Raw genomic sequence first — 57,671 nt, forward strand, 5'->3', positions numbered from 1 at the left:
TGGAGTGTTGATACGAAGTATCAAGTCGAACGAATTAACCAGCTCATAAGAGGGTGGGTTAATTATTTTAAGATAGGTTACATGAAGAATGTTCTTAAACGAATCGACTCCCACACAAGAATGCGTCTAAGAATGTGTATTTGGACGAAATGGAAAACACCAAAGAACCGAAGAAAGAATCTGATTAAACTGGGTATGAGCAAATATAATGCCTACATGAATAGCTATACGAGTAAGGGTGCAGTCCGCATCGCTTATTCGTGGATTCTTACTTCTACTATGACAGATAAAAGATTAGCCGGGTTTGGGCTATTCTCCGGTGTACAACACTATATGAAATTACATGCCTAATATAAAATTGAACCGCCGTATACGGAACCGTACGTACGGTGGTGTGAGAGGTCGGAGGTTAACTACCTCCTCCTACTCGATTTGTGATTGCAGAAAGTGCGTCTCGACGCACTTTTCATGTATCCGGCAGCGGATTTGGTCGTTGAGAACTCGTCTCGATGCACTTTTCACGTATCCGGTAGTCCATTCGGTCGTCGAGAAGCCGTCTCATTGCACTTTTCACGTATCCGGTAGTCCATTCGGTCGTCGAGAAGCCGTCTCGATGCACTTTTCATGTATCCGGTAGTCCATTCGGTCGTCGAGAATCCGTCTCGATGCACTTTTCACGTATCCGGTAGTCCATTCGGTCGTTGAGAGCTCGTCTCGAAACACTTTTCAACTATCCAACAGTCCATTCGATCGTCGAGATCGTGTATCAACGACTTAGCGCATGTTCCGCAGCATTCATCCCAGCAACATGGCCGGTTGAAAAGGCTGCGGTTATATTAAATCCACCTGTGTAGCCGTGAATATCTAAAATCTCTCCACAAAAATAGAGCCCGTCCATAAATTTCGAAGCCATTTGATTCGGAACAATTTCTTTTAACGAAACGCCGCCACCGGTAATGAATGCTTTTTCGATGGAAAGTGTCCCGTTCACTTTTATCTGAAAATGCTTGAGTTCTTGCGCTAACTCCATAACTTTTTTCTTTTCCAGATGGTGATAGGTCGTATCCGGATTCAAAGCGATCCGGTCTAAAATAAATAATAAAAATCGTTCTGGTAATAACGGTTTCCAAACAGATTTAACAGCTTTGTTCGGTGATTCTTTTGCCATTTTTGTTAGTCGATCAAGGAGTTGGTTTTCATGTTCATCAGGGAAACTATCAATCTCAACAATCAATTCATCGACCTCAAATTTTTTCAAAGCTTTAACGACGAATTGACTTAATCGTAAAGCTGCTGGTCCAGAGATGCCTTGATGGGTAAAAAGAAGGTCCCAACGATGTGTTTTAATTGGTTTTCCATTTGGCTTTAAGGCAGTGATTGCGACATCTCTCAAGGAAATACCCTGTAAAGTACGATTGCGGATAAATGGTTCCTTAGAAGTCATAGGAACTTCTGTCGGATACAATTCGGTAATCGTATGTCCGGCTGTTTTGGCCCATGCATAGCCATCGCCTTCACTTCCGGTTTTCGGAACAGATTTTCCGCCGGCCGCAATAATGACAGATTTCGTTGCTACTTTTTCTTTTCCTGGTAAAATAATCTCGTGGAGCTCATTTCCATAATGAATCGCTTCGACGCGTGTGTTCAATCGTTTCTCTACATGATGACGATCCAATTCACGCAACAACGTTTGCACGACTGTTTGGGCGGAATCACTGACGGGAAACATGCGTCCTTTATCTTCTTCTTTCAATGCGACGCCAAGGTTTTCAAAAAAGTCGATGATTGCTTGATTGTCGAAAATTGAAAACGCACTATATAAAAAAAGTCCATTTCCGGGAATATGGTCGATGAGTTCTTTATCAGGAAGCACATTCGTCACGTTACAGCGACCGCCGCCACTGATGGCCAGCTTTCTTCCGAGTTTGCTTCCTTTTTCAATAATTAGGGTATTTGCGCCATTTTTCGCAGCAGTATGGGCTGCCATCAACCCAGATGGTCCACCGCCAATGACGACGACATCATATGTCAAATTGGTTCAAGCCTTTCTTTTTGTAATGTTATCTTAAATAGTATGATAAAATAAAACTGTTACAATGAACAATAATTTGTAGGTGAAATTATGTCGAAACCAAATATATTACGGGGCACCATGATGTTAACGAGTGCCAATTTTTTGTCGAAAATCCTGGGAGTCATATACGTGATCCCTTTTTACATGCTCGTCGGTGATGTTGGCGGGACATTATTTAATTACGGATACATACCATACATGATTTTTATCAGTATATCGACGATGGGGATTCCCCTTGCAATGTCGAAGTTTGTATCGAAGTATCATGCGCTTGGCGATTATGCAACGAAAGAAGCGATGTATCGAACAGGTCTCACCATAATGATTGGGACTGGTTTTTTTGCGTTTGCGCTCATGTTTTTAAGTGCAGATTGGTTAGCGGGAATCATTATACCAAATGAGGAATTTGCGAATTCACAGGATGATGTTGCTTTTGTCATTCAAATGGTCAGTTTTGCTTTGTTGGTCATTCCTGCCATGAGTATAACCCGTGGATATTTTCAAGGCCATAACTCGATGGGGCCGACAGCGGTGTCCGTCGTCGTAGAGCAAATTGCACGAATCATTTTCCTTTTAGGTGCCACATATATTGTAATTAAAGTTATGAATGGTTCACTGACAACAGCTGTTGGGATGGCGACCTTCTCTGCTTTAATCGGTGCGATTGCTTCGAGTATTGTACTTCTATGGTTTTATCGAAAACGAAAACCGCTGATTGATCGAGAGCTGGAAAATACTCCAATTGAACCGTCGATTTCGAAAAAGAAAATGGTTCTTGAGTTATTATCCTATGCTGGTCCTTTCGTATTAGTGGGTGTCGCAATCCCACTTTATCAATTAATTGACACGCTTACGTTTAACCGAGCGATGGCAGTAGCAGGCCTAGGCGATGTATCTGAACAATTTTTGTCAGTAATCTCTCTTTATGGACACAAAATAGTTGTTATACCGATTACCATTGCAACCGGTCTTGCTTTGGCATCCTTGCCTGCGGTAACACAAGCATTTACGCAAAATGATGCCAATACGTACCACAAATATTTACAGCAAACGGTTTTGACTGTCTTTTTATTCATTTTTCCGGCAGTTGTCGGCATTATGGTATTGGCGGAGCCGTTATATGGAACATTTTATTCACCAGAAGCGGCTCAAGATTTTGCTGCACCGCTGTTGGCCTATTATGCACCGGCAGCATTATTTTTCGGTTTATTTACAGTAACAGCGTCTATTTTACAAGGGATTAATCGTCAAAACTTTACTGTTGTTAGTTTGTTAACTGGATTGGTAATTAAGGGGAGTGCCAACGTACCGATGATCATTTGGCTCGGCCCAGAAGGTGCAGTGTTTGCGACCATATTGGCGGCACTTGCAGCTAGTAGTTTGAACTTATGGAAAATCCAACGAGTTACCCAGTTTAATCATAAAAAAATGTTTAAGAAAATTTTGCTCATCGTCATCTTAAGTGCCATCATGGCGTTAATCGTATTCCTTGTAAATTACACGATTGGATTTGTGTTTGGTCCAGAAGCTACAAAATTGAAGCATGTCACTCAGCTTCTTGTATCCGTCGTCATTGGTATGTACGCCTACTTCTGGATGGCTTATAAAACAACGTTGCTTGAACGTTTGCTAGGTACGAAAGTTAAGCGTTTCTCGAAATTTTTCATTTAGGAGAATGTATGATGCGTTTGGATAAGTTACTGGCGAATCAAGGTTTTGGATCTCGAAAAGATGTAAAAAAGTTAGCCAAAAAGGGCCAGGTTTTACTGGATGGTAAGCCTGTCAAAGACCTTGCGACCCATGTCAATCCGTATACAGCTGATTTAGTCGTTGGTGGTAAGGCGGTACACTATCAAAAATATGTTTATTTAATGTTGAATAAGCCAGCAGGTGTGATTTCAGCAACAGAGGATGTGAAAGAAAAATGTGTGACCGATTTGATTGGTGATGAGTTTAAACCTTATCATTTATTTCCAGTCGGTCGGTTAGATAAAAATACGACGGGTTTATTGCTGTTAACGAATGACGGGCAATTAGCCCATCAACTGACTTCACCGAATTATCAGGCTGAAAAAGTATATGAGGCTGATATTCTCGGTAAAGTGACGGAAGAAGACGTAAAGGCATTTGAACAAGGCGTAACTCTCGATGATGGTTATGTGACGAAACCGGCAAAGCTTTCGATCATTCGTTCCTTTGATGAGCGTTCTTATATTGAGGTTTCTGTAATTGAAGGTAAATTTCATCAAATTAAGCGAATGTTCCTTGCAGTAGGCAAAAAAGTGCTTCACCTTCATCGTAGGTCAATGAAAGGGTTGGAGCTTGATACATCGTTAACACCGGGTGCCTACCGTGAGTTATCTGAAGAAGAATTAGATTTACTGAGAAGTTAAAATAAAGATGATTTTTGTCGGAGTTTGTAGTAAAATAATCTTAATATTCTAATAAAAATGGAAAGAGAGTGACGAATGTTGCCAGAAGACCCCCATTATTTTATTGGATTTCCTGTATCAGCGCTTGTAGAAGAACAGTTAGAAAAATGGCAGGAGATCCTTTCACCGTATGTGAACTACCGGAAATGGTTAAACCCAGAGGATTTTCATATTACGCTCAAGTTTTTAGGGAGTGTCAGTGACGAACAGTTGTGGCAAGTAAAAGAGCGTTTGGCGAATATATCGATCCCTCATGACCTTATGTTACATATTACCGGAGTGAATTTTTTCGGAAAAGAAGACCAACCACGTGTCATGTATGCTGATATAGCGCACACTGAATCGCTGCTCGCGTTACAGAAAGTCGTTGAGCAAGAGATGGTGTCGATTGGGTTTGATGTCGAGCGTCGTCCGTACCGGCCACATATTACACTCGCTAAAAAGTGGCTCAAGGATAAGAAATACTTTTCAGCTGATCGTTTAACCGAAAAGCTTGATATGGAGAAGTCGATTGATTTTCCAGTAAATCAATTGATTTTGTATACCGTCAAACGAGGACAAAACAACAAAAGCTATGAACCGGTGGCTGTTTATCCAGATTTGAACATAGTAAATAAAACATGGGATGAAGAAGATGGGGCAATTAATTAAACTTCAAGATCATATATCACGGTATGAGACAGATATGTTTCATTACCCTGGCCAATTTATTCGATTGAAAAATGATCGATACAATCGTTTGAAAGAACAGTGGCAGGAACAATTAGCAGAACAGTTGGTTGTTGATGAAGTGGAAACTTCTGAGAATAAACCCTTTTTTCGAAAATTGTTGTCTCAAAAAGAAGAGACAGAAGAGCAGGAACCAACTGTTGAGTTGCCTGAGACAGAAGAAGCGTTGAAGCAATGGTTTTTGGATCAATTAATGGATTTCCAATTACGGTGGGCATCAGGAACAATAAAAGAAATTTCTTATCCTGACGCTTCGCTTCGAAAAAATGAACAACTAAAATACTTTTTACAACGATTCCCAGATAGTTACTTGTTAATGTACCAACCGTTGTTTTTGATTAAAAAAGCTTTGATTGAAGGCGGCATTTTGTTAATAACTCCGCTAGAAATAGTATGTATTTCCTTTTTAGATTCAGAAGATTCTTCTGTCATTTATGAACCAATAGATGAACGAAGATGGTTGAAGAAAACGGAAAAGATGGAGCAAACGATCCTAAATCCGATGCTTCAATTAAATCGGATTGAAAAGACGGTCAAAAGTCTATTAGACTATCATGACATCCAATTTCCAGTCAAAAAAACATTGATCGCCAAGAATGCTTCTATCCATTCCATTCAAGCTCATCTAAACACAGATTTCATTGATAAGCATGTCTATGATCAATGGTTTACTAAACATCGCTCTGGAAGAACGCCATTAAAATACCAACAATTAAAAGTTGCAGAAGCATTGCTTTCCCACACACAAACGACGTCATTCAACCGGCCAGAGTGGGACGAGGCGGATAATGATTTTATGCAGCAACCGGGAGACTGATCAATGCATGTATTTATAATTAATCCGACGGCTGGCAAAGGAAAAGGGCAAAAGATTGTTGAAGAATTCTTAACAGAGCATCCGCAGTTGAAAAAAAGTTGTAAAACCTTCCATACAAAATATGAAGGTCATGCAACTTCATTAGCTGAGCAAATCGCGGCGATGCATCATGAACGAATGAAACAAATAATTGTCGTAGGAGGGGATGGAACGTTTTATGAGGTGTTAAACGGGCTAAAGGATTATCCGACTATCCCTTTAGCTTTTGTCCCAGTTGGCTCTGGTAACGACCTTGCCAGAGGATTGGAAACACCGTTGAACCCTAAACGCCAACTCAACGCATTGTTTTCTAGGATGAAAGGAAAACCTTATTGGTTTGGTACTTATCGAACAGATTTAGCGGCGAAGAATAGATTAAAACTTTTTGCTTCTACAATAGGCTTTGGGTTTGATGCGGAAATTACTGAACGAGTGAATGCATCACGTTATAAACGGTTATTAAATAAGCTGCACTTATCATTTTTAATTTATATCATTGGTATTTTAGCAACATTAATTTCCTTTCAACCAAAGACGTTTGAAGCAATAATTGATAAGAAGACCTACCGATTCGAAAATGTTTGGTTGATCACTTTGAGTAACCATCCTTACTTCGGTGGAGGCATGAAAATTGCTCCAAAAGCAAAGAACAATCAACACCATTTCTCTATAACGGTTGTACATAATATTTCTAAAATCAAATTATTGTTCTTATTTCTATCGATCTTTGTCGGAAAACATACAACGTTTAAAGAAGTAGAAGAACTGACCGGTTCACGGATTGAAATTAATTCGAGAAAAGAATTATCCTATCAAGCAGATGGCGTTACAGGGCGCTGCTATCGGTGTTTAATCGAAAAAGAGGATCGTTCAAGAATGATAAAAAGAAAATAAAGTTTTAATTATCCCTTGAAATGTTTGTCGATAATGCGTTAATCTAATTAGGCAGATAAAAATAAATCGACAACTTATGACGTAATCTTTAGGTCGGGGGATTATCCGTGTCCCTGGACTTTTTCAATTTTTACTAGATAAATAGATTGAAGGACGAAAAGTGGTGAAATGATGGAACAAATTCTCGGTTCTGACTGGTTGATTTCTCCCGCTGGAGGAACATCAGGCGAGGCCTTTATTGCCGAAAAAGAGAATAATAAGCTGTTTTTGAAGCGAAATTCAAATCCGTTTATCGCAATTTTATCCGCAGAAGGTATTGTGCCAAAACTCATGTGGACAAAAAGATTGTCAAACGGTGATGTGATAACAGCACAAAAGTGGATGGAAGGTCGCGAGCTCACTCGTCCGGAAATGCAAAATGAAGAGGTTGTTGGTTTATTGAGTAAGATTCACCATTCGAGTGAAATACTAGATTTATTTATGCGAATGGGGAAAAAACCGGTAAGTCCATCAGCATACTTAATACAGTTAATGAATAAGTGCAAAAAGCATGGCATGGTGGAAAATGAATCAATCTCTCAAGCAACGAGATACTTATCACGTTACGCTCACGAAATTGACACTGAAAAGAAAGTTGTTTGTCATTCAGATATGTTCCATGAAAATTGGCTTAAAGGAGAAGACGACCACCTTTACTTAATTGATTGGGACCAAGCAATCATCGCTGACCCAGCACTCGACTTGAGTATGTTTTTGAGGGTGTATGTTCCGAGAAATCAGTGGAATGAATGGCTACAGCTATATGGCTTGGAAGAAACCAATGACTTGCTAGCACGCATGAACTGGTACTTAGTTGCCCAAACAATTTCATATATCCTTTGGCATATTGATCGAAAAGAAACAGAAAAAGTTAATCAGTGGATGCAATTTTTACAGGAACAGCAATTTATCTATCGAAAATATTAAAAATGTCTATGAGTCTATTGAGCTCGTAGACATTTTTTGTTGATGGAGGTTATATGAACAGTTGGCTAGCGCTTATCGGCAGTCAGCCAGCATTTATCTTCAGTTAGGTAGCGCTTATCAGCAGTCAGCAGCAATCCATCCGCAGTCAAAACCTAACTAAATCTACCAAATTATCTTTCTCTTTCAAAAGCATAATGATAAGATAGCAGTTGAGGTGAAAGAGATGAGAGTTCGAAATAAGCCCTGGGCAGAAGATTATATTAAGCAACATGATGGTATCGTAGTCCTCGATCCTTCTCAAAATAAAGGAAAATGGAAACGAGTGTTTTCACATACGAATCGACCTGTTCACTTAGAAATTGGAAGTGGACGTGGTGGATTTATTCAAGGTATGGGAGCTAAAAACCCAGATATTAATTTTATCGGAATGGAAGTTCAGAAGAATGTCGTCGTGTCAGCCATTGATCGGGTTAAAGAAGCTGATGTTGAAAATGTTCGACTCCTTCATGAAAATGCCGATCATCTAAGTGATATTTTTGAAGAAAATGAATTAGAAACAATTTATCTCAATTTTTCAGATCCATGGCCGAAGAACCGCCATGAAAAAAGACGGTTGACGCATCAATCATTTCTGTCACAGTATCAACGGATTTTAAAGCCGGACGGGAAGATTGTTATGAAAACTGATAATCAGCATCTTTTTGAATATTCGCTTGTCAGTTTCTCACAGTTTGGCTTAAGGTTAGAAGAAGTCACCTTGGATTTGCATGCAACAGAAGACCCTACAAATGTGATGACAGAGTATGAAGAGAAATTTACGAATAAAGGTCAACCAATTTATCGTTGTATCATTAGTAATCATAAATAGGGAGTGAATCCAAAGATGGAACAGTTAACTGTAGGAAGAGCGACATTGACTTGGTTAAATGGTGGTGTGACACATCTTGACGGTGGTGCGATGTTTGGTGTTGTTCCCAAGCCACTGTGGTCAAAAATGTACCCAGTGAATGACAAAAACCAAATTGAATTACGCTCGGATGTAATTCTTCTTGAGATCGATCATCGTAAAATCTTGATTGAATCGGGTTTAGGAAAAGATAAATTTACAGATAAACAAAAGAGAAATTTTGGCCTATTAGAAGAGTCGGCTGTGGAGGAGTCTTTAGCTGAAAAAGGGTTGAAGCCAGAGGATATTGATACGATTTTAATGACTCATCTTCATTTTGACCATGCTTGTGGTTTGTCAAAGTATGAGGAAGATACACTTGTTTCAGCATTTCCAAATGCAACGATTTATACAACTGAAACGGAGTGGCATGAAATGCGTCATCCGAATATGCGATCAAAAAATACGTATTGGAAAGAAAATTGGGAACCTATTCAAGAACAAGTGAAAACGTTTAAAGAAGAGGTTGAGATTGTTCCTGGGTTAACGATGCATCACACAGGTGGTCATAGTGATGGTCACGCCGTAATTAAGTTTCGTGATGGTGATGAGGGATTTTATCATATGGCCGATATTATGCCGACGCATGCCCATCAAAATCCACTATGGGTATTAGCATATGATGATTACCCAGTAACGAGTGTCCATGCGAAGAAGGCATTACAAGAAGAAGCTATTCCATCTAATTATTGGTTCACATTTTATCATGATGCCTATTATCGGGCGATTAAGTTTGATGAAGATCGAAATATTGTAAAAGAAGTAAAACGAGAACGGTATGAATATAAATAAATTTAAACGATTACCAGCTAGTAAAAAATACTAGCTGGTTTTTTTAAAAGAATTAGTGATCGTTAAATAAATTATGGTAAAATTTATATAATTTAATTACTGGGCTTCGTATTTGAAGAATGGAGGTATTTATTTTGCGATGGCATTCATCAAAAAAATATTTTTAAAGAAAAGAATAATTCTTTTTATTAGTGTGGCAGTACTATTTTTATTATTACACTCAACACCAAATACAGCTTTAAGAACAAAAGTATTCTTTATGGGGTATCCTAAAGCAGCTTTAACGTCACCTATTATTGATGATGTTTATCACAATGAAGTAGATAAGGATCAATTCGCTGAGATGAATGCTAAAGCATATACGCTAACAAAACCACCAATTGAAAAAGCAACTCAGGGTGAGTTGAGGAACTATGTTGTGAAGAGACTTGGATTTATATATTTTGCTGAATACTATGGTGAAGGATAAGTCTTTACCCGACGTCTAGCTACTGCTATTTACATAAGCACGATACCTTGGTTGATTAATCAGGCTTTCGCAATCATCTTATATATCATCTTTCTAACTATGACATTGTTTATATTTAAAAAAGTAAAAAATAAAAGTGCTTCTTAACTCAAAAGTTGAAGAAACACAGTTTACGAATGCAATAACTATAAAAGAGGTGCGAACTGCACCTCTTTTTCATTTTCCAAAGCTCGATTTTATCGCTAATTATTAATTAACTTGTCCAGTTGATAAAATTTCCCCATTTTTAGCATTCACTTTAAATTGATACTGTGAAGTGACGCCATCAATGTTTCTGGAGATCCCACCGCGATAAATGGTATACGTTTCTCCATCTTTTTCAAAAGGTTCTTTTTGCATCATAATCCATGAACCACTAATCGGTCCATCTTCTTTATACATTTCTTTGACTCGGTTCAGAGCTACTTCAGGGATTAACCATTGATCTTTGACTTTTTTACCGATGACAGCTCCTGCAATCAAACCGACCGCTGCTGGAGCTACAAGTTTATACCATTTCATGTCATTCACTCCATCCGTCTTGTATAGAATCTACCACTCATTATATATGTTCTTTCATAAAAATTAAACAGTTTGAAAGGAAAGTGCAAGAAGAATGGAAAGAAAGTGTATTTTCCGTTAAAATAAAGAGTGGGTAAAAATATAAACGGGGGTGTACATATGGAACAAGAAACGAAAGATTTATTTAAGACGTTGACTGAACTTGCAGGGCCACCAGGATTCGAACATGATGTACGAAGTTTCATGCGACAAGAGTTGGAGAAATATTCGGATGAAATTGTCCAAGACCGACTTGGTGGTCTGTTTGGTGTTCGTAAAGGGGAAGGACCACGAGTAATGGTCGCCGGTCACATGGATGAAGTTGGTTTCATGGTTACTCAAATAACGAAAAACGGAATGCTTCGCTTTCAACCGTTAGGTGGCTGGTGGAACCAAGTCATGCTTGCACAACGTGTTGAAATCATGACGGACAACGGTCCAATTCCAGGTGTAATTGGTTCAATTCCTCCTCATAATCTAACGCAAGAACAGCGTAGCAAGCCAATGGAAATAAAAAATATGATGATCGATATCGGTGCAGATGATGAAGCGGATGCTAAGAAAATTGGTGTGAAGCCAGGTCAGGCAGTTGTACCGGTTTGCCCGTTTACACCGATGGCAAATGAGAAAAAGATTATGGCAAAAGCATGGGATAACCGTTATGGTTGTGGTTTGTCGATTGAGTTATTGAAGGAGCTACAAGGAGAAACATTAAATCACCAGCTTTATTCGGGTGCAACTGTGCAAGAAGAAGTCGGTTTACGCGGTGCACAAGTTGCAGCAAACATGATTAATCCAGATATTTTCTTTGCATTGGACGCATCTCCGGCAAACGATATGTCCGGAGACGATAAGGAATTCGGCCAATTAGGAAAAGGGGCATTGCTACGAATTTTCGACAGAACGATGGTTACTCATCGAGGAATGCGTGAATTTGTCTTGGATACAGCGGAATCAAATGATATTCCATATCAGTATTTTATTTCGCAAGGTGGAACAGATGCGGGGCGAGTGCATACATCGAATGAGGGCGTTCCGTCTGCGGTAATCGGAATTTGTTCACGTTATATCCATACAAGCTCATCGATTGTTCATATTGAAGATTATCAGGCTGCACGTGAGCTATTAGTCAAACTAATTAAATCTGTCGACCAAACGACAATTGATACGATCCGTCAAAATGGTTAAAAATGAATTAAACAAAAAATGAGTTTCTGTAGGAAAGATGTATCCAACTTTGTAGGGGAGATTAGCAGACTGAGTGTTCCGAGTACATCACCGGATAAAAAAGGGCTTAGTTGAGTTCCTAACGTTCGGTATATGAGGAGCTCAATAAGCCGCCCCTGAAAAGTGATGCGTTTCAGAAGCAGCTAAAGAGCATTGTAAATAAAGCTATCACTTATTATTTATAATAATATTCAAGAACTTGAATCGCTTGGTCAATTGTTTCCACAGTGACATGAGCTTTATTGGAAAGTTCTTTCAGTGGATGGACCAAGTTTTCAGGACGAATGAGGATTAATGGTTTACCTAAACCGATTGCAATGCCTGCGTCCATCGCTGTGTTCCATTGCTTATAGGAATCACCAAAAAGAGCAATGACTGCGTCAGCATTTTTAAGCATAATTTCCGTACGGAAGTTATTGATTCCCGAAGCGGCATCGTCATGAACAACTTTGTTCGGTTGCTCACCAAGAACTTTTTCACCGATGTCATCGGATAAATCGTGTTCTTCTTGTGGGCCTGTGAATTCAATTTGTAGGTTCTTTTCGATGGCTTTGGCCTTTAATTGTTTGCGCCAATCATCATGGATTTGGCCGGCTAAATATACAGATAGTGTCATAAGTACTCCTCCAATCCTTTTTATATTTATATTGGATGGTTTACAGCTAGATGTCAACTTACATACTAATTTTACGGAGGATGCTAAAATGATCGACAAAAAGATATTATGGATGGTTGTTGTATTGGGTTTATTGATGGTAGCTGCATGTTCGCCTTCTGAAGAAGAGGCTTATAGCGATGCAAAAAGTAAAGTGAAAGAAGCGGTTCTAGCCGATCAGGTCAAAGAGTCAAATAAGGAATTGGAAAACTTCTCATTGTATATACCTGAAGACATGAACATCATCGAACAAGGTCCTACAAATGTCATTTTCCAAGAAGGTGACCAGCCTTATGTACTTTTCATTAATGAGTTTGAAGAACCGAATAGTCAATATTTATATAATCAATTACCAGAAGAGGATGAAGTTTATTTAAGTACAATCGAAACGACGGATGCTTTTTCTTATATACTCATTCAGAAACGTGAAGAGAATGAGTATGAGTTATCTGTCGGAATCGGCGGAATTAAAATGACAACGATGACGGACTTAGATCATTTATCAGATGAATCAAAACGGATGATTAAAATTATTCGTTCGATTGAAGAGAAGCAATAAGACAAAGTAGCGAAGGGGAAACAACGTGAAATCATTTTTGAAAAAGAAAGGCATTGAACCATCTTTTCAAAATTACGCCATTAAAGCGTTAAGCTTCATGGCATCAGGATTATTTGCTTCATTGATTATAGGTGTAATTTTTAAAACATTAGGTGATGAAGTTCCGAATATACCCGCTTTTTTTAGCACTATCGGGGACTTTGCCATCCAACCAATTGTATATGGAGGAGCTGTAGGTGTTGCCATTGCACATGGACTACGCGCTCCCTCTTTAGTCTTGTATAGTGCACTTTTTGCTGGAGCCTATGGCGCAATGGAAGGCGGTCCGGCTGGCAGTTTCATTGCAGCATTAGTTGCGATAGAGCTAGGTAAACTCATTAGTGGTGAAACGAAAATCGATATCGTCCTTACACCTTTTTTTACAATTTTAGTTGGATATTTAATGGGTTCATTTGTTGGTCCTTACATATCCTCTGCACTCATTGGATTCGGAGAAATTATTGTCTGGGCAACAGATTTACAACCATTTCTGATGGGGGCAATCATTGCAGCTTTAATGGGATTAGCATTGACAGCGCCAATCTCAAGCGTTGCGATTGCGATCATGCTTGATTTAGAAGGACTTGCTGCAGGGGCTGCGACGATTGGATGTGTTTCTCAAATGGTCGGGTTTGCCGTCGGTAGTTTTCGAGAAAATGGATTCGGTGGTTTGATCTCTCAAGGATTAGGTACATCAATGCTCCAAATCGGAAACATTGTGCGAAAGCCTATTTTATTGTTACCACCGACATTGACAGGTCTCATACTAGGTCCAGTTGCAACCGTATGGTTACAGTTAGAAAATAACGCATATGGAGCAGGTATGGGGACAAGTGGACTTGTTGGACCGATTATGACTTTAGATACGATGGGTTACCAAGTGGAAACGTTCGTGATGATGTTGGTTTTTTATTTGTTCGTACCTGCCATTTTAAGTCTTTTAATGTTTGAATGGATGCGCAAAAAAGGATATATCTCTCCAGGTGATTTGAAGCTAGATATAAGTTAGATTAAACAAAACGTTATCGTCTTTCGCCAGTATATTATATGATAGGGAAGGAACCGACGAAGGAGGCTAACCATATGAGTATGACGAGCATCGAAATGAAACGCAAACTTCGCGAGCGTTTTTCAGAAGAACATTGGCAAACTCATTTTGATCGCGATAAAGATACATTCCGCATCGAATGGAAGGATACAGAGCAAGGAGTTACAATCTCTCTTCCAGGATTAATCTCCAAATGGGAAAACCGGAAAGAGAAAGCGTTGGATGAAATTGAAGCTCATATACGTGAAGCATTACGGATTATGAGTGAAGAGCAGCAGTTAGAAGGAAAAGAAAATCAAATCTTTCCTGTTATTCGTTCAGGTTCTTTCCCGAAAGAGTCAAAAGCTGGGGAGAAGCTGATCTATACAGATCACACTGCTGAGACGAGAATTTACTATGCCCTTGATTTAGGCAAATCATATAAATTAATAGATGAAAATATGCTTGAGCGAGAAAACTGGGAAGAACAGCGCGTGAAAGAGATTGCTTCATTTAACGTGCGAAAATTATCGACCGAAATGAAGCAAGATGATGTGGCAGGAAATACATTTTACTTCTTGTCTTCTAAAGATGGATATGACGCGAGTCGAATTTTAAATGAAGCGTTACTGGAAGAAATGCGCGCGAACACAACTGGAGAGTTGGCTGTCGGCGTACCAAATCAAGATGTTTTGCTTTTTGCTGATATTCATAATGAGATGGGATACGATATTTTAGCTCAAATGATGATGCAATTCTTTGCTGAGGGACAAATCCCAATTACTTCCTTGCCTTTCTTATATGAAGACAAGCATTTGGAACCTATTTTCATTTTAGCGCAAAAGAAACCAAAACGAGATAAGGAGTAGAACAACATGCAAATCATCTATAATCAACAAGGAATTGGAGACGTCCTGATCGTTACATTGGATCAAAAAAATACCGAAATCACATCTATTTCATCAGGGGACGTAACTGAAATTAAAGAAAAAGAATCAGGCGAAGTTGTTGGTTACAATATTTTTCAAGCTTCAAAGCATATTAACATTCCAGAGACTCATCCAATTATGCCTACGGATGATTTGATTGGAAAAGTCGGACAAGTTATTGAATCGGAAGGTTTTACCCATAACTTAAACGAAGTTGATCGCACACCGAAGTTCGTTGTCGGTAAAGTTGAAGAAATGAGTGATCACTCGGATGCTTCGAAATTAAATGTATGCCAAGTAAATGTAGGGGATCAACAACATCAAATCGTATGTGGTGCACCAAATGTTGATGCAGGACAGAAAGTAGTTGTCGCTTTACCAGGGGCAATCATGCCAAACGGGATGAAAATTGTTCCTTCACAGCTGCGAGGCGTAGATTCACATGGCATGATTTGCTCTGCAAAAGAATTGAATTTACCAAACGCCAGCCAAGAGAAAGGTATTCTTGTTTTGAATGATGAACGAACTGTTGGAGAGGCGTTTTTCCAATAAGGGGATAAGGAAAAAAACTTATAACCAACAATGAGATATACTAGAGGCTTTTCTATTTAGAAAAGAAGTTGAAGTGCATGTAATTTATCGTTATGATGATTGTATTCATGGACTCAATCAAGGAAAGAAGGAGTATACGGATGAAGGAATTCGGTTTGAAGCAACAAGGGAAAATTGCGCGCTTAACCAATGAAACTTTTAAATTTGATGAACGAATCGGTGAAGGTTGGTTTTCCGCTGTTTACTTCTTAAAAACGACAAAAATCGCTGAAAAGTATATGAATGGAAGCGAAGTTGTCATGCAATATTTCCAAAAGAAACATGCAGTCCTTTGTGGGACGGATGAAGCCATTGCTTTAATTCATAACTTTGCTAAAAATCCGCAAGACTTAGAAATTCACGCCTTGGAAGATGGCGATAAAATTGAACCATATGAGAGTGTACTAACCATCAAAGGAAGATATCAAGATTTTGGTTATCTTGAAGGATTAATTGATGGAGTGCTCGGACGAAGAACTTCCGTTGCAACGAATGTGTATGAAGTTGTGAGTGCTGCGAAATCTAGTGGAAAGAAAAAAGACGTCATTTTCATGGGAGATCGTGATGATCATTTTACACAGCAACCGGGTGACGGTTATGCTGCGTATATCGGTGGGTCCACAGCTCAAGCGACACATGCGATGAATGAATGGTGGGGCAAAGAAGGTATGGGAACAATGCCTCACGCATTAATTCAGATGTTTTCTGGTGATTTAGTTCGTGCGTGTGAAGCATATCGTGAAACATTTCCCGATGACGACCTCGTTGCTCTAGTGGATTATAATAATGACGTCATTACTGATGCTTTAAAAGTGGCACGTCATTTCGGTGATGAATTGGCGGGTGTCCGGTTAGATACATCAGGAAACATGGTGGATAAATATTTCTTTAGAAATCAACATCTAATGGGTCCATTTGATCCGAGAGGTGTAAATAAGGAGCTTATTTTTGCATTAAGGAATGCATTGGATGATGAAGGTTATCATCATGTAAAAATCATGGCGAGTGGTGGATTCAACAAAGAAAAAATTAAGCGTTTTGAAGAAGCAGAAGTGCCAGTTGATATGTATGGCGTCGGTAATAATTTATTGAAAGTAAATATCGGGTTCACCGGTGACAATGTCATGTTAGACGGTAAACATGAAGCGAAACAAGGAAGAAAGTATCAACCAAATCAACGTTTAAAGAAAGTGAATTATCCAGTGAATGGATAAGTTATAGATAATGCTGAGAAAGAAATGAACACCCGAGCGATTTAAATTCAAATTAAATCGCTCGGGTTTTCTGTTTGACTGGCGCTTCGCTTGTACTCAAAGGATATAAGGAGACATCTGTGATAAATCGCAGTGTTTTCTATACAGCATTTTGAAATTTATCACGTATTGAAGTTAGATAATCAATAGGTTAACTCTTGCAAGGGAGAAACAACTTCAATAGTTAGCAGCCGAACTTCAACAGTCTGGAGTCAAACTTCAGCAGTCGGCAGCCGAAGTTCAGCAGTCAGCGGTCGAAGTTCAGCAGTGAGCAGTCAGCGGCCAAACATCAGCAGTCATCAATCGAACTTCAATAGTCATGCGTCCGCATCTGCTAGGATTGACCGACCACAAGCTTTGGCGTGTTTTGAATCCTCTTCATATTTAAATATTCGCCTTTTTTATCAACATTTTTCATTAATTTCAGTTAGTAAAATTAGAGTTGATCTCCATTAATGATTTGGTGAATAAGTGTATTTACGATCAAAACCGATATAGTTTCTGAGTAAATAATCATGGAAAAAGAACTCCCCAACTGCCAGTACAACAGAGGCGATGATCGCTCCACCAGCTAAGGTTCCTATTCCTAGACTGCTGATTCCCATACTGAGTAGCCAAATGACAAGAAATGCTATTCCTATATCGCTCAATGAAGCAATTACATTATTCGTTTTTGGTAAGATGTATAGGTCACCAACTAAATACGAAATAACGGCGAGAGCGATTGTAGTGATTAGGACATTTGTGAGTGACATACCGAACATAAGCCCTAAAACTAATAAAACGATCACGAATGTCACGAGGCTTTTAATAGCAAGTACTTTTCCGTGTACCATGTCAATCCTCCTTTAAATGTACGATTTTAAGGGTATATTTACATGGTTCTTTCTGTCTATATCATACTTTTTCCCTTTGTAAATTAGATTAAACGTTCTAGTCTTAATGATATTTAGTGGATAAAGTTATATTTTCTGATATAATGAGAAAAGCAAAAAAAGAGCTATTAGCATATAATGACAACAGAAGCTTAACGGAGGTTCGATTGAATGTCGGTATACCATTTTATAGGGATTAAAGGTACAGGTATGAGTGCCCTCGCACAAATCCTCCATGACTCAGGTAAACAAGTGCAAGGATCAGATATTGATCAAGAAATTTTTACACAAAAAGCTTTGGAAGAAAGAAACATTTCCATTTTACCTTTCTCTGAAGATAATATTCAAAAAGATCAAATTATTATTGCAGGTAATGCGTTTGATGATAATCATGAAGAAATTGCGAAAGCGAAAGAATTGAAGCTACCATTTTATCGTTACCATGAATTTTTAGGTGAATGGCTTTCAAATTATACAAGTATTGGTGTCACAGGTGTTCATGGAAAAACATCTACTACCGGACTACTTGCACATACGCTAGGCAAGAATGTGCCTACATCTTATTTAATCGGTGATGGAACAGGATATGGCCTAGAAAACAGTCAGAACTTTGTTTTCGAAGCATGTGAGTATCGTCGTCATTTCTTGGCATATAAACCAGATTATTTAATTATGACAAATATTGATTTTGATCATCCGGATTATTTTAAAGATATTGACGATGTTTTCGATGCCTTTCAAGCCATGGCATTGAACGTTAAACAAGGAATCATCGCATGTGGAGACGATGATCTTCTTAAACAAATTTATGCAAATGTACCCGTTGTCTATTATGGACTTTCGGAAGAGAACGACTTTCAAGCAAAAAATATTCATGAGACAGATGAAGGTACGTCATTTGAAGTGTATGTAAGAAATACGTATTATGACACATTCGTTGTACCGCAATATGGTACACATGCTGTATTAAATGCGCTTAGTGTCATTGCGCTTTGTCACTATGAGAATTTCAATGCTGAAGAAATCAAAGTGATGAAGGACTTTGGTGGCGTCAAAAGAAGATTTACGGAAACACCGTGGAATTTTGATCAAGTTTTAATTGATGACTATGCTCACCATCCAACAGAAATTAAAGCAACGATTGATTCCGCACGAAAAAAGTATCATGATAAAGAAGTAGTTGCTGTTTTCCAACCACATACATTTACGCGCACGAAGCAATTTTTAGAAGAATTTGCAGAGTCTTTATCGCTAGCTGATCACGTTTATCTCTGTGATATTTTCGGTTCAGCACGAGAAGCAGATGGATCGCTACAAATTGAAGATCTTCAAGATCGAATTGAAGGCGCTAAAATTGTTTCGGAGGAAGATATTGAAATACTGAAAGAGCATCCGAACAGTGTAATTTTGTTTATGGGTGCAGGTGACATTCAAAAGTATGAAGAAAAATATAAACAACTAACGTAATAAAAGCTGTTGTCCGCTGACTGAGTCAGAAGGCAACAGCTTTTTATGTGTAGTAGATTACTTCAGGTTTTCAGGATTTAAAACTTCTAATTCTGGAATGACGAAGCGGCCATTTTTTCTGACAAGCTCGCCATCAAAATACATTTCTCCACCGCCATAGTCTTCACGCTGAATATGAACCATATCCCAGTGGATAGCAGAATCATTACCATTATAAGCATCATCGTATGCTTGTCCTGGAGTGAAGTGGAAGCTACCATCTATTTTTTCATCAAATAAAATATCTGCCATTGGATGCTGGATAAACGGGTTGATACCAATCGCAAATTCACCGATATAGCGGGCGCCTTCATCTGTATTAAAAATTTCATTGATTCGCTCGGAATCATTGGCAGTCGCTTCAATGATTTTGCCATCTTTAAATGTTAAAGAAACATTTTGGAATGTAAACCCTTGATAAGGTGAAGGGGTGTTGTAAGTCAATGTACCATTCACCGAGTCTTTGACAGGTGCTGTATAAACTTCACCATCCGGAAGATTCATTTCACCCGCACATTTAATTTTCGGAATGTCTTTGATCGAAAACGTTAAATCCGTTCCCGGTCCAGTAATGTGTACTTGATCCGTGTTGTTCATTTTTTCCACTAGTGCATCCATCGCTTGGCTCATTTTACTATAATCGAGTGTACATACATTGAAGTAGAAGTCTTCAAATGCTTCTGTACTCATTTCAGCAAGCTGCGCCATCGATTCATTCGGATAACGTAACACACACCATTTTGTTTTCGGCACCCGGATGTTTCGATGCACATTACCGACAGTTTCGCCGTATAATTTGTTTTTATCGGATGGTATGTCTGAAAGTTCATTAATATTATCGCCTGAACGGATCGCAATATAGGCGTCCATCTCTTCCATTACTGTCGACTCGTATTTTTCCCAAGCTTGCAGCTGTTCTTTTGAAGCACCTCTGAGAAGAGAACGATGAATTTTAGGCTCTTTTAAATTGACGAACGGTTGTCCGCCAGCTTGATAAGCTTCATCAATAATTGCAGATACGAGTTCTTGCTGTATTCCTGTATTTTCGATGAGCAACTTTTCGCCGGGTTGTAGTTTAACGGAATAATTAATAAGTAATTCTGCCAAGCGGTTGATTCGTGGATCTTTCATATGTAATCCTCCTCGTATGTGTTGAAGTTTGAATAGTTTTATTTTAGCATATAAAGAGAAAACTTTGTTTTGAATGTGTTTGATTCACTATACTAATGGGTATAGTTAGTATAGAATAAAAATGGAAGGTGTGTTTGTAGTGAACTTACTACATATTGCAGCATTAATTGCAGCAGTAGCGTTTCTTGTTTTGGTTATTTTCTTGGCAAAAACATTGATGTCCGTATCCAAAACATTGGACAATGTTTCTACAACGTTAGAAAGTGTTGAGAAACAAATGCAAGGAATTAGTGAAGAGACAACATTGTTATTACAGAAAACGAATTATTTAGCAGATGATATTTCAGAAAAAACAGCGAAGACGACTGTTTTGTTCGATGGTATTAAAGGAATTGGACAAACAGTGAATGAATTTAATCATTCTTTGCAACAACTGTCTAGAGAAGTACAACAACAAGCTGGTGAACAGGCGCCTCAAGCTTCCCAAGCAATGAAATGGGGAGAAGCTGCCATTCACCTTTGGAAAAGCTACAAAGGAAAGAAATAAGTAGACAAAAAAGAGGAGGAATTCTATATGTCAAACGAAAATCAAAACAATGGTGGAATGAACGGGAAAGATTTTGTAATCGGCACATTACTTGGAGGAATTATCGGTGCATCTGTTGCACTTCTATACGCTCCGAAAGCTGGTAAAGACTTAAGAGAAGACATTAACACTGGAGCTGGCCAAGTTCGCGAACGTGCTTCTGAGTGGAAGAACACTGCTTACGATAAAGGAAACGAATTATACGAACGCGCGCAAGAGTCTAGCAAAAATTTAGGTGAAAAGATCAAGCAGAAAAAAGATGATATTCAAGAGCGTGTTGACTATTTACGCAGTGAAAATAAAGAGCAAGGTCAAGAAATTGCTGAAGATGTCGCTGAAGCGATTGAAGAAGCTGCTGATGAAATGGAACGTCAAGAAGCAGATATGAACTTCAAAAACTCACAAAACTAATGAGCGGTAAGCCACTCCTTTTCGGGGTGGTTTTTTTGTTAGCGAGAGTTTTGCTGTAACAATCAATTGAACTCGCTAACCGTTCAAATGTGTGCGCTGATCGTTCAAACGGCCATGGTTAACCGTTTAAATGCTTGCGCTATCCGTTCAAATGATTGCCTTAACCATTCAAACAAACGCCGTTCAACTTAGCACAAGCGTGAATAGAGATTTTCATCTATCAGTTTGGTAAAATAGATGAGTAAAAGAGATTATAAGGAGGAACATACGAGATGTCTTATAAAGTTTTATCATCAGAGACAGAATTGAACGAAGTATTGGAAAAGGACTCATTTTTGTTATTTAAACATAGTCTGACATGTCCAGTCAGTGCAGATGCAAAAGAAGAATTCGAGAAATTCACTAGCGACAACACAATACCTGCTTATATGATTCATGTGCAGGAAAGCCGTGAGTTATCTAATCAGGTTGCTGAACATTATGATATTAAACATGAGTCTCCACAGTTGTTCTATGTGAAAGACGGTGCAGTCAAATATCATAACTCTCATTGGCACATAAAATACGATACGTTGAAAGATGTTGTAAAATAAATTCAAAACCCGAACCAAAAATAAACCTGCCTACCGCATCACATGGATGAAAGTAGAGCAGGTTTATTTTAACGGTCCTTGTTTTTCTTTTTAATTTCTTGTAGATCATTTAAACGCTGGGGATCGGCTTCAAAATATTCTACTAAATCCCCAATACGAACGATGGTATCCCATTTTAGATGATGTTCAATACCTTCGACTTCTTCATAAATGGAATCTTCTTCCGCACCGATTATATGTAAGAAATCTTCTAATAGTTTATGACGGTATAATAATTTTTCTCCAAATGTTCTACCTTTATCCGTCAAAGCTAATCCTCTGTATCTTTCATAGACGACATACTCTCTTTCATCAAGCTTTTTCACCATTTTTGTGACCGAAGAGGGGAGGACGTCTAAGTGTTCAGCAATGTCTGAAACTCTGGCATAGCCTTTTTGTTCTTTCAGTAGATAAATTGTTTCGATATAGTCTTCCATGCTCGGTGTCGCCATGAAACAACCCCCATAATTGTTCTTAATTATATTTTAGCAGACTTCATCACTTTTCAAAAGGAAGTTGAGTTTTCGGATATGAGACATTACTTTAGGAATATTTCGACTTGATGAGGTTGTAAACAGGTGACCTTAATGCTAGTCGATTGCGCCGAATTTCGATATAATTGTATACTTAACTAAATTAAATGTATCATAAAACCGTTTTTCTACAACAACATTTGGAGGCAGTGACTGATGCAGGAACTAAATCTAGAAGAACTAAGAAAACAATTAGATGAAGTAAATATAGAAGTTTTAAAATGGATTAATCGACGCGGTGAGCTCGTTAAAAAGATTGGTGAAATAAAAAAAGAACAAGGAATTAAAGTCTTTGATCCAGTACGTGAGCGAGAGATGCTCGATCATATTGTCGATCATCACGAAGGGCCTTTCCAAAGCTCGACGATTGAACACCTGTTTAAAGAAATCTTTAAAGCAGCTAAGGAATTGCAAGAAGATGACCATCGTAAAACGTTGCTCGTCTCAAGGGAACAAAAACCTCAAGATACAATTGTCAAAGTCGGCAATGTAAATATTGGTGGAGGAGAACGCCAGTACATCATGGGCCCTTGCTCTGTTGAATCTGAGGAGCAAGTAGATCTCGTTGCAAAAGCCATAAAAGAACACGGCATTCCAATTTTACGTGGAGGTGCTTTTAAACCCCGTACATCACCATATGATTTCCAAGGATTAGGATTCGAAGGGTTAAAAATCCTGAAGAAAGTCGGAGATCGATATGGTTTGAAAGTCGTCAGTGAAATCGTCAATCCGAATCATATCGAAGAGGCTGTGGAATATTTGGATGTCATTCAAATCGGCGCACGTAATATGCAAAACTTTGAATTGTTGAAAGAAGCGGGCCGATCAGATAAACCGATTTTCCTCAAAAGAGGATTAGCAGCGACAATCAATGAATTTATGAATGCTGCTGAATATATTATCTCTCAAGGAAATGATCAAATCGTCTTATGTGAACGTGGAATCCGAACGTATGAAACAGCGACGCGGAACACGTTAGATATCACTGCAGTACCTATATTAAAGCAAGAGACCCATTTGCCGGTATTCGTAGACGTAACACATTCAACAGGCAGAAGAGACTTATTGCTACCTGCTGCCAAAGCTGCTATGGCGATTGGAGCGGATGGAGTAATGGCAGAAGTACATCCAGATCCAGCAACAGCATTATCAGATGCACAGCAACAGATGGACTTGGATGCGTTTCATCAATTTATGGACGAGTTACAGAAATAAAGTAATAGTACGGTTTGAATATATATGCAAGGTTGGTGGTACACCGATTGCGGTCTGTAACCCTCAAGAAACTTTCACAAGTTATCTATTGAATCGTTTGATTGAGTAAAGTATTCTTACATTAAAATGAATCGTTATGAAATGAGGTTTTTAAGATGAGTGTTACTATTTATGATGTAGCAAAAAAAGCTAACGTATCGATGGCGACCGTTTCGCGGGTCATTAATGGAAATACAAATGTAAAGCCGATTACTCGACAAAAAGTGTTGGATACTATTGAAGAGTTAGGCTTCCGACCGAACGCAGTGGCGCGTGGATTGGCAAGCAGAAAAACAACTTCTGTCGGTGTCATTATTCCGGATGTCGCTAATCTGTTCATTGCTGACTTGGCACGTGGTATTGAGGATATCGCAACAATGTATAAGTACCACATTATATTAAGTAGTTCAGACCAACAAAAAACGAAAGAAATTGATCTCTTCTACAATATGTTGGAGAAACAAGTAGATGGCATTATTTTCATGGGTACGACGATTACAGACGAACATATTGAAGCGTTTAAGAAAGCAAATATTCCGGTTATATTAGCAGCGACAATCGCCGAATCCGAAGAGCTTGCATCTGTCAATATTGATTATTATCAGGCGATTCAGGATGCTATTCAGTTTATCGAAGAAAAAAGTAAAGGTGATATCGGATTTGTCACAAGTCCATTGAATAACCGCTCCAATGAAATTAGAAAACAATCCTTTGTCGATGCAATGAAAAAGTCAGGCAAAAGTGAAGATGATTTGGAAAAGCTTATTTTTAATAGCGACGACACTTATGACTCAGGTATTCAAGCAAGTCATTATTTTCTCGGATTGGATGAAAAACCAGAAACGATTCTCGTCTCTTCAGATGAATTGGCATTAGGTGTCATTCATGGATTACAGGATGAAGGATTGAAAGTTCCAGAAGATATTGCTGTAGTAGGGTTTGACAACACAAGACTTGCGACGATGGTGCGTCCGACATTAACGACCGTAATGCAACCGATGTATGATATCGGTGCTGTTTCCATGCGTTTACTAACGAAGTTGCTTCAGGGAGAACAAGTAGAAGAAAAACAAGTCACTCTACCTCACCGAATCATCGAAAGAGACTCAACAAAATAAAACGGATGCCGATATAATAAATAGAGATAGATAAATCGGAATCAAGTAGGGTGAGAAGTATGAAACGAAAAGATTTATTGACGCCAATAGGTATCGGTTTAGGTGCGACGATGATTTTAGTAGGCATCTATTTTAACAGTGGATTTGGGGGCGTTTCGACGTTTATTCAACTTTCTTCCATCGTCGTCGTTGTCGGTGGTTTAATTGGTGCTCTTTTAATTAACTTTTCGGTGGTAGAATTAAAGATGTTCCGAAAAGTGATGATGGAAGCATTCCATAGTCAAAATTATAATCTCCGAGAATTGATTCAATTGTTTATCCAACTTTCTGAAAAGGCAAGAAGAGAAGGTTTACTTGCATTGGAAAGTGAAATGGATGAAGTAGACGATCCATTTATTAGAAAAGGGGTTTACTTGGCGATTGATGGAATTGAACCTGAAGTTATCAATGAAATTATGAATGCAGAAATCGCGGCTATGGAAGAAAGACACCAAAAGGGACGAAATGTCGTAGAGAAAGCAGGGGAATACGCACCTGCCTGGGGAATGATCGGTACATTGATTGGGCTTGTATTAATGCTTAATAACTTAGAATCTCCAGAAACTATCGGTCCGAGTATGGCAATTGCCCTCCTGACGACTTTTTATGGAATGGTATTGGCAAATCTCGTTTTTATCCCAATTGCAGGGAAATTGTACTCACGTACGGAACAAGAAATATTTATGAAACAGATTATCGTTGAAGGCGTTATTGGTGTTCAATCTGGTCAAAACCCAAAAATCTTGGAAGAGAAATTGAGTGCATTCCTCTCAACTGAAGAGCTCAAACTTAATGAGGCAGAAGAGGAAGAAGAGATGATCGGAGAGACGGTTAATGAATCGTAAGCGTAAAAAACTACCAAAACGCGAAGCACCAATGTGGATGGTTACATATTCGGATATGATTACGTTAATTCTTGTTTTTTTCATTCTATTATTTTCAATGTCACAAATCGATGCGGTGAAATTTAAAGCCGTTGCTCAGTCTTATCAAGAACGGGTAATATTTGATTTTATGCCGTCGGCAATCGAAATGGATCATCCGACGGAAAACCAGGAAAATCAGTTGGATCCGGCTGAATCCGATTTCGAAGCTATGGTTCCAGACGAGCAAGATGAAGCGATGGAAGACGAAGAAAAGATGGACTCAACAGACGAGGAATCATTAAATGAATTACATGAAGAAGTGGAACAATTTTTAGATGAAGAAGAATTAAACGGTGTCATTTCAGCTAGCCGAACCGAGCAAGGAGTCGTTCTAGTTTTACAAGAACGTGTTTTGTTTGAATCTGGAGAAGCGGAATTGATTGAGGAAGGCTTTCCATTTTTAGAAAAGGTGGGAGTCTTGTTATCGAGTATCCCCAACAATGTAAAAATTGAAGGTCATACAGATAGTCGACCAATCAATACGTATCGTTTTCCTTCCAACTGGGAACTGAGTGGGGCTAGGGCGAGTAGTGTTGTTCGCTTCTTTGTAGAGAACCAGGGGTTAAATCCAGCACGGTTCCAAGCCTCAGGCTATGCGGATACGAAACCTTATGTTGATAATAATAGCTCAGAGAATATGCGTTTAAATCGTCGTGTAGAAATTACTATTTTAAGAGCAGAAAACCAGTGATTGACTTAACGTCATTCACTGGTTTTGTTTTGAAATTACGAAGTATAGGAAAAATCGGAAAATTTACGTTATAATAAACAAAAATTTTTCGTTGCTAACTATTTTCATAAAATGTATTTTTGTTCGTTTCTAATAATCTCAAGCGCTTTACCTAAAGTCAGTTGATTCTTTTCAGTAATTTCTTTTTTACGAGGAATCTCTTTATAAACACGTGAAAGATCCTGCCAATGGGTTGGTAATTGTACTGGGCTTTTCGGTTGCCATTTTTCAAGCCACTCTTTAGGTAATGGACCTTGTAACGTTTGCCCATCTAAATTAGCAATATTCCATAACTGCGCCCAAGCTCGAGGGACTACACGCCATATATCGTAGCCACCGCCACCGAGAGCAACCCATTTGCCATTACAATACTTATGCGCTAATCGGTGAACAAGTTTAGGGATTTCTTCGAAGATTTTCATTGAACAGCACAAATGAGTTAATGGATCGTATGCATGGGCATCTGCTCCGTTTTGACTAATAATGATGTCCGGACGAAAATACTCCGTGACTTCTTCGAGAGATTTAGAATATACTTCTAGAAACGAATCGTCTTCGGTGAAAGCATCGATAGGTAAGTTAAACGAATAACCGAAACCTTCGTTGTGCCCACGCTCGTTAACGTTTCCCGTGCCTGGAAATAAATATCTTCCCGTTTCATGAATTGAAAATGTACAAACATTTGGATCATCGTAAAACGCCCATTGAACACCATCGCCATGGTGGGCATCCGTATCAACGTAGAGAACTTTTAAGTTATAATGTTCGCGCAGGTATTTGATGGCAATTGCCGCATCATTGTATATACAAAAGCCAGATGCTTTTCCTTTAAATCCATGATGGAGGCCACCACCAATATTGACTGCGTGTGTATAGTCTCCGCTCATGACAGCATCCACAGCTGTCAGTGTTCCTCCAACTAACTGAGCTGAAGCTTCATGCATATTCTCAAAAATAGGTGTGTCTTGTGTACCGATTCCATATTGCATACCTTGTTCTGATGACAACAAACCAACACTTGCTTTTTGTACAGCCTCAATATAGTTTGATTTGTGAATCAGTTTAATCTCTTCATCCGTCGCCATTCGAGGTGGTATGATTTGTTCATCGTCCAATGCCCCACTAGCTTTGAGTAAATCATACGTAAGGACCACACGTTTTTGGTTAAATGGGTGGTCGTCCCTAAATTTATAACTTAGAAATGCTTCGGAAAAAACGAAAGCTGATTTGTGTGCATTCATTCGCTCATCCCCGGCAAATTAGGCCAAATTACATGATAGCCTTGTTTTTTTAATTCATCGATGATGGGCATTGGGTTCATCGTTTGAACTCGTAATACAATTACTCTTTCACTTTGATCTTCTTTTGATGGATAGAGGAAGACAGAAGAAATATTCGTATTCCGATCACTAATAATTTGAGCGATTTTCGGTAATGTTCCTATTTTATTAGGCACACGAATTTCAATTTGGGAGCTTTGCTCGCGAATACCTGTTACTTGGATTAATGTGTAAAGAATATCCTTTTCGGTAACAACACCAATAAGCTTATTGGCATGCGTGACTGGTACACAGGCAATTTCATAATCATAAAAAAGCGAAGCAATATCTTCGATGAAATCGAGTGGGTGTGCAGTAATCACCGGACTTGACATAATCGATTGAAGTGGACTTTCTAATATATCCAAGTTTTGTTCAGCTGCTAATATGGAAGGTGCTGCATCACGGATATCTCGGTCAGAAACAATGCCGACAACTTGATCTTCCTCATCTGTAATGGGGATGTGTCGAATATGGTGCTCATTTAACAATTTTAAAGCGCTTTCAATTTTGTCTTGAGGGGAGAGTGTAATCACATCTCTACTCATAACTTCTTCGACTATCATTCTCAATCACGCCCCTTTATTATAAAAAGAAATCTTCACGCCCCATGAAACGCATGGAGTCAAACAACTTAATGGATTCCGCATCTACATTTTTTCCGATACGGACGAGTAAGCAATTCGCAGGGTGAGAAACAATCTCTGGGTCATCTGTAGACATCGGTTTTAAGCCACCATGGGCCATCATTTTTTCCATTACTTTGCGATATTCCCAAATACTTAGTCCTGTTGTTTTCATATCCCAATGCCAATGATACTCCGTCGTAATTGTAATATAATTTTCCATGTAATCATCTCTCATGGATAGTTCCAAAATGGTGGAGCCAACCTTCATCCCACGGTATTCGTGAGAGACTTCAATAGCCCCTAATTCCAGTAAATTATCCATTTTGTATGTTGCCCAACGCTCCATTGGATCCGGGTGTAAAAAAGTCGCATAGCCAATAATTTTATCCTCATCGCGAGCGATAATAATTCGACCTTCTTCAAAATCGGCAATTGAAAGAATTGCATCATACTGTTTTTTGGGCGGCCTGAATGCTTTCAACCCATCATCAAAGTAATAATTTTTAAGCTGTTCTGAATCGACAGGCCCTTCAATGATAATTTCTTTATTATTTTTTTGAATGGTTTGACTGTAATATGTTTTAGCGTGTTCCAAATCGACACCACCTACAAAAATTACGACTTCAGTTCAATTATAACAGAAGATGATTTGGAAAAATAGAAGGAGGAGAGAGGGAGTCATATCATAAAAAAATGGCAAGTAGCTCACTTACGCTGCTTGCCAATAAGGTTCAAGTGAAAAGTTGTTATCAAAAGAAAGAGTATTAATCGCCTTGTTCAATTTGTTCGTCTTTCTTATCGTCCCCACCGTTACCATTTTCGTTTCCACCGGAGTTGTCGCTTCCATTTGAATTTCCGCCGCTTGATTCTTCCTCTTTTTTATCTTCTTCTTTCTTTTTCTCTTCCTCTTTTTTCTTTTCCTCTTCTTCTTTCTTCTTTTGCTCTTCTTTCTTTTTCTTCTCTTCTTCTTTTTTCTTTTTCTCTTCTTCAGAGGTTACGTTTCCGAATATGACTGTACTGGATATGCTCGATTCTTTACCGTAAAAATTCACTGCACGAACAGCGTAAACTTTATTTTTCGATGGAACACGTATTGAAGTTTCTGTCGTAGCGTCAATCTGTTTAAAGTCTCCACCTTTTTCATTAGCCATAAAGACGCGATAGCCAATCGCATTACTGCTATCGTTCCATGTTAATGTGCTACCACTCATGGAAACACCACTTGGCGTACCAGGATTACTGTTCTTAGGTGATTCAGATTCAGGGACGACTAGATCTTTCCAAGCTTCGTTGTCCGGCAATAATTTACTGAGGTCATCAATCTGGAACCAAGCAGGTCCCATCTCTTCAATGAAATCAGGTTTAATGAAATAGCCTTGTTCAGTAAATTCTTCTGGAGTTGAATCGGCAGCTTCATACGTTTTATCACCGATTTTTACATAGTTACCTTTCTTGACACTGTCATCTTTTTCGGTCGGAACATGTTCGATATTAAAGAGATCTGTTTGAACTAATCCAAGTGCATGACAAGCCTCACTTGGAAGCTTTCCAGAAATCAAACAGTAGCTACGCTGCACGATTCCACCTGGGCTTTCATGTCGTTTACTTGGCGTTACAAGTTCTGGATCGACATCGGCTGCTGCATTAACCAACGCAGACCAGTAACCGGTATTACGACTACTATAGCCAAGCGAACAACCACCAGGACAACTGTTTAGACTCATAATATTACTTTCTCTACCTGAAACATGTCCATTGGAGTCTAAATCATATAATCCGTACCCGAACCATGTACCGATTGTCACATTTGGATTTGTACCAACAAACCATGCATCCGCAAAGTTTTGAGATGTACCTGTTTTTCCTGCCCAATCTACACTTGGGTTATTCAGGCGGCTCTTAATATATGTTGCTGTACCGTTTGATATAACATCACGCATAACATCCAGCGTTAAATATGCTGTTTGTGGCGTGAAGACTTCGGTTTCTTGAACCTCATGCTCATAAACAGGGTTTCCATCTTGATCTACTATTTTTTCAATCATAAACGGTTCAGCTCGTTTTCCACCATTCGAAAAAGCTGTAAACCCACTTGTCACATCTGCAACTGTTGAATAGAAAGATCCTAATACTGCAGGAGGAAAATTTTCCGTTTGTGCTTCTTCGTTTGAATCAGCAATTCCAAGTTTCGTTAAATATCTTGCTGGATTATTATCAACAGCTAGCAAACCACGCATGATACGAGCAGCAGGCAAGTTATGTGATTTCGCCAATGCTTCTCTTGCTGTCACAATACCACGCTCTCTACCAGCATAGTTGGAAGGTGACCAATCACCAATCGAAAAGCCAATATCAGGAACAGGAGTTCCCGGTTGGAAAATTCCTAATTCAAACGCTGGTCCATAACCGAGCAATGGCTTCATCGTACTTCCGTTTGGTCGAGTGTTATAAAAAGCATAGTTGATATTGTCATTTTTATAGCCACGTCCACCTACAAACGAAATAATTCGTCCTGTGCTGTTTTCAATCATACTCGCGCCTGTTTCAATGGGTATTTCACGAGTTTCAAGTTCACCCGTTTGTGGGTTAGTAACCTGAACTGTTTTCGTCGGATAGAAGTGACCGTAATTTGCAGTAGCATCCTGCCAAGCGTCATAAATATCCTTGTTGATTGTTGTATGGATACTATAGCCTTTATGTTTCAAATCACGTTCTGCTTGTTCACGATATTCCGTACGAGCTTCTTTTTCTTCCACTGAATAAAATTCTTCTTTTGAATAACCATCATTCTTAGCTAAATGCAATGCCATTTTTTCGATGGCACGTTCTTCGATCTCGATTGTTAAATAAGGGTAATCTGAGAAAAGTGATTCCTTTTTATCTGTCAAACTAGCAATTACATCAAAGTCTCTTGCTTCATTATATTGTTCTTCGGTAATCTTTCCCGTTTCTAACATTCTGCTTAAAACAATATTTTTCCGGTCTAAGCCATCCTGTAATGCTTTTTCTGATTTCTTTTCGCCACCTTGTAGAAACGGTGTATAAGCATAAGGGTTTTGCGGCATACCTGCTATGTATGCTGCTTGAGCCAAGTTCAGTTCACTTGGTGATACATCAAACAGACCATCTGCAGCAGCTTGAATGCCGGCTATGTTTCTACCCGAAGAATCCCGCCCAAAAGGAACGATATTTAAATAAGCTTCTAACAATTGATCTTTCTCGATGAACTTCTCAATTCTCGAAGCAATCAATATTTCCTTTGCTTTTCGGTCAAAGGAAACTTCACTGGAAAGAATTTGGTTTTTTACAATCTGCTGTGTTAATGTACTACCACCCGTTTGGGAGTCAGCATTTGTGAATTCTTGTAACATCGCACGCATAATCGCTTTCGGTACGAATCCATTATGCTCATAAAATAATTCGTCTTCTGTTGCTATGACAGCATTTTTTACATGATCTGATACTTTATCTAATGTTGTTTCTTCTCTATGGATGTCACTACGAAGCTTCCCCATATACACATCGTTCGCAAAGTAAATATGAGAAGTCTCTTCGTAGTCAAATACGAGTTGTTTCATTTCATCTTCATCTTCAACGGGCATATCATCTACCAATGAAGCGAAATATCCTAATCCGACGCCCCCTACGATGAATCCGCCTACGAGTCCGATGACGATAAAGAATAATAAAATATTCCAACCAACATCTAAGCCGATTCGTGTAAAACGAGGAAACTTTCCGTCTTGAAAAAATTTCAGGAATTTATTTTTTGATTCATTTGAACCCATCTTCAAACCTCCTAAATAATCTAATTTATTATAGCATAGATTAATAGACACTACATATTACAAATTACCTGATAATTCAACGAATGATATGAAGAGAATAATATTGTTTCTAGTTGAAAAATAAATATAGATATGCTTTAATAAATGAAAGAAAATCATATATAAATGTATTGAAGAGTGAGAGTAGAACATGTCTTAGGAGCAACAGAGAGCTGGTGGTTGGTGCAAACCAGTCCGATTCATGATTCGAATTACGACTTGGAGCATTCTCTAATGAAAGTTAGAGACGGTAAATCCGTTATCTGAATGAGTGACAGCTAAATTCTGTAACTAGGGTGGTACCGCGATTCCCTCGTCCCTATGACTGGACGTGGGATTTTTTTGTGTAAAAAAATATATAGCTATCAAAACTTAGGAGGATCAGTATGCATATTTTAGATGAGTTGAAACAACGAGGTTTAATTAATCAGGTCACTGATGAAGAAGGCTTAAGAAAGCACTTGGAAGAGAACCAAGTTTCATTATATTGTGGTTTCGACCCTACTGCTGACAGTCTGCATATCGGACATTTACTGCCGATTTTAATGTTAAAAAGATTCCAAATGGCTGGACACCGTCCGATTGCACTTGTCGGTGGTGGAACAGGCATGATTGGAGACCCAAGTGGCCGAAATGAAGAGCGCCAACTTAATGATGCTTCAATCGTTCAACAATGGACAGAAGACATTAAAGGGCAATTATCAAAACTGATCGATTTTGATGACGAGAAGAAAGGTGCGGTAGCCGTCAATAACTTCGATTGGTTATCAAAAATGTCTGTCATCGACTTGCTTCGCGATTACGGTAAACATTTCAGTGTAAATTATATGCTTGCGAAAGAGTCCGTTGAAGCTCGAATTAGACAAGGTATTTCTTATACCGAATTCACATACATGATTCTGCAGTCATTGGATTTCCAACGCCTTTACCAACTAGAGAATTGCACGCTTCAGATAGGTGGTAGTGATCAGTGGGGCAATATTACAGCAGGTTTGGAATTAATTCGCCGAACGACTGAAGAAGGGGAAGAGGCAAAAGCTTTCGGTTTGACTGTACCGTTGATAACAAAAGCCGATGGAACAAAATTCGGAAAAACAGCTGGTGGCGCCATTTGGTTGGATGCGGATAAAACATCACCTTATGAATTTTACCAGTTCTGGATTAATGCGGATGACCGTGATGTTGTGAAGTTTTTGAAATCCTTTACGTTCCTTTCACTAGAAGAGATTGCTGAATTGGAAAAAGAAGTACAAGAGCGTCCTGAACAGCGAAAAGCACAACAGCGATTGGCAGAAGAGATGACAAAACTTGTTCACAGTGAGGAAGCATTACAGCAAGCGATTCGAATTTCAAAAGCTCTTTTTGAAGGAGATATTAAAGCTTTAAATGCGAATGAAATTGAGCAAGGGTTCAAAGATGTCCCTTCCTATGAACTAGAAGAGAATTCAATCGGCCTTGTCGATCTTCTCGTTGTCTCAAAAATATCCTCTTCAAAACGCCAAGCGCGTGAGGATATTACCAATGGTGCGATTTATATCAATGGAGAACGACAGCAGGATACAGCTTATGAAATAACGGATGAAGATAAATTGGATGGATTGTTTACCATCATTCGTCGCGGTAAGAAAAAATATTTCTTGATTCGTCATCAGTAAGCCCGATAAGGAAGTAGAGACAAATTTAATGAAACATGAAAGCCCGAACAATTTTGATGTAATAAATTGTTCGGGTTTTTCTAATTCTTGTTTGGCAGATGTTTCTTCAGCAGTCATCGACCAAACTTCAACAGTCATCCGCCAAACTTCAGCAGTCAGCAGCCAGCAGTCAAACCTCAACAGCCTGGCTCACTATCCTAATCCATAATAGATTGTTTTTATTGTAGCCATGTCGAGACAGTAAACGTATGATAAAATGGTTATATATGAAAGAAAAGTGAGGGAATACATAATGAATTGGACGACGAACGGTCCAAATGGGCCAAAAGGCAAATCGAAAACGGTTGTTTTTAATCAAAATAAAATGACCTCTACTCAAAAGAAGAAAATCTTTAAATGGGGAACGATCTTTTTCTTCATCTTTCTTCTGTTACTAACCATTCCAGTCATCTTTAATTTTTTGACGAATTATATTTGGATGGAATCATTAGGCTTTGAATCTGTTTATACGACAACGTTGATTACAAAGATCAGTTTAATCGTTGCTGGATTCTTATTGTTTTTTATTTTCACCTATTTTACCCTTGCCGGGATGCAAAAAATTATTATTGATACAATCGGTAAGGCGAAGTTTATTCAACAAATCGGACCAAAAAAGATGGTTACATGGACCAATATCATTATTTCCATTTTAATTGGTTTACTTGGAAGTTTCATTGTCCAAAAAATTGGCTGGGAGCCTGTGTTAAAGGTGTTCAACCAAGTCAGCTTCAACCAAGCGGATCCGCATTTCGGACATGACCTTTCATTTTACTTTTTTACATTACCCGTGCTTAATTTCGTATTGAACGTTTTGATGATTCTTTCCTTAATTTTAGCGGGTGTCGCAGCTTTCAGTTATTTCATGTTTCAAGCATTTCATCACCGCATCGCTAAAATACAGTTAGCTTTTTACATGATTATTTTCGGACTATCATTAGCGGCTACACATTACCTCGGTATGTATGATGCTTTATTTACTAATCAAGTAAATGCATTCCAAAAGAGCGCTGTTTATGGGGTAAGCTATACAGATGACGTCATTAACATTCCAAGTGCTTATGTACTTGCAGCAGTAACAGTGCTAGCAACTGGTTGGGCCGTAATAACGCTATTCCGTAAAAATTATATGCGGTTGATCATTCCGTTTGGTCTTTATTTACTTGTATTGTTCGGCAGTCAAGCAGTATCAGTAGTCGTTCAACAATTCATCGTCTCACCAAATGAATTCCAACAAGAGACCCCATATCTAGAAAAAAACTTAGCAATGACGCGCCAGGCGTACGAGTTGGAAGATATGGAAGTGAAAGATCATCCAGGAAATGCTTCGTTGGATGAGGAGATGGTCGAACGAAATGAAATGACGATCAATAATATTCGAATTAATGACTCACGTCCTTTGAAGGATGTTTATAATCAAATCCAAACGTTCCGTACGTATTATGAGTTTAAAGATATCGATATTGACCGGTATATGATTGATGGCGAATACGAACAAGTATTTATCGGTGCTCGTGAACTAAGTATGAAAGATTTACCGGAGCAAGCACAAACATGGGTAAACCAAAACTTACGATATACACATGGCTATGGTGTTGCAATGAGTCACGTAAATGAAGTGACAGCACAAGGGCAACCTGAATACCTCGTGAAAAACTTACCGACATCGGGTGAGATTGATGTAGAACGCCCGCAAATTTATTTCGGTGAACAATCGTATCCAACTGTCATCGTAAACTCAGCCGTGGATGAGTTTGACTATCCAGATGGCGAATCAAACGTATCTAATCGTTATGAAGCGGATACAGGGATTCCGTTCACTGGACTGAATCGATTACTCTTTTCATTGAATGAGATGTCATTCCGGATGTTAGTGTCTGATCAAGTAACCGATGAAAGTCAGATCCTTGTCACACGAAACATTTTAGATCGGGTGAAACGCATTGCCCCATTCTTTGAATATGAGGAAGACCCATATATTTATGTGCGGGATGATGGAAGTCTTGCATGGATTATCGATGCTTATTTAACAGATAGCCAATATCCATATGCAGAGAAATACAATGATAAAAATAACTATATTAAAAACTCGGTAAAAATCGAGATTGATGCTTATACGGGTGAAGTGAATTTTTACGTTGTAGATGAAGAAGATCCACTTGTCCAAACGTATGCGAATATGTTCCCGGATTTATTTACGGAAGACATTCCAGAAAATCTTCAAGCTCATTTCCGTTATCCGGAGCGGTTGTTCAGCATTCAAGCAGAAATGTATGGAACGTATCACATGGAAAACTTAGAAGTCTTTTATAATCGAGAGGATTTCTGGCAGTTCCCGACAGAGAAATATTATGATTCAGATACCGAAATGGATCCATATTACGTAACGATGAAGTTACCAGATGCAGAACAAGAAGAGTTTATATTGATGATGCCATATACACCAAGGCAGCGACAAAACATGATTGCATGGATTGGTGTGCGAAATGATGGTGAGCATTATGGTGAGAAAATTGTTTATCGTTTTCCGAAACAACGGAATGTGTATGGACCGCAACAAATCGAAAACCGAATTAATCAAGATAGTACTATTTCTCAAGAGTTGAACTTATGGTCGCAAGGGGGATCAAAAGTTATTCGAGGAAATCTTTTAGCCATTCCAATCGAAGACACGATGATGTATGTTGAACCCATTTATATCGAATCAAGTAATGAAACATCTTTACCGGAAGTGAAGCAGGTTATCATTGCTTATGAAGATTATATCGTGATGGAAGCGACGTTTGATAAAGCATTAAATCGAATTCTGACTTATATCGAATCGAATGCGGCACCTGATGAAATTGAAGAAGGTGAAGCAGGAGTACCGTTAGATGAAGCGAATGAGTTATTGAACGAATTCTCCGATTTATTTGAGCAATACCAGAATGCGTTATCGAATGGAGATTGGCAGGAAGCAGCAGACATCATGACCCAAATCGAAGAAAAATTGGCTGAAGTAGAATAATTCATATTAAAACTCCTCATTCATCACGAATGAGGAGTTTTAATGATGGGTTGATTAATCGAGCGATTTTTTGGCTAAATACCAATCGATCATCTCTAAGCTGTCATCTTTTTTACGTTCGTCTAGCTCTTTTTGAGTAGAAGGTGGTGGAACGATGACCTTATCACCAGGCTCCCAGTTTGCAGGAGTAGAGACTTTATGTTCGTCAGTCGTTTGTAATGCTTTGATCAAGCGAACGATTTCGTCCATGTTTCTTCCCGTTTGTAATGGGTAATAGATAATTCCACGAACAATTCCTTTATCATCAATGACAAAAACAGCGCGATTTGTTTCTGTGGAATTATGTTCTGGTGTTAACATACCGTATTTAGATGCGACGTCTTTATTCAAGTCAGCAATAACCGGAAATTCAATTTTAATATTAAAATTTTCTTCGATATTGTTGACCCAAGCTAAGTGAGACTGATTACTGTCGATACTAAGACCTAACAGTTCTGTGTTCAATTCACGGAGCTGTGGATAGATCGCTTGGAAAGCAACAAATTCAGTTGTGCAAACCGGTGTGAAATCTGCTGGATGGGAGAACAATACTAAATACTTCCCTTGGTAGTCTTCCAACCTTTTCATTCCTTGAGTTGTTAATGCTTCAAAATGAGGTGCTTTTTCACCTACACGTGGTATGCGAATCTCAGGTTGCTGATTCATTTCTTCAGACATAGTGTAACCCTCCTATAATTTAATTCCTATATGTTTACTAGGATTTATATTCTATTATAATCCCTTGCAAACGATTTGTGAACTAATATACGATATAGATTGAAAATAAATGGAGGTATGATGAATGAATACAACGATTGAAACAATCCTAAATCACCGTTCCATTCGGAAATATACGAATGAACCCGTATCTGATGAACAAATCGAAACCATTATTCAAGCTGCACAAAGCGCTTCCACGAGTAGTTTTGTCCAAGCATATTCAATCATTGGGATTAAAGACGATGAAGGAAAGAAAAAAATTGCTGAGCTTTCTAAAAACACACATGTGGAACATGCTAGTCGTGTTCTTATTTTTTGTGCGGACTTTCATCGCCATGAGTTATTGGCTAAAAATAAAGGTGAATCGATTTCCGATACGCTCGAAAGTACAGAAAAATTCATTGTTGGTATTACGGATGCTACGCTTGCAGCACAAAATGCAGCTATTGCGGCAGAGTCGATGGGACTCGGCATTTGTTATTTAGGCGGAATTCGAAACAATATTGGGTCCGTTTCAGAATATCTGGGCTTGCCTTCACATGTTTTGCCGTTATTTGGTATGACTATTGGCTATCCGGCAGACCAGTCCAATCCAAAGCCACGTTTACCTTTACACCATGTGTATCATGAAGGGAAATACAATTCAAACATTGACGTATATACGAATCAATTGAAAGAATATGATGAGACTGTATCCAGTTACTACAATACGAGAACAAGCGGTGAAAGACAGGATCGGTGGTCTGATCAAATGACGAATATGCTTAGCAAGCAAGTTCGTATGAATATGAAAGACTTTGTACAAGAAAAAGGATTCAACAAATCATAATTCATCTGAAACCATAAACACCCTCACACGGACTCAATCAGCGTTCGGGAGAGGGTGTTTTTTTGGTGGTTCTGAACATGAGCAATTATCAAAGCTCACACTTTTTAATACAAGGCCGCATTGAATATTATGCAAATGATTTCATCTTTTTTGATTATTTAATTTAAAATATTAGAAAATTTTGATATAATAATACAACATAATTAGAAAGGGAGTTGGAACTAGATGAACGAAACAGATTTAATTGCCCCTGCAACTTACAACATTGTATCCGAAATGGAAAAATATGCTGACGGTTCTAGCAAAAAAGCAATCGTTTGGTTGGATGAGGAAGGTAACCGAGAAGAGTGTACGTACGATGATTTAATGAAAAATGTAAATAAAATTGGAAACGCTTTTATGAAGAATGGACTTCGAAGAGGCGATAAGGTCCTCGTCATGATTCCACGCTTGATCAAAGCGTACGAAGTTTATCTGGCTGCGTTAAAAACGGGGATTATTGTCATACCAAGTTCGGAAATGTTGAAGGAAAAAGATTTACAGTACCGTGTGAGTCATAGTGAAGCAAGAGGTGTTATTTCTTATTATCCTTTTGTTGATCAATATAAAGGGTTGGAAGAATACGATCAATTGGTAAAATTCTCTGTTGGTCAAGCCGTTGAAGGTTGGAAACATTTAGATGAATTAATGGCTGATGAATCTGATGAGTTGGAAATGGCAAATACAGAAAGAGATGATATTGCATTTTTACCTTATACTTCAGGAACAACCGGCAATCCAAAAGGTGTCGTTCATACACATGGATGGGGATATGCTCATTTAAAAACGGCCGCTCCCAATTGGTTATCCATTAACGAAGGAGATAAGGTTTGGGCTACAGCAGGTCCGGGTTGGCAAAAGTGGGTTTGGAGTCCATTTCTTTCTGTATTAGGTTCAGGTGCTACTGGATTTGTCTATAATGGAAAATTCAAGCCAAGCACTTATTTAACACTTTTACAAGACGAGAAAATCAATGTGCTATGTTGCACACCGACAGAGTATCGTTTAATGGCTAAAGAAGATAACTTAGATCAATATAATTTGTCTTCATTGCACAGTGCAGTCTCTGCAGGAGAACCGTTGAACGTTGAAGTTATCGACACCTTTAAGAAGTACTTTGATATTACCGTACGCGATGGATATGGTCAGACTGAAAATACATTACTATTAGGTTTCATGAAAGATATGGAAGTAAAGCCAGGTGCCATGGGTAAGCCTACACCAGGAAATGATGTCGATATCATTGATGATTTAGGGCAATCGGTTAAAGCAGGAGAAGTAGGGGATATCGCCGTTAAACTGGATACTCCAGCACTTTTCCGTGAATATTACAAGGATCCTGAACGCACAGCGGCATCTAGACGCGGAAACTATTATGTGACGGGTGACCAAGCATCAAAGGACGAAGAAGGTTATTACTGGTTCGAAGGTAGAAGCGATGATATCATCATCAGTTCTGGTTATACAATTGGACCGTTCGAAGTTGAAGATGCTCTGGTGAAGCACCCAGCTGTTCAAGAATGTGCAGTGGTTGCCAGCCCACATGAAGTTCGTGGAAATATTGTCAAAGCATTCGTCGTCTTGAAAGGTGAAAATGAACCTTCTGACGATTTGATTAAAGAACTACAAGATCATGTGAAGAATTCAACAGCACCATATAAATATCCAAGAGAAATCGAATTTATCGACGACTTACCAAAAACGACTTCAGGGAAAATTAGACGAGTGGAATTACGGAAGCAAGAAATGAATTAAAAGGAAAGACTCCTCCCAATACAATGGTGAGGAGTCTTGATTTGTTACGAACGATTCATGTGCTACATTATTTCATCCATTCGCTTGTCGAATAAAAATGCAGTCGATATACTTAACTAAAGCTAATCATTATGAAACTGTAGGTGACACGATGAAAATATTAGTTATTGAAGACGATAAAAGTTTATTCCATGAAATAAAAGAAAGGCTTTTACAATGGTCTTATGAAGTGTATGGGATTGAAGACTTTTCAAATGTGATGGAAGAATACAGCACAATTCAACCGGAATTAATTATCATCGACATTCAACTACCGAAATTTGATGGTTTTCATTGGTGTCGAATGATTAGGTCAACCTCAAGTGTACCCATCATCTTTTTATCATCACGTGACCATCCGACCGATATGGTCATGTCCATGCAGCTAGGTGCAGATGACTATGTTCAAAAACCATTTCACTTCGATGTGTTGATTGCCAAAATCCAAGCTATTCTTCGTAGAGTCTACAATTATAATAATGATCAAGTCCAAATAAAAACATGGGCTGGTGCAACGATAGATTTTGAGAAAAATATGGTGTCCACGAATGAAGCGTCCATCGAGTTAACAAAAAACGAAGCTTTTATATTGAAAGAATTACTGGAAAAGAAAAACAATATCGTTACAAGAGAAGAATTGATTCATCGTTTATGGGATGACGAACGATTTATAAGTGACAATACGTTAACCGTTAATGTGAATCGCTTACGTAAAAAGTTAGACGAGATTGGGCTCGGTGAATATATTGAAACGAAAGTCGGACAAGGCTATTTGGCGAAGGAAGGCACAGAATGATTTTGAAATACATAAACGAACGGAAAAGTTGGATCAGTGTGTTTGTTCTTTTTGAATTGCTTCTGCTGTTTATGGCTTACTTGGATCGAAATTGGCCAGTCAGTTCTGTCACATATTTTGTATTTTTGACATCGGTCATCTTTGTCATTTTTCTCATCATTCGTTATTTACGAGAATCGAAATTTTATAAATCTATGGACAATCAATCATCCGAACTGGATACATCGGAAATACCAAAGCCTTTTACGCCTTTTGAGAAAGTGGTTGCACATCGACTGAACCAACAGTTTGACAAACTAAGATCAATGGAGACAGAAAACCGAATTCAATTGGAAGAAGAAAAAGACGAACTGCTATCATGGATTCATGAAATAAAAGCACCATTAAGTGCAATGAATTTAATCATTGATCGCATTGAAAACCCTACTTTAAAATCAGACTTAGACTATGAATGGCTGCGCATCCACATGTTGCTCGATCAACAACTACACCAGAAGCGGATTGCTGTTATTGAAAGTGATTTGTACATGGAAAAGGTTTTTTTTGAACCGTTAATTCATGAAGAGATTCGTACAATGAAATCATGGTGTATTTACAAGAGCATTGGTTTTGATATCGACTTACAAGAAGAAACGGTTTTGACAGATGTTAAATGGCTCTCCTTTATCCTAAGGCAATTGTTATCTAATGCCGTTAAGTATAGTGAAGAATCTGATATATACATACAAAGTGAACGACAAAATGGCCAGGCTTATCTTTCGATACGAGATGAAGGACAAGGCATTCATGCAAAAGATCTGCCGAGAATATTTGAAAAAGGATTCACTTCTACGTTCCAGAAAAATCATGGAGCAACTGGAATGGGTTTGTTTTTAGCAAAACAAGCCGCCGAATCTTTGCATATTAAACTCGAGGTAGAGTCAAAACCAACGTTTGGTACGACGATTACGTTAATCTTTCCGAAGAAAAATGAAGTAGTCGATTTATGGGATTCTCGCTAATTATTAACGATTCACGTGATTAACCTAAACAGCATGTGACAAAAATGTCATATGCTTTTTCTGTTTTGTTCGTTAAAACACAGGAGACTACATGATTGTCACGATACAATAAAGATAGAAATGACGAGAGGGGAATCAATCATGCACTTATTGAAAGCTCAAAAAATTTATAAAAGTTTCGGAAACAAATTCAACCGTACGGAAGTATTAAAAGGAATCGATTTTACCATTGATCAAGGTGAATTCGTAACAATTATGGGGCCTTCAGGATCAGGTAAAACGACGTTATTAAATGTATTGTCATCAATTGATCAAGCGAGTCACGGAACAATAACGATAGACGGTCACATCATTACAAATATGAAATCAAAGAAGCTTGCTGAATTTAGAAAACACCACTTAGGTTTTATTTTTCAGGAATACAATCTACTTGATACGCTAACCGTCAAAGAAAACATTTTGCTTCCTTTATCAATACAAAAAGTATCCAAGCAACAAGCAAATGAAAGGTTCGACTTAGCTGCAAAAGAATTGGGGATTTATGATCAAAGGAACAAATATCCAAGTGAAATCTCAGGCGGTCAAAAACAAAGAACATCTGCAGCACGGGCATTTATTCATCAACCGAGCATCATTTTTGCAGATGAGCCGACGGGTGCACTTGATTCGAAAGCTGCTTCAAGTTTATTGAACAAAATGGTTGAAATGAATGAGAAACACGAAGCAACCATCTTAATGGTTACGCACGATCCAGTGGCTGCTAGTTATAGTGATCGTGTCGTTTTGTTGAAAGACGGAGAGGTATACTCACAATTATATAAGGGGGATGAAGACCAACAATTATTCTTCAAAGATATTGTGAAAACACAAGGCGTGTTGGGCGGGGTGCAACATGAACGTTAATCAATTGATCTATCGAAACTTGAAGAACAACCTAAAAAACTACTATCTGTACGTATTTGCTTTAATTTTCAGTATATCCATTTATTTTGCATTTGTGACGCTTCAATACGATGCTTCTATGGATCCAGCTACTGGGACGATCAAGGGGCAAGCAGCAGTCAGAGCAGGTACAATTGTTTTAATCCTAATTGTTGGTGTGTTTTTAATTTATGCAAACAACCTATTTATTAAAAGGCGCAGCAATGAGATTGCATTATTTCAGCTTATTGGTATGACGAAGGGGAAGGTTTTCCGATTGTTGACGATAGAAAACTTAATTCTTTATCTTGTTTCATTGGCAATCGGAATCGGCGTCGGGTTTTCCATTTCTAAGTTAATGGTTATGATTGTTTATAAATTGACCGATGTAACCGACATTGCGACGATGCATTTTTCTACGGAAGCGCTTAGTCAGACTCTAATCGTCTTCGGTGTTATATACTTATTCATCATGCTTGTGAACTCTTTATTTATAAAAAAAGAAAATATTCTATCTTTATTTACTATTCAACAGTCAGCAGAAATTAAAGTGAAGAAGCTATCCATTATTCAAGTGTTACTTGGTCTTTTAGGCATTGGTTTAATCATTGCAGGTTATGTTGTGTCCCAGCAGTTATTCAGTGGGAATTTTACCACAGTCAATGAGCTATTCTCTGCGATGGGATTCATTTTGATGGCAGTAATATTTGGCACATATTTATTTTATAAAGGATCTGTTACATTTGTTTTGCAATTGATTCGAAAAAGTCATAAAGGGTATCTATCAATTAATCAAGTCCTATCATTGTCGTCGGTTATGTTCCGAATGAAATCCAATGCCTTATTACTGACAATCATTACGACAGTATCAGCACTTGCAATCGGGTTACTAAGTTTAAGTTATATCTCTTACTATTCAGCTGAGAAACAAGCAGAGAATTTTGTTATTAATGATTTTTCGTTAGTGAATGAAGAAAGCTATAAACAATTTACGTCAATCTTAGAAGAGAACAACATTGACTATCAGGTAAATCAAATCGAAGTATTCAATGTTGAGTTAGATGCATCACAAATTATGGACTTTAACTTCGAAGAGGACTCTTCGGTGACAATGAATCCAAGTGAATTACAATTGCCGATTATCAGTGATGAATCAATCGAGGGAATTGATGTGGACGAAAATCACTTCTTATTATCGGGCTATTCAGATTTTCTTCAACGATTTATGTCATTTAAAAATTCAGGAAAAGCAACGATTAAAACGGAAAATGATGAGTTCTCGATGAAATTTCTAGGTTTGAATCGTGAGTACTATGTATCTAGTTACTTTACAAATGGTGGCGGAATGCCAATCGCTATTGTAGATGAAGAGAAATACCAACAATTAAAAGTGGATTTGGACCCTGAATTACAACATCGATCACAAGATGCTGGTGCTATAACCTTCAGAGGTGTCGACGTTAGTGAGCGGGACATCGAGAAAGCAAATGAGCTTTTTCTAACCGAAGAAATAGACCGATGGGCAGGAAATGATTCACAACAAAACATGGCTAGAAACCAAAAGATGAATATGGGCTTAATCATGTTTATCGTCGGATTTCTAGGTCTTACATTTTTAGTAACATCCGGTTGTATATTGTATTTCAAGCAAATGGATGAAAGTGAAATTGAAAAACCGAGCTATACAATTTTGAGAAAACTAGGTTTCACACAACGTGATCTGATAAAAGGTATTCAGCTCAAGCAATCTTTCAACTTTGGAATTCCTTTGTTCGTCGGACTTCTTCATAGTTACTTTGCTGTTCAGTCTGGTTGGTTTTTCTTTGGTACAGAAGTATGGACACCAATGCTCATTGTCATGAGCTTATATGCGGTTCTTTATTCATTGTTTGGCCTCTTATCCGTATTGTATTATAAGAAAATTATTCAAGAAGCTTTATGATCTATTTTAATGATGATAAGCCCCGTCATTGTAAGAGAATGACAGGGCTTATTTTTGAACATCAAAACAATCACTCGTTAAGAAAAATCGGGAATTTTTTGTTAAACACTTGGCTGTTCTTGTCGATATATAAACTGTAACGGGAAAATTTCATAGTAATGTACGACGAGTTTCGCTATACTAAAACTATACAAGACAATTTAATGCATAAGGACGGAAATGTTCAGTGACATACATAAAAGAAATTTCTCCAATAAAAAAACTTAATATATTTCATGTTTTCCAACCCATCATAAATTTGTCGAACGATGAAATTATCGGGTTCGAAGCACTGATCCGTTCTGAAGAAATACCGAATCCAGAGGTGCTTTTTCAGAAAGCTAAAAACGAAGGGTTGCTATATGAATTAGATATGTTTTCCATTCGTATGGCATGTGAAACATTTAAGAAGGATTGCTTACAAGAGGAGTGTAATACATCCACTCTTTTTATTAACATTTTTCCATCGACGCTATGTCATCAGAATTTTTATGAAGAGTTTATTGAAATCATTGAGAAAGTTTCATTGGATTTTCAAAACATCGTAATTGAAATTAACGAAAAAGAAAATACAAATATGTACAAACTTAATAAGAATATTCAACAGCTAAAACAGGTCGGGTTTCGCATAGCTTTAGACGATTTAGGTAAGGGGAATAGTTTTATTAACAGTATGGAAATTGATACCCATATTGCAAAAATCGACCGTTTTTATGCAATGAACTTGAATGAGAGTTCGAAAAAGAAATTATTTATTCAGTCAATCATGAAATCTTTCCCGACGGATATTTTTATCGTATTGGAAGGGATTGAGACTGAAGCGGATTGTCAAGTAGCGAAAAAGTTAGGTATTCATTATGGTCAAGGCTACCATTTTGGTCGACCTGGACCTATAAAGAATTTTATATAAACGGTTTAGTTGGGTCACCTTCTGTTGATTGAAAGACATACAAATGAAAAAATGGTCTCATCAATTAATATATAGATATGTTATCATTAAGGTAAACAGAAGACATTTAGGGAGGCCAATCGATGTACTTTTATCTTTTCCTCATAATGGTTATTTCTATTATTGCACTCATATTTACCTTCATGATTGGTAATAAAGGAAAGAAAGATTATAATTTATACAAAAGTTTTTCTAGTTTGTCCGTCATGTATGTTATTTTGATTCCTTTAATTATCGTTTTTGGATTTATTGGTTGGTATTTATTTTTATAAGAGATTATATCATTTACATAGGAATTGACAGTGGTCCCTATAACATTGATGAACTAAATGTTATAGGGATATTTTTCATTTACTACTAACTTTGGAGCCCAATTATACAGTTAATCAACTTTTTTAACACAAATCTTAATGACATCTTTTCCATGATATCGATAAAATAATCGCTCACCTGCTTGATCGCTAGTAAAACCTGATTCTTCGTTTAATATTTCACAAAAAAAAGTTTTTTTGGTTATTGTATATGTCTGATTCGGTTTAATTTCTTCGCTCTCGATTAAACAATGGAAGGGAAGCTCGTTTTCGATGGTACGAACTTCATTGTTTTCCGATACATATTGAAAGGTTAATTTTATATTTCCTAAAATAATAAGCACTCCATCGCAAACTTTCTTAATTCGAGCTGTAATTTCTTTGTTTACGGTGACACTGCCTACACGAGCAGGAGGTATAAGCTGCGTTCGATGGTCAATTAATTGAACACAACATAATTTATTCTTAGCGGGTGGTCCCGGTGGTCCAGGTGGCCCAGGCGGCCCTGGAGGCCCTGGAGGCCCGGGCGAACCTGGCTCACCCTTTTCACCAGGTGGTCCTTGTGTGCCTCTCGGGCCTCGAGGACCTTGCTCGCCTTTACTACCCCTTTTTCCACGTTTACCTCTCTTGCCTGGAGGACCAGGACAGTTACACTCATGTGAGCAATTACATGCTTTATCATTATTTATGTCCCATTTGTTCTGTTTGTCTTTATGCTTTTTTGAAGAATTAAAATCCACACCTTCACCTCCTTGCTCATCAATAACATTGTATGAAAGGAAGCATAAATTTGATTATGTTCAGCGATTAGTCGAAACCCAAACAAATTAAATTCAAAAACCATACGATAGTAAGACAGAATAGTCAGGGAGGGGGAGGATTGTGTGAGTAGAGATGAATGGGAACATACAGAAAGTAAATTTGACTGCGTTTGTGATACTTTATTATTAATCCAAAAAACACAGCAAAAAGCTAAGAGTATGTCCTATTGTGGGTATAACCATCGATATGTTCCTGTTGTTCTTCAGACACCGTACGGCAATCCGTTTGTTACTTTCGGCTCTGTTGGAAAAAAAGACTGTTTTTTGACCGTCTTCTTTAAGGTTATTCGAGTTGATTGTGAAAACAACTGTGCACAATTGGAACTGCTACGTCCCAATAGATCAATTGTTGATGAAGAAACAGGCGAAGTAGAGTGGGAAAAGATATGTCAGGTTGAATATGTAACAAAAACAAGTGAGTGTATTACTGTAAAGCTCGGTTGTTATAATGCAGTGAAATGTTTACCATACACATTCGGAAAATAACAATTATACAATAAAGTAGTACCTGCTAGAATGCTAGCAGGTACTTTTTTGGTTTTATATTTTAACCACAGAAAGGAAAGCCATCTTCTGCATAGGCACCTTCGTTAAATGCTGATAAAATATCGATTGTACCAACTGGTGGCGGGTCTGGATTATTTGGGTCGGTATTAGCGAAATAATCATCAGCTGTTTCCATAGCCGTTGCGACCTCTTCAGGAGGTTGTAAACTTGGGTCCTCAACATTCAATTGACAACGACGTAGATTTAATTTAGCTGCTAATAATTGGCGTCGGAGTTGGTTATATTGAGGTGGTGGTGTCGTTTGAATAATCGTTCTTGCTTCATCTGGTGTGGTTACGATTATTGTGAAATCTCCTCCAGGGGTACCAATATTCTGAGGTAAATACATTTGATATTCAGAATCTGGAATTGAGTCATTTCTGTCCCCCCACCAGCCGATGGTGTTAGTACAACACTCACCTGGTTCAGGCGGTTCTTCAGTTCTACGCACGCACACTTTGATAATATCTTTTTCGATTAGTTTAAAAGCGACCTCCTCCTCGAACTCATCGCCAATTAATGGACGCGTGCCAAAGTTTATTAATTCTTCGAATACTGTACCCAAAATTGTACATCCAACAACTTCAAAAATTTCTTCATCTCCTTCGTTTGCATCATCACGGTCAATCATGCATTGAAAACGCACTTCGTCTTCCTTGACCGTATCTTCTTCTACAATTCCAGCTGAATTCAACGCTTGATAGGTGACTGTTTTCAATAACCGTCCACCGACAATGACTTTTTCCGGAACGACTCCTTCAATCCATGCTTCACAAGTTCTTTCAATCTCAATACCTCTTCTAACTATCGCTGGTTCTACAAGTTGCATCTTATGATCAAGCATGATTTGACAACATGTCTGAGGATTTGAGAGTAAATGATGATTCATTATTTTTTCCTCCTTCATATTATGACTCTTTATATAACTATGATAAATATATGAAGAGGAAAGTGGCTATGCCCTGTATGTAAAGAAAAAGGCGGTTGAGCTAAATAGTCGGGTTGAATATAAAGACAAAACAGTACATTTTTCATACAAAAAACTCTCGAATCTGAGTAAAATCAGAATTCGAGAGTTTTTGATTATAAATTCTACAATGTTAACTAATTAACGAGAGTAGTACTCAACGATTAACGCTTCGTTGATTTCAGAAGGCATTTCTTCACGCTCAGGGTAGCGGTTGAAAGTAGCTTCTTTTTTGTCAGCATCGACAGTTAAATACTCTGGTACAAAGTTATTCACTTCGATTGCTTCAACAATAATGTCAAGGTTTTGGGATTTTTCTTTCAATCCAATAACTTGACCAGGTTTCACACGGTAGGAAGGAATGTCAAGACGGCTTCCATCTACAGTGATGTGACCGTGGTTTACAAGCTGACGCGCTTGACGGCGTGTACGTGCAAAGCCAGCACGGTAAACAAGGTTATCCAAGCGAGATTCTAGCAAGATCAAGAAGTTCTCACCGTGAACACCTTTCATGTTACCTGCAATAACGAAAGTGTTGCGGAATTGACGTTCAGTAATTCCGAACATATAACGTAATTTTTGCTTTTCTTGAAGCTGTAAACCATACTCGGAAAGCTTTTTACGCTGTGTAGGACCATGTTGGCCTGGTGCGTAAGGACGTCTTTCCAATTCCTTTCCAGTTCCGGTTAAAGAAATACCGTAACGTCTGGATTTTTTCCAGAGAGAGCCTGTGAATCGTGACACGAGCTTCTCCTCCTTTTATGTTATATTTGCATAAAATAGTAACAGTGTGTCCCTCAGTCACCATGCGTATTTTGCTTTCATGTATCTTCGCTCCAGCAGCAGAGAGTTACGGGATACACCTCACATTGGAGGTACAAAATACAACATAGCTGGTACACATAGGCTGCTCTTTATTTTACACAAAGACCATTATAAGCGTAATACCTATTACCGTCAAGGATATTTACTAGAAAGTTTAATCTATAAAAGGGATGAGTGTATTGACGAATTCTTCGAGATATTTTTGATCTGTTTCATCAAAACGATTTTTAATTGGACTGTCAATATCTAATACGCCGTATACCTCGTCCTTTATAATAATCGGAACAACAATTTCGGACTGGCTTCTAGCATCACACGCAATGTGTCCAGGGAACTGATTCACATCAGCTACTAACTGTGTTTTTCTAGTCTGGGAGGCTGTCCCACAAACACCTTTACCATCTGCAATCCGAACACAGGCAGGAAGTCCTTGAAATGGCCCGAGAATTAACTCATCACCTTTCATGATGTAAAACCCGACCCAGTTAACTTTATCTAAAAATTGATTCAGTAACGCACTTGCATTCGATAAATTGGCAATGACATCTTTTTCACCTTCCAATAAACTCGCAAGTTGCTTAATCAATAGTTGATAATTTTCTTCTTTCGTTCCATTATAGGAAATCGTTTCAAACATATGTAATTCTCCTTTTTGTCGTAATCTCCCGAAATAAATGGGAAGGTTTTTCAATCATTCTATCGAATGGTATAATAATATGAGGTGATTTCATGTCAGAAAAAAGTTCTAGAGATAAAATAATGGAATCTGCTGCGGAATTATTCTACTATAATGGCTTTAAAGGGACATCGATTCGAGCGATCACAGCGAGAGCGAATGTTAATGTTTCTTTGATCAGTTATTATTTTAAAAATAAACAAGGATTACTTGAAACGATGACTGTCGACTATTATGAACGCTACCTAGAGTTAGTCGAAAATTTACTTGAAGATCGCCAAGATGATCAGCCAGCAGAACGTATTCTTAATGTAATTGAAGAAATTATACAATATAAGTATGAGAACTTTCAATTTACTTGTTTTATTCAACGTGAGTTGTCATTAGATAATATTTTTATCAGGGAAATGTTTTCCACATATGTCGCGAAAGAGCGTTATTTAATGAATGAGATGGTGAATACAGTGGCGAACGTATTGGAATTGAAAGGGGCTTCAAAGGACGCCTTACATATTCAATTGAAAAGTTTACTGAATGCGCCGTTCATGTATGCAAATGATTGGCAAAAGGGGTATGCCTGGGACCAAAGTAGTCAATCTTTTATTCGCGCATACATCGACACATTCAAAAAGTGGCTGCCGTTATCCGAACATTCGACATAAAAACCGAGAAACGGATAGATTTTTATATAAAATGCTTAAAATTTTAGCCAATTATTGTTTAAACATGCTATCATATAGAAATAAAGATAGGATTCACGAGTCGTGAGGTTGGAGGGCTTCTGATGGAACTGATTTTAACAATTTTAATCATCATTGTTGCATTTATTTCGGTTGGTGTTTTTATGAGGCGGAAGATATACCAACGTGTAGATGCATTAGAAGAAAAGAAAGTCTATTTGATGAATCGTCGAGTAGCGGAAGAATTGGGTAAAATCAGGCACCTCAATCTATCAGGTGAAACAGAGGAGCTGTTTGAATCCTGGCGAGAAGAATGGGATGAAATCAATCATCAAACATTTGGATCGTTAGAAGACCAATTACTCGCATCAGAGGAAGCTGCTGAGAAATATCGATTCCGAAAAGCTTTTCTCGTATTACAATCCGCTGAAGAAACGTTAAATCAAGTTGAATATACAATTGATGAGATTTTTGCAGAAGTGGAACGCTTGCTTCATTCCGAACAAAACAGTAGAGAAGAAGCAAAAAAGGTAAATCCACGAATTAAAGAAGTTCGTAAAAAAGTGTTGGAAAACGGTTATCAACTCGGTAAAGCAGAAGTCGTTTTTGAAGTTGAGTTAGATGAAGTTGAAGCTGAGCTGGCTCGTTTTGAAGAGCTGAGTGACGAAGGTAATTATACTGAAGCTCAATCATTGGTCCATGACTTGCAGGCTCGTCTAATTGAGATTGAACGAAAATCAAATGATTTCCCAGAGTTGTACAGAGCATGTAAACAGTCCCTTCCTGAAGAGTTGGATCATTTGCAAAATGGCTTACGTGAAATGAGAGATGAAGGCTTCCGAATTCAACACTTAGGTGTCGATAAAGAAGTTAATTTATTGCATGAAACATTGCTGGCTTTAATTGAGCAATTGAACCAAGGAAATGACGATGGAGTCAGTGAAAAAATAGCCGAAGTAGAATCTAGAATTAAAGAAATCTATGATGATTTAGAAAAAGAAGCAATGGATAAGAAATACGTGGTAGAACATGTTCCGAAAATGGATGAACAATTACAGCAAGCAAAAGAAACATTTGAGAAAACGAAAGAAAATGTTGCCGCAGTGCAAGAAAATTATCATCTAAATAGCGAAAAACAAGAAAAACAAAAAGAGCTTGAACAATTAATCAATGAGTTGGATCGGGCAGCCATTGAAATTAAACAAACGCTTGAAGACGAAAATAAACCATTCTCGACGGTCCGTACATCAATCGAACAATGGTTCACGCAGTATGAAGAATGGCAAGAACCACAAGAAGCTTTTGATCATTACCTCCATAATTTGAGAAAAGATGAGCTTGAGGCCAGAGATCAAATTGCAGAACTGAAACATCAAATTCTTGTTGTTAAACAAAAATTGCACAAACACAATTTGCCTGGTGTGCCAAATTATTTGGTCGAACTCGTTAACCAAGCGAGAGAGCTGATTGAACAAGGGCATGAGAACATCGAAGAACAGCCGCTTGATATGGACAAAGCTGCTGAATTATTGAATGAAGCAGAAAAATGTGTCAAAAAAGCTGTTGAGCAAACGGATTTACTTATTGAACAAGCAACACTTGCCGAACGAGTGATTCAATATGCGAATCGGTACCGTAGCCAATATCCAATATTAGCTGCAAACATTGCAGAAGCAGAAGCAGACTTCCTCGATTATGAATATGAACGAGCATTGGAAAAAGCCGCACAGTCCTTAGAAGAAATTGAACCTGGTGCATTGAAACGAATTGAAGAATTCGTTGGAGCAGAAGAGACTTCGGTTTCTTAAATAGGAGTGTGAACAATGGGGAATCGTTTAGTAATCAGTAGTGCCGTTGCCTGTTTAATGACATGGTCAGTTGTATTGCTCGTTTTCTTGAATATGAACGGTGAGGTCATTCATAGTTCACTTTTTAATGAAACAGCTGAAACGAATATGATGAAAAAAGAATATGTAACTCTGATTGAAAGTGAATCAGTTGTTACTGCTCAAGTTCAAGACGAATCAACAACGAATAAAACAATTGATCAATACAAAGAAAAACAACAATTCACTGATGGTGTACCAATCGATGAGTTGTTGCATTGGTTAGAGATTGAACAAGAAGCCGTTCCTTCCTCATGAGGAACGCTTCTTTTTTTGATATTCGGTAAGATTTTTTAACTTATTGTAGATTTCTCTCTACACAGTCTTGTTAATCGGTGAGATTTTGTTAATATACTAAGGTGGAAAAAACGTCGTGTTTTTAAAGGAGTACGGAAAATGATTTATTTAGATAATAGTGCAACGACAAAACCGGATGATTCTGTCGTCCAATCCTACACAAAAGTGGCGACCGATTTTTTTGCTAATCCTTCGTCTATTCACATCGCTGGCGGAGAAGTCGAAAAATTGGTGAGTGAATCACGTAAACAAATCGCTTCGTTACTAGGGATTCATGAGAAGGAAGTCTATTTCACTTCTGGTGGTACAGAAAGCAATAATATGGCTATTCAAGGAATTGCTTATGCGCATAAAAAACGAGGGAACCATATTATTACGTCTACCATCGAACATCCATCCGTTTTAGAAACATGTCGGCAGCTAGAACGAGAAGGGTTCCAAGTCACCTATCTTCCTGTTAATAAGACAGGTAAGATCTCAATTGATGACTTAAGACGATCGATCCGAGAAGATACAATATTAGTCACACTCATGCATGTGAATAATGAAATTGGAAGCATCCAGCCAATCGAGCAGGTTGCGGAATTGCTAAAAGAATGGCCAACTGCACATTTTCATGTGGATCATGTACAAGGTTTTGGAAAGGTTTCGCTTCCATACTCGCACGAAGGCATTAATTTAATAACGATTTCTGGACATAAAATCCATGGAATAAAAGGTACAGGCCTTTTATTGAAGCGGAGAGGAGTAACATTACAGCCATTGTTTCATGGTGGCGGTCAACAAAACACCCTTCGTCCAGGGACTGAAAACCCAGCTGGGGCCGTATCACTGGCAAAAGCGATGCGCTTAGCGTTGGAACAGAATAGGAATTATCAAACCATTGCTACATTGAATCAGACATTACGGGATCGTCTGAAGGATATGCCTAATGTGCGTGTTAACTCGCCAAATGATGCTATCGCAAACATTTTGAACTTTTCTGTGTTAAAGTTCAAACCGGAAGTATTGATTCATGCCTTAGGTGAAGAAGGAATCATGGTTTCAACGAAGTCCGCTTGTTCCTCAAAACAAAATGAACCAAGTCATGTACTTCTAGCATGTGGTTATGATACAAAAGAGACTGCTGCTGCCATTCGTGTTAGTATGCATATGAACCAATCGGAAGCAGATATTGAGACGTTTCTTGCTGTTTTACAAGAAAAAATAAAAAATATTGAAGAATTAATGGGGTAATTTTATGGAATATAATCATCTTTTAATACGATACGGAGAATTAGTGCTTAAAGGAAAAAATAAAAAGCACTTTATTCAGAAGTTAGAAAATAATATGCGTAAAGCACTAGTCGACTTTCCAAACACAAAAATACAAGCAAAAAGAGATCATATGTATATTTTGTTAAACGGTGAATCTGCTGAAGGTGTCAGTGATGTATGTAAGCAAGTTTTCGGAATCCATTCTTTCAGTTTAGCGCTGAAAGTCGACAATGAAAAAGAAGCGATTAAAGAATCGGCTTTAGCTGCACTTGAAAAAGAAACGGGACATACGTTTAAAGTAACAACAAAGCGACCAAATAAAAGCTTTCCAATTTCATCACAAGAGATGAATCAAATTCTCGGTGGCCATCTACTCAGTCATACTGAAGGATGGGTGGTGAATGTTCACAAACCAGATGTTGAAATACGAGTCGAAATAAGAAAAGACGCAACGTACATTACTTCGTCAAAAACACCTGGTAAGGGTGGTATGCCTGTCGGTACAGCTGGTAAAAGTTTGTTGCTTATGTCTGGCGGAATCGATAGTCCTGTTGCTGGTTATTTAGCGATGAAACGAGGCGTCGAGCTAGAAGCAATCCATTTTCATTCGCCACCATTCACAAGTGAACGTGCGCGTCAAAAAGTTGAAGATTTAGCCGAAAAATTAACACGTTTTGGTGGGAAAATTACGCTTCATATCATTCCATTTACAGAAGTTCAGCAAAAAATCCATAAAGAAATGCCTGAAAATTACGGAATGACAATTATGCGTCGGATGATGCTTCGAATTAGTGAAATGGTCGCGGAACAGCGTGATATTTTATCAATGATTACCGGTGAAAGTCTTGGTCAAGTTGCAAGCCAGACAATGGAAAGTATGCATACAATCAATGAAGTAACAAATTATCCAGTTCTGAGACCGCTAATCTCAATGGATAAATTAGATATTATCGATATTTCAAAAGAAATCGATACGTACGAAATTTCAATACGTCCGTATGAAGATTGCTGTACGATTTTTGTGCCAAAACAGCCGAAAACGAAACCACGCCGTGAAAAAGTAAATGCATTTGAATCGAATGTGGATTTCACCGAAGAGTTACAACGTGCTATTGAGGGTATGGAAACAGTAGAGTTTGAAGGCTCACGATCCTCTAAAGCTGACATTTATAATGACTTGTTTTAAATGGTAATTATCTTACGAATAACCGATAGCTAATCCATACCTTTATTTCCATGATTTACACAGTATTGATTTCCTTCTTTGAACCACAATAGGTAACGAGGAGGTGATAGGAATGGCAAACCAAAACTCAAACCAATTAGTTGTACCTGGAGTTCAAGCAGCTCTAGACCAAATGAAAGTTGAAATCGCGCAAGAGTTTGGTGTTCAGCTAGGTCCAGATTCAACATCTCGTTCAAACGGTTCTGTTGGAGGCGAAATCACAAAACGTCTTGTACAACAGGCTCAACAACAAATGTATGGAAAATAATAAGTAAAAAAAGTTTGACTAAAAGCTGTTCCCGGTTTCATTTATTGAAGCTGTGGAACAGCTTTTTACTGTTATGAGCCAGATTTAGTGAGTTAGAAACTGATATGACTATGTTTGCTGGCATAGTTTTCCTCTTATTGGATTACCCTAAGTAGTTGAGGAGGTCAGCAGATGGGTATTTGGATTGGATTCGGGATTTTGACATTAGTGATCTTTTTAATTGTTTTATGGGTATTACATAGACATATTGAGATATCTCTACGACTCGTTTACTCGAAGGATGAAAAGGTAGCGAATATAAACGTCACATGGTTATTCATATCTTATGAAAAAACGATTATTCTTCCACAAAATGAGCAATTGCTTGACCAATTGGTAATGAGGTTAAATGAAAAGCATAAAAAACAAACGCTGAATAACTATCGAAAAGCATATCAACAATTAATGGAAATAGCCGCTTCATTAGAGATGAATGAGTTTAAATGGAGAACGGTATACGGTCTACGGAATGCTAATGAAACAGCTACCCTTTATGGGATCGGTTATGCTGTTAAGCATGCATTTTTCCATCATATGAATCGAATTGTAAAATCCTCGGCTAAGCCAGAAATCATCATTGAACCTAATTTTCAACAACCAGAATTCGAAACGAACTTCTCTTGCATATTCTTTGCTCCACTCGGTCACATTATAGGTAACTTAAGAAAATTGAAATCGATTGTTAATGAGGTGGACAAATATGAGTGAGGAACATCCGATTCAAGATTTGATGACAACGGCGCTGGATAGTATTAAAGATATGGTCGATGTAGACACGATTATAGGAGAACCGATAGAAACGCCTGATAAGACAACGATTATTTTGCCTGTTTCAAAAGTTGGCTTCGGCTTTGCTTCTGGTGGAAGTGAGTTCGACAACTCATCAGGTTCGAATGATTCAGATTCATCGTCTCAATCTTTACCATTCGGAGGTGGAGCAGGTGGTGGCGTATCCATTACACCAATTGCATTTCTGATCGTCAGACCTGATGATATTCAAATGGTTCATATGAATGACCAAACCCACTTAATGGAGAAACTTCTTGAATTAGCACCGATGGCCGCTGATTATATAAAAGGCTTTATTCAAAATCAAAGTGGCCACAACAGTAACCAATCGAATGCTCAACAAGGACCACCACCTTCCGCGCCTGAACAATCTTAATATCCGAAAATCAAGGACGACGATGCGTACGATAAGTACTATTGTTGTCCTTGATTTTTTCATAAAAGATAAAGTGTTAAAAAAGATGCAGTTCTCTGTTGCGCATGCCTAAACTGCTTATGATTAGGAATAGACCTTGTTTCTCTGCTAAAATAAACAGAGATTGTTTGAAGCGGAGGAATGTACATGGCAGAACAAATGGAACGAGTAGAGCGTCTATTCGATTGGATCGATCATACGACGAAAATTATTGAGAGTGAAGAGTCTGTGCCTTATTTAGAAGCACTGATTGCTTCCAGTGGACTTTTATTCGACCCTCAATTACCTGAAAACATGAAGTCTACATATGAAGAAAGTTTAGTCAATCAATTGGATCGAATCAAT

Annotated in this window: 59 protein-coding genes and 1 other annotated feature (1 of these 60 running past the window's edge); of the genes, 44 read left to right on the top strand and 15 right to left on the bottom strand. The window is 38.1% G+C overall.

Translation table 11 applies throughout. The features are described 5' to 3' along the window. A partial coding sequence (locus KC820_RS06145; RefSeq protein ID WP_272874467.1) for a group II intron maturase-specific domain-containing protein occupies positions 1-351 on the top strand: 351 nt, incomplete at its 5' end. Positions 352-766: 415 nt separating this feature from the next. Here the strand turns inward: KC820_RS06145 and KC820_RS06150 are convergent. Beyond that, positions 767-2,032, bottom strand: a complete 1,266-nt coding sequence (locus KC820_RS06150; RefSeq protein WP_212369298.1) for a BaiN/RdsA family NAD(P)/FAD-dependent oxidoreductase — start codon at positions 2,030-2,032, stop codon at positions 767-769. 90 nt (positions 2,033-2,122) lie between these two features. Between KC820_RS06150 and KC820_RS06155 the strand changes: the two genes are divergently transcribed. The 9 genes from KC820_RS06155 (at position 2,123) to KC820_RS06195 (ending at position 10,158) form a co-directional block, all read left to right on the top strand. Next, positions 2,123-3,745, top strand: coding sequence for a putative polysaccharide biosynthesis protein (locus KC820_RS06155; protein WP_212369300.1), 1,623 nt, complete (start codon positions 2,123-2,125; stop codon positions 3,743-3,745). Between the two features lie 8 nt (positions 3,746-3,753). Then, positions 3,754-4,467: a pseudouridine synthase gene (locus KC820_RS06160; protein WP_212369302.1), complete on the top strand. Its 714-nt coding sequence runs from the start codon at positions 3,754-3,756 to the stop codon at positions 4,465-4,467. A 75-nt stretch (positions 4,468-4,542) separates the two neighbouring features. Beyond that, entirely contained in the window at positions 4,543-5,157 is a 615-nt protein-coding gene (thpR, locus tag KC820_RS06165) for an RNA 2',3'-cyclic phosphodiesterase (RefSeq protein ID WP_212369304.1), read from the top strand. Further along, positions 5,141-6,052, top strand: a complete 912-nt coding sequence (locus KC820_RS06170) for an NERD domain-containing protein (RefSeq protein WP_212369306.1) — start codon at positions 5,141-5,143, stop codon at positions 6,050-6,052. Before thpR ends, KC820_RS06170 begins: the two co-directional genes overlap by 17 nt. 3 nt (positions 6,053-6,055) lie before the next feature. Further along, positions 6,056-6,985, top strand: a complete 930-nt coding sequence (locus KC820_RS06175; RefSeq protein ID WP_212369308.1) for a diacylglycerol/lipid kinase family protein — start codon at positions 6,056-6,058, stop codon at positions 6,983-6,985. Between the two features lie 171 nt (positions 6,986-7,156). Then, positions 7,157-7,951 (top strand): phosphotransferase family protein, encoded by a 795-nt coding sequence (locus KC820_RS06180; RefSeq protein WP_212369309.1) that lies wholly within the window; start codon positions 7,157-7,159, stop codon positions 7,949-7,951. Between the two features lie 223 nt (positions 7,952-8,174). Next, positions 8,175-8,819 (top strand): tRNA (guanosine(46)-N7)-methyltransferase TrmB, encoded by a 645-nt coding sequence (gene trmB / locus KC820_RS06185; RefSeq protein WP_212369311.1) that lies wholly within the window; start codon positions 8,175-8,177, stop codon positions 8,817-8,819. Positions 8,820-8,834: 15 nt separating this feature from the next. After that, positions 8,835-9,689, top strand: a complete 855-nt coding sequence (locus KC820_RS06190; RefSeq protein ID WP_212369314.1) for a YtnP family quorum-quenching lactonase — start codon at positions 8,835-8,837, stop codon at positions 9,687-9,689. 139 nt (positions 9,690-9,828) lie between these two features. Further along, positions 9,829-10,158 (top strand): hypothetical protein, encoded by a 330-nt coding sequence (locus KC820_RS06195; RefSeq protein WP_212369317.1) that lies wholly within the window; start codon positions 9,829-9,831, stop codon positions 10,156-10,158. Between the two features lie 249 nt (positions 10,159-10,407). On the opposite strand, the gene KC820_RS06200 is transcribed toward KC820_RS06195, so the two are convergent. After that, positions 10,408-10,719 carry a peptidase M4 gene (locus KC820_RS06200; protein ID WP_212369320.1) on the bottom strand — a complete coding sequence of 104 codons (312 nt, stop codon included), beginning with the start codon at positions 10,717-10,719 and terminating at the stop codon, positions 10,408-10,410. Between the two features lie 159 nt (positions 10,720-10,878). Between KC820_RS06200 and KC820_RS06205 the strand changes: the two genes are divergently transcribed. Then, entirely contained in the window at positions 10,879-11,946 is a 1,068-nt protein-coding gene (locus KC820_RS06205; protein WP_212369323.1) for a M42 family metallopeptidase, read from the top strand. A gap of 214 nt (positions 11,947-12,160) precedes the next feature. Here the strand turns inward: KC820_RS06205 and KC820_RS06210 are convergent, their stop codons facing one another. Then, positions 12,161-12,601 (bottom strand): YtoQ family protein, encoded by a 441-nt coding sequence (locus KC820_RS06210; RefSeq protein WP_212369326.1) that lies wholly within the window; start codon positions 12,599-12,601, stop codon positions 12,161-12,163. 88 nt (positions 12,602-12,689) lie between these two features. On the opposite strand from KC820_RS06210, the gene KC820_RS06215 reads away from it, so the two are divergent. From KC820_RS06215 to KC820_RS06235, 5 genes are all read left to right on the top strand, one after another. Next, positions 12,690-13,199 carry a hypothetical protein gene (locus KC820_RS06215; protein ID WP_212369329.1) on the top strand — a complete coding sequence of 170 codons (510 nt, stop codon included), beginning with the start codon at positions 12,690-12,692 and terminating at the stop codon, positions 13,197-13,199. Positions 13,200-13,224: 25 nt separating this feature from the next. Then, positions 13,225-14,247, top strand: a complete 1,023-nt coding sequence (locus KC820_RS06220; RefSeq protein ID WP_212369331.1) for a PTS sugar transporter subunit IIC — start codon at positions 13,225-13,227, stop codon at positions 14,245-14,247. A gap of 74 nt (positions 14,248-14,321) precedes the next feature. Continuing rightward, positions 14,322-15,134 carry a DUF1444 domain-containing protein gene (locus KC820_RS06225; RefSeq protein ID WP_212369333.1) on the top strand — a complete coding sequence of 271 codons (813 nt, stop codon included), beginning with the start codon at positions 14,322-14,324 and terminating at the stop codon, positions 15,132-15,134. A 6-nt stretch (positions 15,135-15,140) separates the two neighbouring features. Next, positions 15,141-15,746, top strand: coding sequence for a YtpR family tRNA-binding protein (gene ytpR, locus KC820_RS06230; RefSeq protein ID WP_212369335.1), 606 nt, complete (start codon positions 15,141-15,143; stop codon positions 15,744-15,746). 140 nt (positions 15,747-15,886) lie between these two features. Further along, entirely contained in the window at positions 15,887-16,999 is a 1,113-nt protein-coding gene (locus tag KC820_RS06235) for a nicotinate phosphoribosyltransferase (RefSeq protein WP_212369337.1), read from the top strand. 491 nt (positions 17,000-17,490) lie between these two features. Here the strand turns inward: KC820_RS06235 and KC820_RS06240 are convergent, their stop codons facing one another. Continuing rightward, positions 17,491-17,874, bottom strand: coding sequence for a DUF2512 family protein (locus KC820_RS06240; RefSeq protein WP_212369339.1), 384 nt, complete (start codon positions 17,872-17,874; stop codon positions 17,491-17,493). A 210-nt stretch (positions 17,875-18,084) separates the two neighbouring features. Here KC820_RS06240 and murC point away from each other — a divergent pair, with 210 nt between their 5' ends. Beyond that, positions 18,085-19,380, top strand: a complete 1,296-nt coding sequence (murC, locus tag KC820_RS06245) for a UDP-N-acetylmuramate--L-alanine ligase (RefSeq protein WP_212369341.1) — start codon at positions 18,085-18,087, stop codon at positions 19,378-19,380. 57 nt (positions 19,381-19,437) lie between these two features. Here murC and KC820_RS06250 read toward each other — a convergent pair whose 3' ends face one another. Then, positions 19,438-20,550: an aminopeptidase gene (locus KC820_RS06250; RefSeq protein ID WP_212369343.1), complete on the bottom strand. Its 1,113-nt coding sequence runs from the start codon at positions 20,548-20,550 to the stop codon at positions 19,438-19,440. Positions 20,551-20,689: 139 nt separating this feature from the next. Between KC820_RS06250 and KC820_RS06255 the strand changes: the two genes are divergently transcribed. The 3 genes from KC820_RS06255 (at position 20,690) to ytxJ (ending at position 22,140) form a co-directional block, all read left to right on the top strand. Then, the gene (locus tag KC820_RS06255; protein WP_336511025.1) at positions 20,690-21,097 is read left to right on the top strand and encodes a DUF948 domain-containing protein; all 408 of its coding nucleotides are present in this window, start codon (positions 20,690-20,692) and stop codon (positions 21,095-21,097) included. A 27-nt stretch (positions 21,098-21,124) separates the two neighbouring features. Then, positions 21,125-21,547 carry a YtxH domain-containing protein gene (locus tag KC820_RS06260; protein WP_212369348.1) on the top strand — a complete coding sequence of 141 codons (423 nt, stop codon included), beginning with the start codon at positions 21,125-21,127 and terminating at the stop codon, positions 21,545-21,547. A gap of 272 nt (positions 21,548-21,819) precedes the next feature. Next, positions 21,820-22,140 carry a bacillithiol system redox-active protein YtxJ gene (ytxJ, locus tag KC820_RS06265; RefSeq protein WP_212369351.1) on the top strand — a complete coding sequence of 107 codons (321 nt, stop codon included), beginning with the start codon at positions 21,820-21,822 and terminating at the stop codon, positions 22,138-22,140. 68 nt (positions 22,141-22,208) lie between these two features. Here ytxJ and mntR read toward each other — a convergent pair whose 3' ends face one another. Next, positions 22,209-22,631 (bottom strand): transcriptional regulator MntR, encoded by a 423-nt coding sequence (gene mntR, locus KC820_RS06270; RefSeq protein ID WP_212369354.1) that lies wholly within the window; start codon positions 22,629-22,631, stop codon positions 22,209-22,211. 237 nt (positions 22,632-22,868) lie between these two features. Between mntR and KC820_RS06275 the strand changes: the two genes are divergently transcribed. From KC820_RS06275 to motS, 4 genes are all read left to right on the top strand, one after another. Continuing rightward, positions 22,869-23,927, top strand: a complete 1,059-nt coding sequence (locus tag KC820_RS06275; RefSeq protein WP_212369357.1) for a bifunctional 3-deoxy-7-phosphoheptulonate synthase/chorismate mutase — start codon at positions 22,869-22,871, stop codon at positions 23,925-23,927. Between the two features lie 155 nt (positions 23,928-24,082). After that, positions 24,083-25,084 carry a catabolite control protein A gene (ccpA, locus tag KC820_RS06280; RefSeq protein WP_212369360.1) on the top strand — a complete coding sequence of 334 codons (1,002 nt, stop codon included), beginning with the start codon at positions 24,083-24,085 and terminating at the stop codon, positions 25,082-25,084. A gap of 59 nt (positions 25,085-25,143) precedes the next feature. Further along, positions 25,144-25,968, top strand: a complete 825-nt coding sequence (gene motP / locus KC820_RS06285) for a flagellar motor protein MotP (protein WP_212369364.1) — start codon at positions 25,144-25,146, stop codon at positions 25,966-25,968. Further along, positions 25,958-26,740, top strand: coding sequence for a flagellar motor protein MotS (gene motS, locus KC820_RS06290; RefSeq protein WP_212369367.1), 783 nt, complete (start codon positions 25,958-25,960; stop codon positions 26,738-26,740). Before motP ends, motS begins: the two co-directional genes overlap by 11 nt. Positions 26,741-26,844: 104 nt before the next feature. Here motS and KC820_RS06295 read toward each other — a convergent pair whose 3' ends face one another. The 4 genes from KC820_RS06295 to KC820_RS06310 form a co-directional block, all read right to left on the bottom strand. Continuing rightward, entirely contained in the window at positions 26,845-28,020 is a 1,176-nt protein-coding gene (locus tag KC820_RS06295) for an acetoin utilization protein AcuC (protein ID WP_212369370.1), read from the bottom strand. Then, the gene (locus KC820_RS06300) at positions 28,017-28,664 is read right to left on the bottom strand and encodes an acetoin utilization AcuB family protein (protein ID WP_144088119.1); all 648 of its coding nucleotides are present in this window, start codon (positions 28,662-28,664) and stop codon (positions 28,017-28,019) included. The genes KC820_RS06295 and KC820_RS06300 overlap by 4 nt, the downstream gene beginning before the upstream one ends. A gap of 19 nt (positions 28,665-28,683) precedes the next feature. Then, positions 28,684-29,322: a GNAT family N-acetyltransferase gene (locus tag KC820_RS06305; protein ID WP_144088118.1), complete on the bottom strand. Its 639-nt coding sequence runs from the start codon at positions 29,320-29,322 to the stop codon at positions 28,684-28,686. A gap of 169 nt (positions 29,323-29,491) precedes the next feature. Further along, a complete protein-coding gene (locus tag KC820_RS06310) occupies positions 29,492-32,515 on the bottom strand; it encodes a transglycosylase domain-containing protein (RefSeq protein ID WP_212369372.1) in 3,024 nt (1,007 codons plus the stop codon). A gap of 161 nt (positions 32,516-32,676) precedes the next feature. Then, positions 32,677-32,878 (top strand) — a binding site (T-box leader). Positions 32,879-32,940: 62 nt separating this feature from the next. On the opposite strand from KC820_RS06310, the gene tyrS reads away from it, so the two are divergent. The 3 genes from tyrS to KC820_RS06325 all read left to right on the top strand — a co-directional run bounded on the left by tyrS (position 32,941) and on the right by KC820_RS06325 (position 37,255). Beyond that, positions 32,941-34,209 carry a tyrosine--tRNA ligase gene (gene tyrS, locus KC820_RS06315; RefSeq protein ID WP_212369376.1) on the top strand — a complete coding sequence of 423 codons (1,269 nt, stop codon included), beginning with the start codon at positions 32,941-32,943 and terminating at the stop codon, positions 34,207-34,209. Between the two features lie 28 nt (positions 34,210-34,237). Beyond that, the gene (locus KC820_RS06320) at positions 34,238-34,417 is read left to right on the top strand and encodes a hypothetical protein (protein ID WP_212369379.1); all 180 of its coding nucleotides are present in this window, start codon (positions 34,238-34,240) and stop codon (positions 34,415-34,417) included. 84 nt (positions 34,418-34,501) lie between these two features. Next, positions 34,502-37,255: a UPF0182 family membrane protein gene (locus KC820_RS06325; RefSeq protein ID WP_236782550.1), complete on the top strand. Its 2,754-nt coding sequence runs from the start codon at positions 34,502-34,504 to the stop codon at positions 37,253-37,255. 54 nt (positions 37,256-37,309) lie between these two features. On the opposite strand, the gene KC820_RS06330 is transcribed toward KC820_RS06325, so the two are convergent. Further along, on the bottom strand, positions 37,310-37,972 hold the full coding sequence (locus tag KC820_RS06330) for a peroxiredoxin (RefSeq protein ID WP_212369382.1): 663 nt from the start codon (positions 37,970-37,972) through the stop codon (positions 37,310-37,312). A gap of 124 nt (positions 37,973-38,096) precedes the next feature. On the opposite strand from KC820_RS06330, the gene nfsA reads away from it, so the two are divergent. From nfsA to KC820_RS06365, 7 genes are all read left to right on the top strand, one after another. Further along, complete coding sequence (gene nfsA, locus KC820_RS06335) at positions 38,097-38,843, top strand: oxygen-insensitive NADPH nitroreductase (RefSeq protein WP_212369386.1); 747 nt, start codon at positions 38,097-38,099, stop codon at positions 38,841-38,843. Positions 38,844-39,068: 225 nt separating this feature from the next. Next, positions 39,069-40,637, top strand: a complete 1,569-nt coding sequence (gene mbcS / locus KC820_RS06340) for an acyl-CoA synthetase MbcS (RefSeq protein WP_212369390.1) — start codon at positions 39,069-39,071, stop codon at positions 40,635-40,637. Between the two features lie 97 nt (positions 40,638-40,734). Further along, positions 40,735-41,472 (top strand): response regulator transcription factor, encoded by a 738-nt coding sequence (locus KC820_RS06345; protein WP_272874468.1) that lies wholly within the window; start codon positions 40,735-40,737, stop codon positions 41,470-41,472. Next, positions 41,469-42,473 (top strand): sensor histidine kinase, encoded by a 1,005-nt coding sequence (locus KC820_RS06350; RefSeq protein WP_212369393.1) that lies wholly within the window; start codon positions 41,469-41,471, stop codon positions 42,471-42,473. The genes KC820_RS06345 and KC820_RS06350 overlap by 4 nt, the downstream gene beginning before the upstream one ends. Before the next feature lie 141 nt (positions 42,474-42,614). Then, on the top strand, positions 42,615-43,376 hold the full coding sequence (locus KC820_RS06355; protein ID WP_212369396.1) for an ABC transporter ATP-binding protein: 762 nt from the start codon (positions 42,615-42,617) through the stop codon (positions 43,374-43,376). Continuing rightward, the gene (locus KC820_RS06360) at positions 43,366-45,336 is read left to right on the top strand and encodes an FtsX-like permease family protein (RefSeq protein ID WP_212369400.1); all 1,971 of its coding nucleotides are present in this window, start codon (positions 43,366-43,368) and stop codon (positions 45,334-45,336) included. The genes KC820_RS06355 and KC820_RS06360 overlap by 11 nt, the downstream gene beginning before the upstream one ends. A gap of 226 nt (positions 45,337-45,562) precedes the next feature. Then, positions 45,563-46,285: an EAL domain-containing protein gene (locus KC820_RS06365; RefSeq protein WP_289039360.1), complete on the top strand. Its 723-nt coding sequence runs from the start codon at positions 45,563-45,565 to the stop codon at positions 46,283-46,285. 421 nt (positions 46,286-46,706) lie between these two features. On the opposite strand, the gene KC820_RS13520 is transcribed toward KC820_RS06365, so the two are convergent. Further along, positions 46,707-47,375 (bottom strand): SPOCS domain-containing protein, encoded by a 669-nt coding sequence (locus KC820_RS13520; protein ID WP_212369407.1) that lies wholly within the window; start codon positions 47,373-47,375, stop codon positions 46,707-46,709. Between the two features lie 144 nt (positions 47,376-47,519). Here KC820_RS13520 and KC820_RS06375 point away from each other — a divergent pair, with 144 nt between their 5' ends. Continuing rightward, positions 47,520-47,942, top strand: a complete 423-nt coding sequence (locus KC820_RS06375) for a CotY/CotZ family spore coat protein (RefSeq protein WP_212369410.1) — start codon at positions 47,520-47,522, stop codon at positions 47,940-47,942. A 61-nt stretch (positions 47,943-48,003) separates the two neighbouring features. On the opposite strand, the gene KC820_RS06380 is transcribed toward KC820_RS06375, so the two are convergent. From KC820_RS06380 to KC820_RS06390, 3 genes are all read right to left on the bottom strand, one after another. Then, positions 48,004-48,891 carry a hypothetical protein gene (locus tag KC820_RS06380; RefSeq protein WP_212369413.1) on the bottom strand — a complete coding sequence of 296 codons (888 nt, stop codon included), beginning with the start codon at positions 48,889-48,891 and terminating at the stop codon, positions 48,004-48,006. Between the two features lie 219 nt (positions 48,892-49,110). Further along, positions 49,111-49,713, bottom strand: a complete 603-nt coding sequence (gene rpsD / locus KC820_RS06385; protein ID WP_144088103.1) for a 30S ribosomal protein S4 — start codon at positions 49,711-49,713, stop codon at positions 49,111-49,113. A gap of 235 nt (positions 49,714-49,948) precedes the next feature. Then, on the bottom strand, positions 49,949-50,431 hold the full coding sequence (locus KC820_RS06390) for a GAF domain-containing protein (RefSeq protein WP_212369416.1): 483 nt from the start codon (positions 50,429-50,431) through the stop codon (positions 49,949-49,951). Positions 50,432-50,523: 92 nt separating this feature from the next. Between KC820_RS06390 and refZ the strand changes: the two genes are divergently transcribed. From refZ to KC820_RS06435, 9 genes are all read left to right on the top strand, one after another. After that, positions 50,524-51,132: a forespore capture DNA-binding protein RefZ gene (refZ, locus tag KC820_RS06395; RefSeq protein WP_212369419.1), complete on the top strand. Its 609-nt coding sequence runs from the start codon at positions 50,524-50,526 to the stop codon at positions 51,130-51,132. A 122-nt stretch (positions 51,133-51,254) separates the two neighbouring features. Continuing rightward, positions 51,255-52,958, top strand: coding sequence for a septation ring formation regulator EzrA (locus KC820_RS06400; RefSeq protein ID WP_212369421.1), 1,704 nt, complete (start codon positions 51,255-51,257; stop codon positions 52,956-52,958). Positions 52,959-52,973: 15 nt separating this feature from the next. Continuing rightward, on the top strand, positions 52,974-53,294 hold the full coding sequence (locus tag KC820_RS06405; protein WP_212369423.1) for a hypothetical protein: 321 nt from the start codon (positions 52,974-52,976) through the stop codon (positions 53,292-53,294). 138 nt (positions 53,295-53,432) lie between these two features. Next, positions 53,433-54,569 carry a cysteine desulfurase family protein gene (locus KC820_RS06410; RefSeq protein ID WP_212369425.1) on the top strand — a complete coding sequence of 379 codons (1,137 nt, stop codon included), beginning with the start codon at positions 53,433-53,435 and terminating at the stop codon, positions 54,567-54,569. A 4-nt stretch (positions 54,570-54,573) separates the two neighbouring features. Continuing rightward, the gene (gene thiI, locus KC820_RS06415) at positions 54,574-55,776 is read left to right on the top strand and encodes a tRNA uracil 4-sulfurtransferase ThiI (RefSeq protein ID WP_212369427.1); all 1,203 of its coding nucleotides are present in this window, start codon (positions 54,574-54,576) and stop codon (positions 55,774-55,776) included. 112 nt (positions 55,777-55,888) lie between these two features. Beyond that, complete coding sequence (locus tag KC820_RS06420) at positions 55,889-56,083, top strand: alpha/beta-type small acid-soluble spore protein (protein WP_144088096.1); 195 nt, start codon at positions 55,889-55,891, stop codon at positions 56,081-56,083. 171 nt (positions 56,084-56,254) lie between these two features. Next, positions 56,255-56,830 carry a DUF2953 domain-containing protein gene (locus KC820_RS06425; RefSeq protein WP_212369429.1) on the top strand — a complete coding sequence of 192 codons (576 nt, stop codon included), beginning with the start codon at positions 56,255-56,257 and terminating at the stop codon, positions 56,828-56,830. Next, positions 56,823-57,287: a GerW family sporulation protein gene (gene ytfJ / locus KC820_RS06430; RefSeq protein ID WP_212369432.1), complete on the top strand. Its 465-nt coding sequence runs from the start codon at positions 56,823-56,825 to the stop codon at positions 57,285-57,287. The genes KC820_RS06425 and ytfJ overlap by 8 nt, the downstream gene beginning before the upstream one ends. Positions 57,288-57,473: 186 nt before the next feature. Continuing rightward, positions 57,474-57,671, top strand: the start of a protein-coding gene (locus tag KC820_RS06435; protein WP_212369436.1) for a class I SAM-dependent methyltransferase. It continues 792 nt past the right edge of the window; the window shows 198 of its 990 coding nt (coding positions 1-198); its start codon is at positions 57,474-57,476; the stop codon falls past the right edge of the window.

The sequence above is a fragment of the Allobacillus saliphilus genome, assembly GCF_018138385.1.
Classification (GTDB): domain Bacteria; phylum Bacillota; class Bacilli; order Bacillales; family Alkalibacillaceae; genus Allobacillus; species Allobacillus saliphilus.

Bases quoted from the DNA above. Each gene is read 5' to 3' on its own strand.
- KC820_RS06155 (WP_212369300.1), top strand. From the start codon at position 2,123: ATGTCGAAACCAAATATATTACGGGGCACCATGATGTTAACGAGTGCC.
- KC820_RS06160 (WP_212369302.1), top strand. From the start codon at position 3,754: ATGATGCGTTTGGATAAGTTACTGGCGAATCAAGGTTTTGGATCTCGA.
- thpR (WP_212369304.1), top strand. From the start codon at position 4,543: ATGTTGCCAGAAGACCCCCATTATTTTATTGGATTTCCTGTATCAGCG.
- KC820_RS06170 (WP_212369306.1), top strand. From the start codon at position 5,141: ATGGGGCAATTAATTAAACTTCAAGATCATATATCACGGTATGAGACA.
- KC820_RS06175 (WP_212369308.1), top strand. From the start codon at position 6,056: ATGCATGTATTTATAATTAATCCGACGGCTGGCAAAGGAAAAGGGCAA.
- KC820_RS06180 (WP_212369309.1), top strand. From the start codon at position 7,157: ATGGAACAAATTCTCGGTTCTGACTGGTTGATTTCTCCCGCTGGAGGA.
- trmB (WP_212369311.1), top strand. From the start codon at position 8,175: ATGAGAGTTCGAAATAAGCCCTGGGCAGAAGATTATATTAAGCAACAT.
- KC820_RS06190 (WP_212369314.1), top strand. From the start codon at position 8,835: ATGGAACAGTTAACTGTAGGAAGAGCGACATTGACTTGGTTAAATGGT.
- KC820_RS06195 (WP_212369317.1), top strand. From the start codon at position 9,829: ATGGCATTCATCAAAAAAATATTTTTAAAGAAAAGAATAATTCTTTTT.
- KC820_RS06200 (WP_212369320.1), bottom strand. From the start codon at position 10,719: ATGAAATGGTATAAACTTGTAGCTCCAGCAGCGGTCGGTTTGATTGCA.
- KC820_RS06205 (WP_212369323.1), top strand. From the start codon at position 10,879: ATGGAACAAGAAACGAAAGATTTATTTAAGACGTTGACTGAACTTGCA.
- KC820_RS06210 (WP_212369326.1), bottom strand. From the start codon at position 12,601: ATGACACTATCTGTATATTTAGCCGGCCAAATCCATGATGATTGGCGC.
- KC820_RS06215 (WP_212369329.1), top strand. From the start codon at position 12,690: ATGATCGACAAAAAGATATTATGGATGGTTGTTGTATTGGGTTTATTG.
- KC820_RS06225 (WP_212369333.1), top strand. From the start codon at position 14,322: ATGAGTATGACGAGCATCGAAATGAAACGCAAACTTCGCGAGCGTTTT.
- ytpR (WP_212369335.1), top strand. From the start codon at position 15,141: ATGCAAATCATCTATAATCAACAAGGAATTGGAGACGTCCTGATCGTT.
- KC820_RS06235 (WP_212369337.1), top strand. From the start codon at position 15,887: ATGAAGGAATTCGGTTTGAAGCAACAAGGGAAAATTGCGCGCTTAACC.
- KC820_RS06240 (WP_212369339.1), bottom strand. From the start codon at position 17,874: ATGGTACACGGAAAAGTACTTGCTATTAAAAGCCTCGTGACATTCGTG.
- murC (WP_212369341.1), top strand. From the start codon at position 18,085: ATGTCGGTATACCATTTTATAGGGATTAAAGGTACAGGTATGAGTGCC.
- KC820_RS06250 (WP_212369343.1), bottom strand. From the start codon at position 20,550: ATGAAAGATCCACGAATCAACCGCTTGGCAGAATTACTTATTAATTAT.
- KC820_RS06260 (WP_212369348.1), top strand. From the start codon at position 21,125: ATGTCAAACGAAAATCAAAACAATGGTGGAATGAACGGGAAAGATTTT.
- ytxJ (WP_212369351.1), top strand. From the start codon at position 21,820: ATGTCTTATAAAGTTTTATCATCAGAGACAGAATTGAACGAAGTATTG.
- mntR (WP_212369354.1), bottom strand. From the start codon at position 22,631: ATGGCGACACCGAGCATGGAAGACTATATCGAAACAATTTATCTACTG.
- KC820_RS06275 (WP_212369357.1), top strand. From the start codon at position 22,869: ATGCAGGAACTAAATCTAGAAGAACTAAGAAAACAATTAGATGAAGTA.
- ccpA (WP_212369360.1), top strand. From the start codon at position 24,083: ATGAGTGTTACTATTTATGATGTAGCAAAAAAAGCTAACGTATCGATG.
- motP (WP_212369364.1), top strand. From the start codon at position 25,144: ATGAAACGAAAAGATTTATTGACGCCAATAGGTATCGGTTTAGGTGCG.
- motS (WP_212369367.1), top strand. From the start codon at position 25,958: ATGAATCGTAAGCGTAAAAAACTACCAAAACGCGAAGCACCAATGTGG.
- KC820_RS06295 (WP_212369370.1), bottom strand. From the start codon at position 28,020: ATGAATGCACACAAATCAGCTTTCGTTTTTTCCGAAGCATTTCTAAGT.
- KC820_RS06300 (WP_144088119.1), bottom strand. From the start codon at position 28,664: ATGATAGTCGAAGAAGTTATGAGTAGAGATGTGATTACACTCTCCCCT.
- KC820_RS06310 (WP_212369372.1), bottom strand. From the start codon at position 32,515: ATGGGTTCAAATGAATCAAAAAATAAATTCCTGAAATTTTTTCAAGAC.
- tyrS (WP_212369376.1), top strand. From the start codon at position 32,941: ATGCATATTTTAGATGAGTTGAAACAACGAGGTTTAATTAATCAGGTC.
- KC820_RS06320 (WP_212369379.1), top strand. From the start codon at position 34,238: ATGAAACATGAAAGCCCGAACAATTTTGATGTAATAAATTGTTCGGGT.
- KC820_RS06325 (WP_236782550.1), top strand. From the start codon at position 34,502: ATGAATTGGACGACGAACGGTCCAAATGGGCCAAAAGGCAAATCGAAA.
- KC820_RS06330 (WP_212369382.1), bottom strand. From the start codon at position 37,972: ATGTCTGAAGAAATGAATCAGCAACCTGAGATTCGCATACCACGTGTA.
- nfsA (WP_212369386.1), top strand. From the start codon at position 38,097: ATGAATACAACGATTGAAACAATCCTAAATCACCGTTCCATTCGGAAA.
- mbcS (WP_212369390.1), top strand. From the start codon at position 39,069: ATGAACGAAACAGATTTAATTGCCCCTGCAACTTACAACATTGTATCC.
- KC820_RS06345 (WP_272874468.1), top strand. From the start codon at position 40,735: ATGCAGTCGATATACTTAACTAAAGCTAATCATTATGAAACTGTAGGT.
- KC820_RS06350 (WP_212369393.1), top strand. From the start codon at position 41,469: ATGATTTTGAAATACATAAACGAACGGAAAAGTTGGATCAGTGTGTTT.
- KC820_RS06355 (WP_212369396.1), top strand. From the start codon at position 42,615: ATGCACTTATTGAAAGCTCAAAAAATTTATAAAAGTTTCGGAAACAAA.
- KC820_RS06360 (WP_212369400.1), top strand. From the start codon at position 43,366: ATGAACGTTAATCAATTGATCTATCGAAACTTGAAGAACAACCTAAAA.
- KC820_RS06380 (WP_212369413.1), bottom strand. From the start codon at position 48,891: ATGAATCATCATTTACTCTCAAATCCTCAGACATGTTGTCAAATCATG.
- KC820_RS06390 (WP_212369416.1), bottom strand. From the start codon at position 50,431: ATGTTTGAAACGATTTCCTATAATGGAACGAAAGAAGAAAATTATCAA.
- refZ (WP_212369419.1), top strand. From the start codon at position 50,524: ATGTCAGAAAAAAGTTCTAGAGATAAAATAATGGAATCTGCTGCGGAA.
- KC820_RS06400 (WP_212369421.1), top strand. From the start codon at position 51,255: ATGGAACTGATTTTAACAATTTTAATCATCATTGTTGCATTTATTTCG.
- KC820_RS06405 (WP_212369423.1), top strand. From the start codon at position 52,974: ATGGGGAATCGTTTAGTAATCAGTAGTGCCGTTGCCTGTTTAATGACA.
- KC820_RS06410 (WP_212369425.1), top strand. From the start codon at position 53,433: ATGATTTATTTAGATAATAGTGCAACGACAAAACCGGATGATTCTGTC.
- thiI (WP_212369427.1), top strand. From the start codon at position 54,574: ATGGAATATAATCATCTTTTAATACGATACGGAGAATTAGTGCTTAAA.
- KC820_RS06420 (WP_144088096.1), top strand. From the start codon at position 55,889: ATGGCAAACCAAAACTCAAACCAATTAGTTGTACCTGGAGTTCAAGCA.
- KC820_RS06425 (WP_212369429.1), top strand. From the start codon at position 56,255: ATGGGTATTTGGATTGGATTCGGGATTTTGACATTAGTGATCTTTTTA.
- ytfJ (WP_212369432.1), top strand. From the start codon at position 56,823: ATGAGTGAGGAACATCCGATTCAAGATTTGATGACAACGGCGCTGGAT.